The organism is Metamycoplasma orale ATCC 23714, assembly GCF_000420105.1.
Classification (GTDB): Bacteria; Bacillota_I; Bacilli_A; order Mycoplasmatales; family Metamycoplasmataceae; genus Metamycoplasma; species Metamycoplasma orale.
The window spans coordinates 1-40,883 of sequence record NZ_ATUH01000009.1; the positions used below are offsets into that span (position 1 = coordinate 1).

The 40,883-nt window shown below is 25.5% G+C and carries 40 protein-coding genes and 1 pseudogene; 11 read left to right on the forward strand and 30 right to left on the reverse strand.

The window, feature by feature from the left end; all coding sequences use genetic code 4:
• The 6 genes from F795_RS03820 to rsmG form a co-directional block, all read left to right on the forward strand.
• Window positions 1-315 (forward strand): IS3 family transposase (locus tag F795_RS03820; RefSeq protein WP_022936098.1); only part of this gene is annotated, 315 nt, incomplete at its 5' end.
• A 158-nt stretch (window positions 316-473) separates the two neighbouring features.
• A complete protein-coding gene (locus F795_RS03670; RefSeq protein ID WP_027120276.1) occupies window positions 474-1,172 on the forward strand; it encodes a DUF262 domain-containing protein in 699 nt (232 codons plus the stop codon).
• Window positions 1,156-1,689, forward strand: coding sequence for a hypothetical protein (locus tag F795_RS03675; RefSeq protein WP_027120277.1), 534 nt, complete (start codon window positions 1,156-1,158; stop codon window positions 1,687-1,689). The genes F795_RS03670 and F795_RS03675 overlap by 17 nt, the downstream gene beginning before the upstream one ends.
• A gap of 4 nt (window positions 1,690-1,693) precedes the next feature.
• A complete protein-coding gene (locus F795_RS06640) occupies window positions 1,694-2,581 on the forward strand; it encodes an HNH endonuclease family protein (protein WP_027120278.1) in 888 nt (295 codons plus the stop codon).
• A gap of 231 nt (window positions 2,582-2,812) precedes the next feature.
• On the forward strand, window positions 2,813-3,838 hold the full coding sequence (locus tag F795_RS0102215; RefSeq protein ID WP_022936099.1) for a ribose-phosphate pyrophosphokinase: 1,026 nt from the start codon (window positions 2,813-2,815) through the stop codon (window positions 3,836-3,838).
• Window positions 3,810-4,523 carry a 16S rRNA (guanine(527)-N(7))-methyltransferase RsmG gene (gene rsmG / locus F795_RS0102220; RefSeq protein ID WP_022936100.1) on the forward strand — a complete coding sequence of 238 codons (714 nt, stop codon included), beginning with the start codon at window positions 3,810-3,812 and terminating at the stop codon, window positions 4,521-4,523. Before F795_RS0102215 ends, rsmG begins: the two co-directional genes overlap by 29 nt.
• Here the strand turns inward: rsmG and F795_RS0102225 are convergent.
• On the reverse strand, window positions 4,513-4,740 hold the full coding sequence (locus tag F795_RS0102225; RefSeq protein ID WP_022936101.1) for a Smr/MutS family protein: 228 nt from the start codon (window positions 4,738-4,740) through the stop codon (window positions 4,513-4,515). The genes rsmG and F795_RS0102225 overlap by 11 nt on opposite strands.
• The gene (gene mutM / locus F795_RS0102230; protein ID WP_022936102.1) at window positions 4,733-5,566 is read right to left on the reverse strand and encodes a DNA-formamidopyrimidine glycosylase; all 834 of its coding nucleotides are present in this window, start codon (window positions 5,564-5,566) and stop codon (window positions 4,733-4,735) included. Before mutM ends, F795_RS0102225 begins: the two co-directional genes overlap by 8 nt.
• 115 nt (window positions 5,567-5,681) lie before the next feature.
• Here mutM and F795_RS0102235 point away from each other — a divergent pair, with 115 nt between their 5' ends.
• On the forward strand, window positions 5,682-6,152 hold the full coding sequence (locus F795_RS0102235) for a Sua5/YciO/YrdC/YwlC family protein (protein ID WP_022936103.1): 471 nt from the start codon (window positions 5,682-5,684) through the stop codon (window positions 6,150-6,152).
• A gap of 2 nt (window positions 6,153-6,154) precedes the next feature.
• The gene (locus tag F795_RS0102240; RefSeq protein WP_022936104.1) at window positions 6,155-6,613 is read left to right on the forward strand and encodes an RpiB/LacA/LacB family sugar-phosphate isomerase; all 459 of its coding nucleotides are present in this window, start codon (window positions 6,155-6,157) and stop codon (window positions 6,611-6,613) included.
• Window positions 6,614-6,806: 193 nt separating this feature from the next.
• Here the strand turns inward: F795_RS0102240 and F795_RS0102245 are convergent, their stop codons facing one another.
• From F795_RS0102245 to F795_RS0102380, 27 genes and pseudogenes are all read right to left on the reverse strand, one after another.
• Entirely contained in the window at window positions 6,807-7,934 is a 1,128-nt protein-coding gene (locus F795_RS0102245; RefSeq protein ID WP_022936105.1) for a YitT family protein, read from the reverse strand.
• A gap of 136 nt (window positions 7,935-8,070) precedes the next feature.
• The gene (locus F795_RS0102250) at window positions 8,071-9,318 is read right to left on the reverse strand and encodes a YitT family protein (protein ID WP_022936106.1); all 1,248 of its coding nucleotides are present in this window, start codon (window positions 9,316-9,318) and stop codon (window positions 8,071-8,073) included.
• A gap of 156 nt (window positions 9,319-9,474) precedes the next feature.
• Window positions 9,475-10,728, reverse strand: coding sequence for a YitT family protein (locus F795_RS06645; RefSeq protein WP_022936107.1), 1,254 nt, complete (start codon window positions 10,726-10,728; stop codon window positions 9,475-9,477).
• A gap of 3 nt (window positions 10,729-10,731) precedes the next feature.
• Window positions 10,732-12,201 carry a replicative DNA helicase gene (dnaB, locus tag F795_RS03505; RefSeq protein ID WP_277868643.1) on the reverse strand — a complete coding sequence of 490 codons (1,470 nt, stop codon included), beginning with the start codon at window positions 12,199-12,201 and terminating at the stop codon, window positions 10,732-10,734.
• A 158-nt stretch (window positions 12,202-12,359) separates the two neighbouring features.
• Entirely contained in the window at window positions 12,360-12,797 is a 438-nt protein-coding gene (gene rplI, locus F795_RS0102265; RefSeq protein ID WP_022936109.1) for a 50S ribosomal protein L9, read from the reverse strand.
• The gene (locus F795_RS0102270; RefSeq protein ID WP_022936110.1) at window positions 12,778-14,745 is read right to left on the reverse strand and encodes a GGDEF domain-containing protein; all 1,968 of its coding nucleotides are present in this window, start codon (window positions 14,743-14,745) and stop codon (window positions 12,778-12,780) included. Before F795_RS0102270 ends, rplI begins: the two co-directional genes overlap by 20 nt.
• A 58-nt stretch (window positions 14,746-14,803) precedes the next feature.
• The gene (yihA, locus tag F795_RS0102275) at window positions 14,804-15,358 is read right to left on the reverse strand and encodes a ribosome biogenesis GTP-binding protein YihA/YsxC (RefSeq protein ID WP_022936111.1); all 555 of its coding nucleotides are present in this window, start codon (window positions 15,356-15,358) and stop codon (window positions 14,804-14,806) included.
• A 327-nt stretch (window positions 15,359-15,685) separates the two neighbouring features.
• Window positions 15,686-15,937, reverse strand: a pseudogene (gene rpsR / locus F795_RS05230) (30S ribosomal protein S18); the annotation flags it as partial.
• Window positions 15,938-15,945: 8 nt separating this feature from the next.
• Entirely contained in the window at window positions 15,946-16,404 is a 459-nt protein-coding gene (locus tag F795_RS0102285; protein WP_022936113.1) for a single-stranded DNA-binding protein, read from the reverse strand.
• Between the two features lie 34 nt (window positions 16,405-16,438).
• The gene (gene rpsF, locus F795_RS0102290; protein ID WP_022936114.1) at window positions 16,439-16,957 is read right to left on the reverse strand and encodes a 30S ribosomal protein S6; all 519 of its coding nucleotides are present in this window, start codon (window positions 16,955-16,957) and stop codon (window positions 16,439-16,441) included.
• A gap of 224 nt (window positions 16,958-17,181) precedes the next feature.
• Window positions 17,182-19,407, reverse strand: a complete 2,226-nt coding sequence (locus F795_RS06650; protein ID WP_022936116.1) for a PhnE/PtxC family ABC transporter permease — start codon at window positions 19,405-19,407, stop codon at window positions 17,182-17,184.
• Window positions 19,407-20,315 (reverse strand): phosphonate ABC transporter ATP-binding protein, encoded by a 909-nt coding sequence (gene phnC / locus F795_RS03520; RefSeq protein WP_022936117.1) that lies wholly within the window; start codon window positions 20,313-20,315, stop codon window positions 19,407-19,409. Before phnC ends, F795_RS06650 begins: the two co-directional genes overlap by 1 nt.
• A 20-nt stretch (window positions 20,316-20,335) precedes the next feature.
• The gene (locus F795_RS06655) at window positions 20,336-21,604 is read right to left on the reverse strand and encodes a type 2 periplasmic-binding domain-containing protein (protein ID WP_022936118.1); all 1,269 of its coding nucleotides are present in this window, start codon (window positions 21,602-21,604) and stop codon (window positions 20,336-20,338) included.
• A 165-nt stretch (window positions 21,605-21,769) separates the two neighbouring features.
• On the reverse strand, window positions 21,770-22,735 hold the full coding sequence (locus F795_RS03525; RefSeq protein ID WP_022936119.1) for an endonuclease: 966 nt from the start codon (window positions 22,733-22,735) through the stop codon (window positions 21,770-21,772).
• 138 nt (window positions 22,736-22,873) lie between these two features.
• Window positions 22,874-25,615, reverse strand: coding sequence for a cation-translocating P-type ATPase (locus F795_RS06660; RefSeq protein ID WP_022936120.1), 2,742 nt, complete (start codon window positions 25,613-25,615; stop codon window positions 22,874-22,876).
• A gap of 88 nt (window positions 25,616-25,703) precedes the next feature.
• Window positions 25,704-26,084 carry a hypothetical protein gene (locus F795_RS0102325; protein ID WP_022936121.1) on the reverse strand — a complete coding sequence of 127 codons (381 nt, stop codon included), beginning with the start codon at window positions 26,082-26,084 and terminating at the stop codon, window positions 25,704-25,706.
• A 171-nt stretch (window positions 26,085-26,255) separates the two neighbouring features.
• On the reverse strand, window positions 26,256-26,486 hold the full coding sequence (locus tag F795_RS0102330; RefSeq protein ID WP_022936122.1) for a hypothetical protein: 231 nt from the start codon (window positions 26,484-26,486) through the stop codon (window positions 26,256-26,258).
• 179 nt (window positions 26,487-26,665) lie between these two features.
• Window positions 26,666-27,088 (reverse strand): hypothetical protein, encoded by a 423-nt coding sequence (locus F795_RS0102335; protein ID WP_022936123.1) that lies wholly within the window; start codon window positions 27,086-27,088, stop codon window positions 26,666-26,668.
• Between the two features lie 75 nt (window positions 27,089-27,163).
• Window positions 27,164-27,634 (reverse strand): hypothetical protein, encoded by a 471-nt coding sequence (locus tag F795_RS0102340; RefSeq protein WP_022936124.1) that lies wholly within the window; start codon window positions 27,632-27,634, stop codon window positions 27,164-27,166.
• A 155-nt stretch (window positions 27,635-27,789) separates the two neighbouring features.
• Window positions 27,790-28,158 (reverse strand): hypothetical protein, encoded by a 369-nt coding sequence (locus tag F795_RS06665; protein WP_022936125.1) that lies wholly within the window; start codon window positions 28,156-28,158, stop codon window positions 27,790-27,792.
• Window positions 28,159-28,215: 57 nt separating this feature from the next.
• Entirely contained in the window at window positions 28,216-32,031 is a 3,816-nt protein-coding gene (locus F795_RS0102350; RefSeq protein ID WP_022936126.1) for a discoidin domain-containing protein, read from the reverse strand.
• 71 nt (window positions 32,032-32,102) lie between these two features.
• The gene (locus F795_RS06670) at window positions 32,103-32,558 is read right to left on the reverse strand and encodes a hypothetical protein (RefSeq protein ID WP_022936127.1); all 456 of its coding nucleotides are present in this window, start codon (window positions 32,556-32,558) and stop codon (window positions 32,103-32,105) included.
• Between the two features lie 165 nt (window positions 32,559-32,723).
• The gene (locus F795_RS0102360; protein ID WP_022936128.1) at window positions 32,724-34,889 is read right to left on the reverse strand and encodes an MnuA family membrane nuclease; all 2,166 of its coding nucleotides are present in this window, start codon (window positions 34,887-34,889) and stop codon (window positions 32,724-32,726) included.
• Between the two features lie 148 nt (window positions 34,890-35,037).
• Window positions 35,038-35,214, reverse strand: coding sequence for a hypothetical protein (locus F795_RS0102365; RefSeq protein ID WP_156830732.1), 177 nt, complete (start codon window positions 35,212-35,214; stop codon window positions 35,038-35,040).
• A gap of 101 nt (window positions 35,215-35,315) precedes the next feature.
• Window positions 35,316-35,954, reverse strand: coding sequence for a hypothetical protein (locus tag F795_RS0102370; protein WP_022936130.1), 639 nt, complete (start codon window positions 35,952-35,954; stop codon window positions 35,316-35,318).
• Between the two features lie 22 nt (window positions 35,955-35,976).
• The gene (locus F795_RS06675) at window positions 35,977-38,034 is read right to left on the reverse strand and encodes a hypothetical protein (RefSeq protein ID WP_022936131.1); all 2,058 of its coding nucleotides are present in this window, start codon (window positions 38,032-38,034) and stop codon (window positions 35,977-35,979) included.
• 2 nt (window positions 38,035-38,036) lie between these two features.
• A complete protein-coding gene (locus F795_RS0102380) occupies window positions 38,037-39,035 on the reverse strand; it encodes a nicotinate phosphoribosyltransferase (RefSeq protein WP_022936132.1) in 999 nt (332 codons plus the stop codon).
• A 227-nt stretch (window positions 39,036-39,262) separates the two neighbouring features.
• On the opposite strand from F795_RS0102380, the gene F795_RS0102385 reads away from it, so the two are divergent.
• The 3 genes from F795_RS0102385 to F795_RS0102395 all read left to right on the forward strand — a co-directional run bounded on the left by F795_RS0102385 (window position 39,263) and on the right by F795_RS0102395 (window position 40,188).
• Window positions 39,263-39,463, forward strand: coding sequence for a hypothetical protein (locus tag F795_RS0102385; protein WP_022936133.1), 201 nt, complete (start codon window positions 39,263-39,265; stop codon window positions 39,461-39,463).
• Window positions 39,464-39,470: 7 nt separating this feature from the next.
• Window positions 39,471-39,743, forward strand: a complete 273-nt coding sequence (locus tag F795_RS0102390; protein ID WP_022936134.1) for a hypothetical protein — start codon at window positions 39,471-39,473, stop codon at window positions 39,741-39,743.
• Between the two features lie 160 nt (window positions 39,744-39,903).
• On the forward strand, window positions 39,904-40,188 hold the full coding sequence (locus F795_RS0102395; RefSeq protein ID WP_156830733.1) for a hypothetical protein: 285 nt from the start codon (window positions 39,904-39,906) through the stop codon (window positions 40,186-40,188).
• Between the two features lie 390 nt (window positions 40,189-40,578).
• Here the strand turns inward: F795_RS0102395 and F795_RS06680 are convergent.
• Window positions 40,579-40,883, reverse strand: a 305-nt coding sequence (locus F795_RS06680; RefSeq protein WP_040538429.1) for an IS3 family transposase, incomplete at its 5' end; no start/stop codon positions are given.

The window sequence follows — 40,883 nt, forward strand, 5'->3', positions numbered from 1 at the left end:
CATTCAGATCACGGCATTCAATATTCTTCTCAAGAATTTGTAAGTTTTATTAATTCTATTAATGGCGTTATATCAATGTCAAGAATAGGAAACTCACTGGATAATCGAGAAATTGAATATTTCTTTTCTATATTAAAAACTGAAATTTTTCCGAACTTCTATCAAACCGTTAAAACACTTACTTTTATTGAATTGAAAAATAAAATAAAAGAATTTATAGATTGGTATAATAATGAGAGATTTTTAAAAAAATTTAATTTAAAAACGCCCCAAGAATTATGGGATGTTTACAACAACAAAAATTTTACAATTTAGTCCAAAATTTTTGTCCTAGTTTATTTTCTCTTGCTTTTTAATTTAAAATTTTTTGTTTTTTGACTAATTTAACAGACAAATTTATAAGTTATTATCAAGCTATAAGAAAAGTGATTTAAAAAATGTATTATAATATTTACTATTATAAAGAAGACTAAATGAAAGCAAACGATGAAAATATGTTAGATTATATGTTTATGAATCGTAGACAATATCACATACCTGTTTATCAAAGAAATTATGACTGAAAAAAAGAAAATTGTATACTACTTTATAATGACATCATTCAAGCAGCTAAAAATGATAAAAAACATTTCTTTGGTTCTATAGTTCAAGTCAATTTGAAAGAAGAAAATGGCGTTAACAATTATTTAATAATTGATGGCCAACAAAGAATGACATCAGTTTATCTTTTATTAAAAGCATTATATGATTTAGAAACTCATCCATATAATAAAGAAGATTTAGAAAGATTATTATTTAATTTTAGAGATTCAAAAAAATATTCAAATAATTTAATAGGAAAATTAAAATTAAAACCAATAAAAACAGATAACAAGCAATTTGAATATTTAATGTCTGATAATGTTGAAAAAATGGATGATACTTCAAACATTAAAATTAATTATGAATTGTTTAAATCGCTAATAAAAGATTCAATTAAAAGCAAAATAGAAACTTCTCAAATTTTAAGAGGAATTAAAAATTTAGAAGTTGTTATGATTACTTTGCAAGAAGAAAAAAATGGATTAGGTGACAATCCACAAGAAGTGTTTGAAAGAATTAATTCAACTGGAGAAGATTTAACTTTATCTGATTTAATTAGAAACTTTTGCATTAATGACTGATTTAGATAGAGAACAACTTTTCGAAAATTATTGATTGCCTGTAGAAAATACTATTGCAAAAGATAAACTTAATGATTTTGTTTTAGTATATTTACTTTTTAAAATGCCAGACTCAGCAGCTGAAAAAAATGCATATCAAACTTTTAAAAAATTTGTTGAAAAAAATCAAATTAGCAACAAAGAAATATTAGAAAACTTGAAAAAATATTCTAAATATTACAATGTTTTTATTAATGATGACGATAAAAATTATTCTAAAAAAACAAATAATTTATTAAGTGTCTTCAGAATATTAAAACAAACAACAATTTACCCATTTTTATTTAGTGTTTTTGAAGATTATGAAAATTCAATAATAGATGAAAATGTTTTAAACAGTGTTCTACAATTTTTTGTCACATACATTATTAGAAGATCAATATGTTCTGTTTCAACTAATTCCCTAAGAGGGTTGTTCAAAACACTTTACAAAAAGAATTTTTCAAAATGAAAAAAACAAAGAAGCATATTTAAAAAATTTATATAGTTTTATGGCTTCATTAGCAAATACTAAAGATGGTGTTCCATCTAATAAAGATTTTGAAGATTCATTGAAAAAATTTGAATTATACAAAAATTCAAAATTATGTAAATACTTACTTTCGACAATAGAAAATGGAAATTTGAATTTCAAAGAAAGAATTGAAATTGATGAAAACATTACTATTGAACACATTATGCCTCGTAACAAGACCTCTTATTGAAGAAATGAGGTTGGTACAAATTATGATGAGGTTTACGATAAATATTTAAACACACTTGGAAATTTAACTTTAACAGGATACAATTCAGAATTGTCTGATAAACCTTTTAAAAACAAGAAAATTTCAATTGAAGAATTTGGTAAATTTAATACATTGAACAAAGATATTAAAAATTGCGCAATATGAAATGAAGACTCAATTGTAAAAAGAGCTGATAGATTAGCTAATATTGTTTGCGAAATATTTTCTTTACCTCAAGAAGTATTTGACTATAAAATAGTGGAAGATGAAATAAAACAAATTAATATTGATGACAAAATTGATTTAACTTTTACAAAGCCTGTTTATTTCAACTTATTAGGTGAAATGGTTGATTTAACTTCTTATGGTGATTTAATAAAAAAAGTATCAAATATTTTATATTATCAAGATTCAACAACAATGAAAAAGTTGGCTCAAAATAACTGAAAACTTCCTAATGGAACAAGCGTGCAAATAACAAATGATCCTAAAAAATTGAACAAAGCTATAGAAATCGATGAAAATAGTGGAATTTACATCGAAGGCACAAAAAATGCAAATGCTGTTATAACATTTATTAAAGCAATTTTATCAGAATTTGATATTGCACATGATGACTTCACTGTGTTTACAAAAAAAGTTAAAAATAAATAAAAAAAATAATTTAAAAAATTAAATTCTAAAGAAACATCACGCTCACTATTTGGAATATCGCAAGCCGATATTCCTTTTAATTTATTAATTTTATTAATATTGTTTTTGTTTTTTATGACAAATAAAAAAGTACAAGCTTTAAAGTTAACCCCAAATTTTGGACTTTTTGGAAAGGGTTCACTCTAAATTAAGATTATTAAAAAACATTATTTTTTAAATAAAGTAAAATATATGAATATATTAATTCAAGATTTTTTTAAAGAGGTAAAAATGTCAACTAATTTAACAAATGACGTTGTAATATTTGGTTTAGACAATTCAAAGGAATTATCTGAACAAATTGGGAAAGTTTTAAAACGTGAAATTGTGCCAGCAAATAAAATTGTTTTTGCTGACGGCGAAAGAATTTTAAGTTCTTCAATAACTGTAAGAAATAAAAATGTATTTATAATTTGTAATACATCAAAGCCAGTTAATGATAATTTAATGGATTTACTTATTTTTGTAGACTCGCTTAAAAGAGCTAGTGCTAAATATATTAATGTAGTTATTACATATTATGGTTATGCTCGCCAAGATAGAAAAGTTAATGGGCGTGAACCTATATCATCTAAATTAATTGCTGATTTGCTAACTATAGCAGGTGTAACTAAAATAATTGCAATTGATTTACATAATCCTTCTATCCAAGGTTTCTTTAATATTCCTGTTGATGATCTTCGTGGACAATTTATATTTTCGCAAGAATTAAAATCAAGAAAAGAAAAATTTGTAATAGTTTCTCCTGATCATGGTGGAGCAGTTAGAGCTAGACAATTAGCAGAACTTCTTCAAAATGAAGAAGAAATAGCAATTATTGATAAAAGAAGAACAGGTCCTAATAAATGCGAAATTATGGGTGTACTAGGAGAAGTAGAAAATAAAAATGTTGTTATTTTTGATGACATTATTGATACTGGTGGAACAATTATTAATGCAGTAAAAGCATTAAAAGAAAAAGGCGCTAAAAAAGTTATTGTTGCTGCAACACATGGCTTATTTTCAAGAGGATTTGACATGTTCGAAAATAATGATTTAGTTGATGAAGTTATAGTTTCAAATTCAACAAGTCAAAGCCAAAGCTTAATTGGTTCAAATTATAAAAAATTAAAAGTTTTATCATTAGCTAAATTCTTAGCCTTAGTAATAGAAGCTAATATTAACAAAACATCAATAACTGAAGTTTATAATGCTTACTCAAAAAGAAATATTAAATAATTTAAATAAACATTTTCCTAATATTGACAAAGCAATTTTAGAAAAGCTTTCACAATATTATTTTTTAATAGAAGAAAAAAATCAAGTGCTTAACTTGACTGCTTTTAATGACCTTAAATTAGTCGAAGAAGGACTAATTGAATCTATTCTTTTACTTTCTGAAATAGATAAATCTATTTACAACATTAAAAATAAAAAGATACTAGATATAGGCGCTGGAGCAGGTTTTCCATCTTTACCTTATTTAATTTTTACTAATGAAGATTTTGAATTAACAATTTATGAACCTATGTTAAAAAGATATAACTTTTTAGTAGAAGTTAAAGAAAAATTAAACCTTAAAAAATTAAGAATACTAAGATATAGAGCTGAAGATTCTAAAGAATTTAATTATTATAATTTAATAACTGCTAGGGCTGTTGCTAAGCTTAGAATATTAATAGAATTTAGTCATAAATTAGGTAAAACAAATGATTGCATGTTCTGCTTCTTAAAATCGCAAAACTATGAAGAAGAAATGGAAGAATCAAGATCAATTATTAAATATCTTAATTTAAAAATTAATATTAAAGAACTTGAACCGTTTTTTAGAATTAAAAATGTTTTAGTTTATTATAAAAAAGATCTTGAAACACCAAACGATATTCCAAGACCTTGAAAAAAAATATTAGAAACTATTTACTAATTACAAAACCTGAAAGTTTATCATCATAATAATATTTATAATTACTTTCTTCTAATAACTCCTCTACATGTAAAAGTAAAGTGCCCGTCCCTTTGCCGCATATGATGTAGAGGATGTTTTCATATTCATCATTTTCAAATTCAAATAATTTATTTAAAACGGCAGCTGTTGCTTTGTTTAAATCTTTACCATGCAAATCTAATCTATTGTTAAACATTTTTCTCCTTTTGACAATTAGGACAGAAATAAGTTCCTCTGCCATTAATTTTTATTTTTTTAATTTCATTATTACAAATTTTACATTTTTTTAAATTTGGATTATGAATCATTAAATAATTTTGATAGTTACCTTTTTTATGGTTAAAACTTTCAAAACTAAAAATAGTAGTTCCTCCTGCATTAAATGAATCGTCTAAAATTTTATTAGCTACTTTTAATAATTCAGATGTTTGTTCTAGAGAAATTTTATTTGAAGGCATCAATGGATAAATTTTTAAAGCAAAAAGAATTTCATCAGCATAAATATTACCTATACCTGCTATGCAGGTTTGATCTAATAATTTGGTTTTTATGGCAACATTAGAGTTTTTAAAACTTTCATATAATTCCTTGGGAGTTATATCTTTGGGTTCTTTTCCTAAAGTTCTATAAGGTTTTAAATTTTTATCCATGTTACTATTTCATAAATGAAAAGTACCAAACATTCTAGAATCATAATAATTTAATTCACTATTATCACTAAAAATAAATTTAACAATTAAATGTTTTGAATTGTTTTGTGAAACAAAATTATTAAAATGGTATTTTCCTTCCATTCTTAAATGAGAATATAAATAATAGTTTTCACTTAATGTAAAAGTAATTAATTTACCATAATTCGATACATCTAAAATTACTTTATTCTTTAAAATATTTATATACTCATTAGCACTAAAATTATGAAAAAGTTTTTCTTTATATATAACTACATCGCTTATTTTCTTATTTAAAACGTTTTCCTTTAAATGTTTTACAACAACCCTTACTTCTGGTAATTCTGGCATAACTCGTTTTTTCCTTATTTTTAAACTAAAAAAATGTTTTAGTTTTTATTTAATTTTATAATTTATTATATATTAAAATTAGTGTATTAAATAATAATGAATGAAAGGTTTGCATATGAAAAATAATAAATATAGTAACTTAATTATTACAACAACTGACACCGTTTTAGGCTTAGGCGGAAAAATAAACGAGGAAGTAAAAAATAATATATACGAACTAAAGGGAAGAGATAGAGCTAAGAAATTAATCATTTTAGTAGCTTCTTTAAAACAAGCAAGAAAATTTAAAGAATGAAATCAACAAGCTGAAGAACTGGCTAAAGAATATTGACCAGGCAATGTAACAATAGTTGTTAACGATCAAGGTTTTAGAATGCCAAATCAAAAATTGCTTTTAGATTTTTTAGAAAAAAATGGACCTATGTATATGACTAGCTGCAATATTTCAAATGCTCCAGTTTGCAAAACAATTGAAGAAGCTAAAGAAATTTTTCCTGAAATTACTAATATTTATAATTTCGGTAATATGAGCCAAAAACCAAGCATGATTATTAGAGCAGAAGATAAAAAAATATTAAGGAGTTAATAATGAATAATAAAACAGTATATATAACAAGTGACCACGCTGGTTATGATAGAAAAATTGAAATAGCTAAAGAATTAGAAAAAGAAGGCTACAAAGTTATTTTAGAAGGTGCTAAAAATGGAACTGATTCCGTTTCTTATTCTGAAATAGGAATTGATTTTGCAAAGAAATTTTTAAAAGATAAAAATGAAAACAATTTATATGTTGCGCTTTGTGGATCAGGCATAGGTATTAGTATTGCCTTAAATAGATTTAAGAAAATAAGATGCGCTAGAGTAACAAGTGAAGAGGAAGCTAGATTAGCAAAATTGCATAATAATGCTAATATTCTTTGTTTTGGTGGAAGACTAGTAACTACAGAAGATGCTCTTAAAATGTTTCACATTTGAGAAAATACTACTTTCGAAGGTGGGCGTCACATTAAAAGAATTGAAACGCTCGAAACCGTTGGAGAAAAATAGTAAATCTAAAGCAACTAAACTAAGGTAAAAAATTTATAGATTGGTATAATAAAAAAAATCTTCGAAAAAATTTTATTTAGAAGCACCCCAAGAATTATGAATTTTTATAAGAATAAATGTTTTATAATTTAGTTCAAAATTTTTGTTTCAGTTTGTTGAATTAAAAAATTGCTAATTTAGCTTAGCAATTTTTTTAATCTACTTTATAGGTATTAAAAGAACCTATTATTTTATTTATGATGGTTATTGAAATAAATGCATTTGGATCTATTTTAAGAATTTCATTCTTAATCAAGTTTTGTTCAAGATACAGAGCATTTGTTTCTATTTTAAACACTTCTTGATGACTATAACCGCTTGTTACAGAAGAGTAATTATATCCATGTCAATAATTAATTGATTGTAAATGTGCAATAATTTCAGCGCCTTTATATGTGTAAATTTCAATTTTAATTTTCTTGTATTTAGGATATATTAATTCAATTAAACCATTAAAAATAAATATATAAAGAATAGTACAAATAACACGAAGTAAAAAAGCTCCAGGATTTCAAGTTTTTTTAGGATTAACACGCAGTCCTTCAACTAAACCAATTACAAAAATTGAAACAGCAGCAAATATAAGGGCAACTACAGTTGAAACTTTACCAATGCTTTTCTTTTTCATGCGAGAAACATAATAAATAATTATGTCGCTTCCACCAGTAGAACCTGAATTTTTTCAAGCAATACCGGCAGCTGTACCAGCACAAGCACCACCAATTAATGTATAAACCAAAATTGGTCAAGTGGTACTATCATGATAAACTCTTCAAGGTTGAAGGTTATTTCATGATGTTCCGGGACTAGTTCAATTAGTATAAAAAATAGAAATTTTATCTAAGAAATTACCAACTGGTTTAATTAAAAATATACTTTGAATTATTACTTGGAACAATAATCAATACATAGTTAGTAGCATAAACATCTTTTGATTTTTATTTCAAAAAGCAAGCACAAGAGGTATATTTAATCCTAAATAAATAAATGCAAAGTATTTACTTGTAACTTCAATAGTATAAGTAAGTCCTTGCACTATTGCTGACACTCCTGAAGCAACTGTTGCTGCTTTAGAAAGAAATATTGCAACCCCTAAGTTATAAAGCAAAGCAGAAAGAAATGCAAATAATAATTTTTTAGGTGCTTTTACTCATATATTAAAAAAATTAACCTTATATGGATTTAAATCTACTTTCTTTTCACTAACTTTGTAAGAAACTTTTATTAAAGAAGTTTTATCTTTTTTCTTATTGAATTTTTCTTCTGGCTTATTTTCGTTCATGATATATCCTTGTTAAATAAAATATTATCATAAATAAAAAATTTATTTATCTATTATGATCAAAAATCATAAGAAATGCTGTTTAGTCTTAAAAAAAATAAAAAATTGCAATTTTTGGTTTTACAATTTTTTATTGTTAATCTATATAAGAAGTATCAAAATCTCCTTTTAAATCATGAATATTAGAGGTACAAATCCATGCGGACTTATCTACTTTCTTTGAAGCATCAAAGATAAAATCTTTTTCTAAATATAAAGCTATAGTTTCGATCTTGCCAAATTGTTTATGTGTATATCCACTAACTCCATAGAATATATTATATGAGTGTACATAACCATTTAATTTAAGGTGTTCACAAATTTCTTCAATCTTGTTTGAATATATTTCAATTCTAACTTTCTTATATTTAGGATAATACTTATTAAGAATAAATGAATATACTGTTAAATACATAAATGTGGAAATAAATCTAACTAAAAATTGTTCTTCTCTTCAAGGTCTATATGTAGTAATAGTCATTTTAATATTATTGGTTGATTCTAGTCCACCTATAACTGCAGTAGAAAAAGCTATAAAACAAAGTGAAACATAAAAGAATGTTGAACCAACTGGTTTTTTCTTTTTATATGCAATGTAGTTTGCAATAATACTGCTTCCACCAATCGAACCACGTTGCTTATAAGCAATAGTTGAAGCTACTCCTTCAAATATACCACCAATAGTCGCATAAACCAATGAAGGTCAAGTATTACCATCTCATACAGCACCAGTAATTCCTACTCCTTTATATAATCTTGTATATAAGGTTAAGTTTTTACCTACCTCATCAATGTTTGCAGAAAAGCTAGCATCTTTAGCTTGTCAATATTTTAATACATCGCTTGGATCAGTTATATTAGTTCCAAAAGGAGTTCAATAACTATTTTTTCCGTTTGGCTTATAAATAGTTATATGTTCAGTAATGAAATTATAAATTGGGTTTTTGCCACTATAATCTAAAAATACTAATTGAACTGCTAATTGAAATATCATTCAATAAAATGTTAAGACTGAAAAAAGTCTAGGATTCTTATTCCAAAAGCCAAAGACTATTGGAATGCTAATTGATACATATAGCAAACCAAAAAAGCTATTAGCTTGAGGAACTAAAAATGTAACAATTTGTGCAATTGTTGAAGTTCCACTTGCAACACTAGAAGCTTTTTTAAGAAAGGTTGCTATAGCAATGTTATATAAGAAAGCACTAATAAACATTCACAAAATTTTCTTTGGGTCTTTTTTCCAAATATTTAATAAATTAATATTGTGTGGGTTTATTTTCTTATTTAACTCATTTTTTCTCTGAAGTTTCTCTTCAGCTGACAGCTTAGTTTTATTTGTCATTAAATTGTTTCCTTTTTTTAAATATGAATTATTATGAATAAAATATTATTTTTTATTTATATCTATATTTATACATTGTACTAAAAAAATCATTAAAAAATTAAAGATACCTTAACATAAAAAAATAAGAAACTTTTGATTCCTTATTTTTTTATGTTAATCAATATATGAAGTATCGAAATGACCATTTAGATCATGAATATTTGAAGTACAAATTCATGCATCTTTATCAACTTTTTTAAGTTCTTCGAAGATTAAATCTTTTTCAAGATATAAGGCAATAGTTTCAATCTTTCCAAATTGTCTATGATTGTATCCACTAATACCATAAAACACATTATATGAATGAATATATCCGGTAAGTTTTAAATGTTCAAAAATTTCTTCAATCTTGTTTGAATATATTTCAATTCTAACTTTCTTATATTTAGGATAATACTTATTAAGAATAAATGTATAAACAATCAAATAAACAAATGTAGCAACTAAACGAACAATAAATTGTTCTTCTCTTCAAGGTCTATAAGTATCAACAGTCATTTTAATGTTATTAGTTGATTCTAATGAACCAATAATTATTACTGAGAATGCAATAAAACAAAGTGAAACATAAAATGTTGTTGAACCAACTGGTTTTTTCTTTTTAAATGCTATATAGTTAGAAATAATATTACTTCCACCAATTGATCCACGTTGTTTATAAGCAATAACTGCAGCTACTCCTTCGAGTAACCCTCCTATTGCACCATAAACTAATGAAGGTCAAGTATTGCCATCTCACACTGCACCTTGAATTCCTGTTCCATTATATAATCTTGTATATAAAGTCAAGTTTTTACCTACCTCATCAATGTTTGCAGAAAAGCTAGCATCTTTAACTTGTCAATATTTTAATACATCGCTTGGATCAGTTATATTAGTTCCAAAAGGAGTTCAATAACTATGTTTGCCATTAGGTTTATAAATAGTTATATGTTCATTAATAAATTTAAGGATAGGATTTTTGCCACCATAATCTGAAAAAAGTAATTGTACTAAAAGTTGAAAAGCCATTCAATAAAAGGTTAATACCATAAACAACTTTGGATTCTTCTTTCAAAAAGCAAACATAAGTGGAATAGTAATTAAAACATATAGCAAACCAAAAAAGCTATTAGCTTGAGGAACTAAAAATGTAATTATTTGTGCTAATGCAGTAGTTCCACTTGCAACACTAGATGCTTTGCTTAAAAAAGTTGCTATAGCAATGTTATATAAGAAAGCACTAATAAACATTCACAAAATTTTCTTTGGTTCTTTTTTTCAAACATTTAATAAATTAATATTATTAGGATTCAAAATTTTTTCTAATTCTTTTTGTTTTTTAATTTTTTCTTCTTTCGACAATTTTACTTTAGTTTTTTTATCCATTTATTATTCCCCTCCTTTTTTCTTATGCAATATGGGTGCCGCTTCTTCAAAACTATTAAATGTACTAATAAAGTTAAAAGGGACTACACCAGTTGCACCTTGTCTATTTTTTGCAACAATCAAAGTTGTTTTAGATGCAGAAATATCATTAAGTGATTCACTAAATGTGTCTTCTGATTTTTCTTCTAAGCTTGTGCTACTTGTTTTTTCGAATTTTGAAGAATCATAATAATCTTTTCTATGTAAGAACATAACAACGTCAGCATCTTGTTCAATATTTCCTGATTCACGTAAATCTGATAAAACAGGTAATTTTCCTTCTCTTTTTTCAACATTTCTGTTTAATTGGCTTAATACTAATATTGGACATTCCAATTCCCTAGCTAGTTGTTTTAAAGATCTTGAAATCTTTCCAACTTCTAGTTGACGGTTTTCAGTTTTTGATTTATTACTATCATTAATTAATTGCAAATAATCAATAATAACTAAATCAATATGTTTGGCACTATTAAAACGTTTACATAATGTCATAATATCTGAAATTGATAATGAAGCTTTATCGTTAAAATATAATTCTCAATTATTCATAATGTTTAAGCCATGTCTAATATATTGTCAATCAGCAGCTTCTAAATCACCTGTCTTGAATTTAGATGCAGGAATTTTCGTTTGCATAGATAAAATTCTTTGAGTTAATTGAGAAGCAGACATTTCAAGAGAGAAAAATAAAACTGTCTTGCCTGAAATAGATTTATTGTCTTTAGAACTAAAACTTTTTTGTACAACATTTTTTGCAATATTTAAAGCAAAAGCAGTTTTACCAACAGAAGGACGTGCTGCTAAAATAAGCATATCACCAGGGTTTGCACCTAAAATAAGTTTATCTAGTTCTGGATAGCCAAATTTTAGTGAGTTGTTTTCAACATTACGATTTTTAATTTTATTCATATATTCTTCAATTTGATTTTTAACTTTTACATATCCTGAATTAACATCAGAAACGTTAATATTAATTAAATCTAGTTGCATTGAAGAAAGTAGTTCACTAATATCAAATGGTTCATTTTTGATTGTTTCACGATACTTTTTCATTAAATTTAAAAACGTTGAAGTTTTATATTGATCTAAAATTTTTTTATTATATGTTTCAATTTCACTAACATACCCAGCAGAAGTAATTAAAGTGTTGATATATTCAGGTAAATCATCAGTCGGTGAAAATTTAACGCTATCTTCTAGTTTATTTTCAAATAGATAACTTAAAAGTAAAGATGGGTCTAATTTTTTAGAACCGTAATTAACATCAGCAATAGCCTTAAATAAAATTTGATTTTGCTTAAAGTAAAACATTTCGGGTTTTAAAACATCCCCGACTTTTGTAAAAGTTTCAGGATTACGAATTAGTAAACCTAAAAGACTACATTCATTATTTTTTATCGATTTTTCAAATTCTTCAATATTTGTTGCCATCATGCTCCAATTTAACACAATAAACATAATAAATAGCACTAACTATTTATTATGTATGGGTATCACTTAATTTATACTTATTTTATTATATATTATTTTTAATGAAATATATCGACATTAAAAAACCTGCCACGATATTGGCAGATTAATTTTTTCAATAACTATTTTTCTTCGATAATTTCAACTTTTATTTTTGCAATTACTTCTGGCAATAATTTAACTTCAACATAATGAAGTCCAAAAGTATTCAAATTAATTTTTTCTAATGAATTTTTAGGAACTTTTAAATTTAATTTTTGTAATTCTTTTTCGATTGCAGTTGGAGTAATATTACCATGTACAATGTTTCCATTAGATTTAAGTGAAAACTTTAAAATTAATTTTTCAAGTTCTTTTTTAAAAACTTGTGCTTTTTCAATTTCATGTTGTTTATTAATTTGGATGTGCTCAATAACCCTGTCTAAGTTTGCTATAGTTTGTTTATTTACAGGTTGAGCATATCCTTGTTTAATTAAAAAGTTTTTTCCATATCCATCTGATACTTCAACAATTTGATTAACTTTATAATTTTGAAATGGTTTAATTATTATTACTTTCATTTTTTACACTCACTATTGCTTGTTTAATATTATCAACAAATACTGCTAAAGGTTCAGTACTTTCAGCAGCGGCAGATCCAAAGTGTCCACCGCCATTAACCGCTTCAGCAATTATTTGCACATTAGTATTAATACCACGAGCAGATAATTTATATCTATTTGTTCCTTGTAGTTTAGCAACAACAAAAGCTGCTTTTCTACCTTCAACCCTTAATATTTCATCAGCTGCAATGGCAATAATATCATTCGAAACTTCAATGTCTCTATAAGCCAAGAAATATCCTGGTTTTATTTCATAAATATTTGAATTTAATAATTTGACTTTATTATAAATGTCTTCAGACATTTTTAAACTTACTATAGATTTTTCAGCGCTTGCGCCTCATTCTTCTAATAATGAACATGCATAAAATGTTTTAGAAGAGGTGTGTTTTTGAAATATGCTTGTATCTAAATAAATACCGTCTAATAAAAGTTGAGCCACTAAAGGTGTTATCTTTGATTTTAAGTTTGATAAAGCTATTATCTCAGTAATTATTTCAGACGCTGAAGAAGCTTGTGAATCTATATAAGTATAATGTTGTAATGCAAATTGCGGTTGTTTAGCAACTCTATGGTGATCTATTACAATAACATTATTTTTATTGATATCTTTAAATGCTTGTTTATTTTCAATTCTGTTCTCATCTGCAATATCAACTAAAACTACTAATGTTTCTAGCCCATTAAACGATGTTGCAACACGAGGATTTATAAATATTAAATTCTTTTGCATACCAAAAACTTTTTCAACTTGTCTAAGTCCTGTATCATCAAAATTAATATTTTGAATATAAGCTTCTTTATTAAATATTTTAGCTAATGTATAAATTGCGTATGCTGAACCAATAGCATCAAGGTCAGCATTTTGGTGACCATATACAATAACCTTACTAATTTCTTTTGAACTTAACTTATTAATTAAGTTTTGCGCTATTAAATTAACGGATGTTCTAGAAATATTAACTTTTATTTCTGAAACAGAACCATAGTGTCTTGATGCTTGCTCTTTGGTTATAACGGTTGTTTGATTACCACCACGTGTTTGAGATTGCAATAAGGCTTCTTTTGCTAATAATGATAGATCATCATATTTAAGAATACCATAAGCAAAACCTGTTGATAAAGTAAGAACATTGTCTGGAATAGTTTTTTTAGGATCTAAGTTTTCAAAAAACTTAAATTGAAGTTTTTCGAAAAGATCTAATGTTTCTTGTGTAGTTAATAAGAAATATTTTCCATTTTCATATTGACGATAAATTAAATCGTATTTTTTAGCTAAATTTTCTAAAACTCCAAGAACCAAAGAATATACTTTAAATAGTTCGTCTTCAGTCATTGTAGATTGAAGTAAATTAATATTATCAATATTAAGTTCACCAAAAACAATTCTTTGATTTTTGTAATCTTTCATTAGTCTATTACTGATAGTAGCATCTTTCATAACTACTAAATTTCTTTCTAATGAAATATGAACTTCATAGTTTAAATTATTTTTTTCAAAATCAAAATCTAAGTTTTCACCAGTTCAATTAGTAATGTTGAAAAAAGTTTTAATATTTTTGCCAATAATTGAACGTGAAAATCTATTTTCAATAAAATTAGAAATTCAAATTATAGTACCATCATCTAAAAATGCAATGGCTCCCATACCATATTTACTTACTTCTCTTTCAATATAATAATTAACAGTTTCATTAGCAATTAAATTGTATTTAATATAACGTTTAATTGATAAAATACAAATTGTAGATAAAATGATAAGTCATAAGACATATATAATTGAAAGAATTAAAGGAAAGTTAGGTTGTTTAATTTTTATTAATAAAATAACAAAAATTATTGTCGGTATTAAAAATAGGGCAATAAGTTGTGAAATTACTATAGCTAATTGTTTGTTCTTTTTCATATTAATAATTATATTAAAAAATACATTTTAATTTTAAAGCAATTAAATTTACATTTAATTACAAAATATCAAATGCTTCTTTAAATTCTTTACCACCTTTATTTTTAGTTGAAGAAATAAAAAAATATTTAGCATTAGGTCATAACTCTTTAACTTGTTTTTCAATATTATATTTTTGTGATTGATTGGCTTTATCATATTTAGTAAATACATAATTTACTTCGTATCCCATTTCGATTAAATATTGAATCATTTCCAAATCAATTGCACTAAATCCAACTTTACAATCAATTAAAAGAAAAATATTTTTTTGATTTGGGTTTTGTCTAAAATAAACATCAATAATACCGTTAATTTTATCTTGATCTTTTTTTGACATATTTGCAAAACCATACCCGGGTAAATCCACAATAACTTTTTCATTGTTTGTTAAAAAGTAGTTAATTACTTTTGTTCTTCCAGGCGTTGAAGAAGTATTTGCAACTTTCGAAGAAGCTAAATAATTAATGAATGAAGATTTACCTACATTAGATCTTCCCCAAAATACATATTCTTCTTTATCGTGATTAAGTCAACTATCTTGGCTAGTTGCTCCTTTAATAAATTTTCACATTTTAATTTATTCCTTTATTTATATATGTAATAAAAAAGATATTACATAATAGTAATATCTTTATATTATAAATTATTTTTCTTTTGTAGAAGAAGCTTTTTTAGTTTCTTTAACTTCTTTAGTAGCAGTAGTTTTTTTAGTTGATGGTTTAGTAGCTACTTTTTTAGCTTCAACTTTTTCTTCTGCAACTTTTTCTTCTTTTACTTCTTTGTTAGATTCGAAAGATTTATTTTCTTCTCTATCTTTATTGAAGTTTTTATATCCTTCTCTTTTTTCGTCTTTATTATAAACTTTTTTAAATTTTTCAATAATTGAAGCAGGAATTGGTCCAGAGAAAGGAATAATTCCTACATATCTTGCTCTTTTGATTGCTAATGAAACTGCTCTTTGGTGTTTAGCACAAGTACCTGTAATTCTTGAAGACATAATTTTGCCTTGCATATTAATTAAACGAATATATTGAGATTCGTCTTTATAATCAATATAATTTGTAGGAGCTTTGCTTAAACAAAATGTACATGGACGTTTACGTTGAAATAGTTTTTTAGTTGAACCTGAAAATTGTTTTTGTTGAACCATAATTTTTCCTATTCTTCTCATTCTAAATCATTAAATGAATTATTAGTTTCATCATTATTAGAATTAGATTTTTTTGAATTATTAGTTTTAATTTCGCCAGTGTTAGGAATATTAAATTCTTGTGAATTTGAATTTCTTCTTAATTGAGCTGCTGCTTTAGATTCAAGTGGAGAAGTTCTATCAACTATAACTGAATAAGTTGTAATAGCTTCGCCATCTTTATTAGTCATTCTACTTGATTGCAATGAACCTTCAACAGAAACCAATAAACCTTTTTCATAATATTTAGAAATATAATCTGCGCTACCTCTAAATGCTACACAAGGAATAAAATCTGTTATTCTTTGATTGTTTGCATCAGTATATGGTCTATCAATAGCAAGTGTAAATCTTGCATATGAACCATTTCCTGCACCCCCTATTGTTGGAGCAGAAGTTAAACGACCTATTAATAATACTTTATTCATATTTTTCCTTTCACTAGTTTATTAAATTAATAAACTATTTATCTTTTTTAACTGTTATTTTTTTAGTTTCAACTTTTTCTTCTTTTTTAACTACTCTTTTAACGATTTTCTTTTCGCCAGCTTCTACATTTGTTTTTGCTTCACCATTTTCTTTTTTAACAAATGGTTTTTTAACACCATCATTTGTAGCGTGTTCTTTATTATCAAAATGAGCTCTGTTTGAATTTTGATTTCTATTATTAAACTTATGAAACTTTTGGAATTTCTTAGGTTTCATATTTTTTTCAGTGTCTAAGTTAATAATTAAATATCTTAAAACACTTTTATTGATGTTTAATTTTCTAACAAGTTCAGCAATTAATGAATTGTCAGCTTTAACATTAAGTAAATAATAATTTACACGAGTTTGTTTTTTGATAGGATATGCTAATTCGTTTCTTTCTAATTTAACTAATTTAGCATCTTTTAATTTTAAAGAAGTTAAGATAATTTCTTTAAGCTTGTCTTCTGAAGATTCTAATTTTGTTAGAATCATAATTTCGTAATTTGACATTTATCTCCTTTTGGACATTTGAGCCTTATAGGCTAAGGAGTCTTTTCCTTGTTAAAACATTTTTTAACATTTATTATTTTACATTATTTTGATTTAATTTTAAAAATTAAAAAAAATAAGGTTTTTTTATATTCTTATGTTTAATCTCTTTTATCTAATAATAAAGTTTTTTTATATCTAATTATCAAATATTAAAAACCTCACATCATATGTGAGGTCATTAATTAAGAAACAAAAGAAAATTGTTTATTTGCATTACTATTAAAATATTCTTCGTATTTTTCTTCAATGCACTTATGAATAAATTTTGTTTTTGCTATAAATTGATATGGTTTAAATGATTTATTTATTGAATCTTTAATTTCAGTTAAAACTTCTTGTTTAAGTTTTTTTCAATTTATTTCATTTTTTATATTTTTGATTTCAAATTTTAAGGTTTTTAAATATAGTTCCTTATTTACATAAAGTTGATTATATTCTTCAAAATTGGGAAGCAATTTGTTATTTGATAAATAATAATTTAATAAAGCTAGTTTTTCGTATTTGTGTTTTGCTAATATATATTTTGCAAACTTAAAATCATAATTAAACTTTTCATTGTTTGTTTTACAAATAGCTAAAGTTTTAATAAACAATTTACGCTTAGCTATTTTCTTAAATCAAACATCTTCTTTAAAAAAGTATCCCGTCATTAGTTTTGAACGTATTAAGTTTGAAATTTGTTCTAATATTAAAAGGATAACAATTGTAAATAATAAATATGAAGCTAACTTATCTCAGTTATTTGGATCAGTTGAATAAATTTGAATTTGAAATCCAAATGAACTTGCTCCAACAAACCCTAAGACAACGGTACTTTTGAAATTAATTTCTATTCTATATAAGAAGTTTGAAACAACTTGAGGAAATATACTTCTAATAACTCCATATCTAATTTTTTGGAATCATGAAGCTCCTAAAGCATCAAGTGATTCAAATACTTTTCTTGGTATTTTTTCAACTGATTCCATAATTAGTTTTCCCAACATTCCTATGGAATGTATACCAAGTGCTAAAACTGAAGCAAAAATAATTGAGTCTTTTTGCATTAATAAAAATAAAGCCACAAATGTAAATGGAGGAATTGCTCTTAAGATTATAATTAACATTTTAAAAGGATAGCAAGCATATTTATTAACATTTCTAGCAGCCATAATACCAATTATTAAAGCAAATACTATTCCAACTACTGAAGAAGCTAGAGCAACAAAAAATGCTTGAAAACCAGTAGTTATTGGGTTTGTTTTAGAATTCTTTAATGGCATTAAAAATAAATTCCAATCAGGGCTAAATAATTTTTTCATACCATTTTTGAAAAAATTTAATTTAACTTTATTAGCAATTTTCCATTCTATTTGAGTTGCTATGGTGACTATTACCAGCGCAATCAATGCTATTCAAAATACAATTTTTCAAATATAAATTTTTGGCCTTTGTTTTTTAAGACTTTCAATTTGTTTATTCAATGGAAGTTTTTCATCTATTGTTGGATGCTTTGGCGTGTATTCCAAAAAATATTTTTTAATTACAAAATTAAATACTTCTAATAAAGTCATAAAGGCTATTAAAGTTCAAAGTGCTATTGACAAATGAGAAAAGTTATTAGTTGTAGCATATTGATCTGTTAAAAGAGTACCAATAGTTTCAATGCCGACAACTGAAAGAATAGCTGCAAATCTTACAACCATTTCAAATGAATATAATCCATATGAAACTATTCTTTTAATTAAATATGGCAAGATAGAATTATTAAATGCAATGATTTTATTATTGCCAAATGCTTGAATAGCATTATAGGTACTAAAATCATATGTATCTAAATCCTCATATAATCATTTAGTCATAAGAGAAGCAATAAAGAATGCAATAGTAATTGTTGCAGCTAAACTTTTTGACAAAACAAAGTAAAACATAAAAGCAAATACTATAGGAGGAACTGATCTAAAAATAGACATTATTATTCTAAAGGGCATATAAATAAATTTGTTTTTAATAAAGTTTTTAGAGGACAATAATGCCAAAGGAACTGAAATTAAAATACCTAGTAAAGTTCCTAAGATAGAATATGAAATTGTAGTTCATAAATACTTTAAACTTCTTTGAAAAGTTTCAGCAGGGCTAAAAGTAGCACCCCCTATTTGAATTGTCTTATATTCAAAAAAGTGTTTTAAACTATTTTGAAAATGCTTAAAGTTTTGAAAGTCTGGTTTAATTAAAACAAATATTAAAACTACAATAATTGAAAATAAAAGTCAACCGAATATTTTTAATCAAGGGAATTTTTTAACAACTTTTTGGTTATTTATATCAATAAATTTGGGATTAAAATAATTAACTAATTTATCAAAAAATAAATTTTGTTTAATGGCTAACTTTTTGACTTTGTCATTAATATTAGAAGTATCTAACATTATTTATCCACAACTTTCAAAATGCCTTGTTTATTCATAATTTCATCTTGAATTATTTTTCTTTTACGTTTGTTTTCTTTAAATTGTTGTTCATCAAATTGTTCTAACTTTTCGCCATATATTTCTTTTAGCTTTTCAAGATTTATTTTATCTCATGTATCATCAAATATAACTTGTCCTTTTTTAATACCAATAATTCTATCGGCATATTGAAGGGCTAAATCAACATGGTGTAAATTAGCTAAAATCGTTATATTGTCAAATTTGTTAGCCGCTAAAAATCCATCCATGACAGTTTTAGCCATAATAGGGTCAAGCGCTCCAACAGGTTCGTCAGCCAAAATTATTTTTGGTTGTTGTGCTAAAGTACGTGCTAAAGCAACACGTTGCATTTGTCCACCACTTAAATCTTTAGCTAAATCATAAGCATTTTCTAAAATATTAACCATAGCTAAAGATCTATAAGCTATATCAATATCTTCTTTTTTGTATAAATGAAAGAATGCTCTAAATTTATTCATTTGTGCTAATCTAGCAGCTAAAACATTTTGCATAACTGGTAAGTTTTCGATAAGATTGTAGTTTTGAAAAACGATACCAATTTTAGTTCTGAACTTTCTTAACTTTTTACCTTTTAAATTATTTACTAAATAAGGTCCAACAGTTAAATTACCAGAACTAATAGTATTTATTTTATTGACAGTTTTCAATAATGTAGTTTTACCAGCACCAGATAAACCAATTATTGCAACAAACTCTCCCTGTTTAATAGAAAGACTTACGTTAGTAAGTCCTCTAGTACCATTAGGATAAGTTTTTGATACTTTATCTCAAGTAATATTTCAATTAGAATTATCAATATTACTATCTAAAGTTTTGTTTTCTTTTTCTAATGTTTCTGTTTTCATTGTTATTCTATATTAATTTTTTATTTTAAAAATGATTCAAAACCTTTAAAGTGTTTTTTAAATCAAGCTTCTGGATATTGGAATGAAGATGCTGAAGTTGTTGATGTATAAACATATTTAACGTGTTTTTTAACATCTTTTCATTCAAGCACTCAATTGCTTCCTTGTGCTTTTAATGCATCGTTTACAATTTTGTAAAGTTCTGAATCTTTTCTTGCAAAAATATAAGCACGATAATATCCAACTTTTGGTAATTCAGTATTGTCTTTAGCAATTTTATCAATTGCTGCTTTTAATTCTGCTGAATATCCTTCAACTACTGCATTAGGGTTTTTTGTAGGGTCACTATTAATATATAATGATGAATTATTAAATTCTTTATAGTGGTTTGCAGCTTCAATTAAAAGTTTTTCATCATTAAACTTAGGCGCATAACTTTTTTCTTTGCTTTCATATGGGTCAACAATTTGAACATCTCTGCCGGCTTGTAAGATAAAGCTTGAACCATCTGTATATTCTTGTCAAGTTTTAACTGGGAAAAATCCTAGTTGATAAGCATTTGAAGCTAAGCTTTGTGCAGCGGTGTTGTAATCTGTACCAACTGAAACTTCAATATTAGTTAATCCTTGTTCATGGAAATACTTTTGCAATTTTTCAGCAGCTTCAGCTATTAATTTAGGATCTGATGAAGGGATAACAATTATTCTAAATGGTTTAGCTCCTGCTTTCATAACTACTTTATTTTCTGAAGTAATATCAAAGTAATCACTTCCATCAACTAATTTATTAGAATATGCTTTTTGTTTTGAACCATTAATGTCATAAACTATTTCAGCATCTTCTGCTACTTTTGAATAACCATCATGGTTATATATAGCAAATATATCTTTGATCTTGTCTTTTGCTTTGTAAGTCAAGTTACTTTCTTTTTTAGCCTTAGCATCATCTTTAGCTTGTTTTATAGTATCTATAAAAAGTTTTTGAATTGCAGTAACATCGCCTTTTTTGATATTCTTATTTGCTTGAATACCGTCATTTGAAATTGAATTTGAAACTCCAATAACAGCAATATTTTCTGCTTCTTTTCCTGCATAGAATCTAGAGTCAAATCAACCCCCAGCAACGGTAGCATCACCAGTAGCTACTTTTCCTAATGCATCTGCATAAGAAGCAGCTTTAATTCCAACTGGGTCTTCATGAGTACAACTTATTAAAGTTGCTCCGAATGTAGCTGATAAAGATACAGCTAAAAATGTAGGTCATATAAACTTACTTTTGTTTGATTTCATTTTTCTTCCTTATTTTATTTTTTTTATATATGCTTAAAAAAGTCATATATGCATAATTTTAGATAAAAATTTTTTAATATTTCAAAAAAACTTGTTTTATTTAAAATTAAAAACAACAAAATATAAAATTTGAAATTTTGTTGTTTAAAAAATTAGAATTTAGTATTATTTTGAATATTCTAAAACACCTAAATTATGGAATGTTTCAGTATTTTCTGTATCAAAAATTAATTTAGTAAGATTTGGATAATCAATAAAAGGATTTCTTAATCCTTGGCATTGTTTTGCTATTTCATTATTTCTATCTACTTCAATAATATCAACCGGATCTTTAGTTGATCATTCTAAATAACAATCTAGAAATTCTTTGTTAAAATAAGGGAAAATCCCTTTATTTCCAAAAACTTTTTTTGCATTGTCTGTTTCATAACCATTTCTATGAGTTCCTTGGAAATAAAAATATGCTCTAGCAAAATCACCTTTGAAATAATCAATTGGTTCACAATATGAACTATTTATTTTAGTTCCGTTTTTCGAAGTTTTAGAAGCATTTAAAACTTTAAAGTGAGGTAAATTACCACGTCATTCATTCACCTTTTTATCTGTAGGCCAAATAAAATGTGGATCATGTCTAGTCGGTGTTATTTTGTTAAATCAAGATTGAGGAATAACATGTTCTCTATTATACATATATCCTTCTGCATTTTTATTAGCACCTAATCTTGGTTTTCCGCCTTGACCATCATATTCATCATCTTTAAATTCATAAGGGTCTTTACCATCAGGATTTTCAGAATAAACATCAAGTATAGTTTCATCTTTTTCAAAATATTTATCAATAAAAGCGGTCTTATATATTTTATATAAGTCGCTATAACTGCCTATTCCTTTTTTATATTTTGATTGCAAATCCAAAATTGCATCATATAATTCTTTGCCTTTTTTTCCTTCTAAAGAAGCATAATAATTAATAGAATTATTATATTTAATTTTCTTTTTTATTTCAGGTTTGGTATTGTCATGTACACTAGGCACTTTTTCATTTTTGCACTTTGCTGAAATAGCCATTAAACTAATGGGCATTAAAAAAGCAAATAAGTTAAAAGCATAATTTATTTTTTTATGTCTCATATTATCTTTTCTTTCTTAAATATTTATCTACAAAATATAATTTTTGTGCATATAAATTATACCATATACAGCACTTAAAAATAATTCTTACAATAAGCTTAAACAAAAAATCAAGTGCTTTTAGACTTGATTTTTTACTTATTTTTGTGCTCTTTTTTCTTTAATTAAGTTAATTATTTTTTGTGTTGCATAAATTGGAATTACTATTAAAGGCAAGCAAAGTGAATAAATTAGAAGTTCTTTTGTACTTGTTAAATCTTGTGTAACTTTAAATGCTGGAGCTATATTTTTAATAAATGAAACAATAAATAAGCATCCTAAAGAGAATAAAACTGAGACATAAACCTTTCAATAAAAGATAGGATTACATAAAATAAATAATTTTTTATCCATTAAATTAATTGCATTAAAAGTTGCTAAAATGCCTAGAACTAAAAAGGCTATAGTTGATCCATATTCTACAAAATGTTCGCTCTTAGCATGGTTTAAGGCATAAATAGCACCTAAGTAATAACCGACCATTGAAATTAAACCTACTAGAATACCTTTTCAAAGTGCATTTATTCCCATACCTTTTGCAAAGATAGATTCATTTTTTGGAGTTGGTTTTTGATTCATGAAATTTTCTCGAGGTTCTTGCAAGCCTAATGCAATTGCAGGAAAACCATGTGTGAATAAATTGATTCAAAGTAGCTGAGTTGCCCCTAAAATATGAAAACTAAAATTAGGATTTTTTGCAATTTCTGCATCAATTTGATTTTTAAAAATAAATTTGAAAATAAACATTCCTAAGAAAATTAAAACAATTTCTGCAACCGAAGTAATTAATAAATTTAAAATAACTGTTTTAATTTTTGCATAAATTGAACGTCCATTATTAACAGCTTTTACTATTGTAGAAAAGTTATCGTCAGCTAAAATCATGTCCGCCGCTTCTTTAGAAGCTTCAGTTCCAACAACCCCCATCGCACACCCTATGTCTGCGGTTTTTAAAGCTGGGGAATCATTAACGCCATCGCCAGTCATTGCTACAACATGATTCTTTGCTTGTCAAGCATTAACAATTCTTAACTTGTCTTCAGGTTTAACTCTTGCATAAACAGAATATTTTTCAATATTGTTAATTAATTCTTCATCGCTTAACTTGTCTAAGTCTTCACCTCTTAAAGCAATATCTCCATCATTAAAAATTCCTAAGTCTTTTGCTATTGCCTTAGCTGTAACTAAATTATCTCCTGTAATCATAATGGTTTTAATGTGCGCATGTTTACATTCTAAAATAGCTTGTCTAGAATTTTCACGTGGCGGATCTATTAAAGCAATTAAACCAACAAAGTTTAAATTGTTTTCTACATCTTTGACTTTTAATTTTGTGTGATCTTTTTCAATATTTTCTTTTGAAGCAATTGCAATAACACGATATGCTTTTTCTGAAAACTCATTATTTTTTAAAGTAATTAGTTCTTTTTCTTTTTTAGTTAAATTACTACATTTTGTTAATAAAATATCAGGAGCTCCTTTTACAATAATAATTTCTTTATTATTAATTTTATTAATAGAAGTCATTAACTTTCTATCACTATCAAAAGGAAATTCAATAATTCTTGGATACTTTGCATCTAGTTCTTTTTTAGTTTTAAATTCAGATAGTTCTTCTAAGGCATAAAGAAATGCAAGTTCAGTAGGGTCTCCTGTTTCTTTTTTAATTCCATTTTCATAAAATAAATTAGCATCTGAACATAAAGTTGCATACTCTATTAATTTTGCTTTAGTATCACTTTTATTAAATGAATAAGAGTCAACAACTGTCATTTTATTTTGGGTTAAAGTTCCAGTTTTATCAGAACAAATAATTGAACAAGAACCAAGAGTTTCAATGGTCATTAAATCTTTAACGATAGCTTTTTGCTTTACCATTCTTTGAATACCAATTGCAAGAATAATAGAAGTAAAAGCAATTAAACCTTCAGGAATAGCAGCAACCGCTAAAGATATACCATTAATAATAACTGTTGACCAAAATGCAGTGTTAGCAAAACTAGCTTTGGAAATAGCATGGAAAATTATTTGCATTAATGCACTTATTACAAATAAACCAATACCAATAAAACCAAAGATCTTACCTAACTTGGTAATTTTTATTTGCAATGGAGTAAGTTTTTCTTTTGTCTCATTGACTAAATTAACTATTTTTCCAAGTTCTGTATCTTTAGCAATTTTAGTTACAATCATTGTAGCATTTCCGCTTGCTACAATAGTTGAGGAAAATAATTCATTTTTTCTTTCGGCTAAAGATAAATCTTTATTAGCCTTAAATTTAAAATCTTTTTCAACGGGTAGACTTTCGCCAGTTAAAGAACTTTCAATAACAAATAAGTTAGTTGAAGAAATTAAAGTTCCATCTGCCGGAACAATATCGCCAGCTTCTAAAAATACAATATCGCCAATAGTAAGCTCTTCTGAATTTATAGTAACTAAATTACCATTTCTAATAACTTTAGCATTTAATGGATTAAGCTTTTTTAAACTATCAGTGGCTTTTTCACTTTTAATTTCTTGAATAGCACCTATTAAGGAGTTTGTCAAAAGAACAAACAAAATAATGGCAGGCTCAACAAATGAAACAATTAACTCAGTACTTCAATTTCATTTAGAATGCACTCCTTGTACAATAGCCATTGCAAAAGAAAAAAATGTTGCACATAATAAAATAATTACAAGCACATCTTTAAATTGAGATAAATATACTAAAAATGGGTTTTTCTTCTTTTTATCTTCAAATTTATTTTTACCAAATTGTTTTTGTCTTAAACTAACTTCCTCATCATTAAGCCCGGAAGTTGTATTTGTATTTAATAAATTATTATTTAATGTGTCCATTTTATTCTCCTTAATAAATTAATATAATTATAAATTAATAAATTTATAATTTACTTAAAATAAAAAAGCCGTTTGGCTTTCCTATTTTCTAATATTGTGGCATAGTAGGAGTATTTGTTGTGTTGTTTGAATTATTAGGGCTTTGTGGATTTTCTTGATTTGAAGAAACGTTAGATTTTCTACTTATTCTTAATTCAAGAATGAATCCTATAAAAGCACATAGCCCAATAAATATCCCTATAATAAATAATATTCTATTTGTGGTGCTAGTTGTTTTAACTGCAAGAATAATTAAAATTATAAATTCACCAATACCCATACCAATAATTATTGGCATAGAATATAACATACTGTTATAACCTGTTAAAATAAATATGCATAAATAAATTACACTTGCAATAAAAGTTAAAACATGAAGAATTAAACCTTCTGTCGATAATTTTTTTGTTAATTTTCTTTGATTGTCCATATTTTCCTTTTCTTATCAAGTAAATAAATTATACAATAAATATATAGAAGAAATAAAAAGTGTCAAAACACTTTAATTATTTGTAATCATGAGGGTTTTGTGGATTAGAATCATTTGAACTTGAAATAGTTGGATAATTGTTTGGCATTTGTTGATTGCTTGAACTTTGATTTATATTTTTTTATTAATATTAACTAATTCTAAAATACATGCAATAAAAGCACATAGATTCACAAAAATTCCCACAATGTATAATATTTTATTAGTTGAATTTGTTGTTTTAACTGCTAATAAAATAATAATTACAAAACTAGCAATAGCTACAAGGCTAAGAATTGTTAGACGAAATGCATTTTGACTAATTAATTTTAAAATTTCCGTGATAAATTCATCGTCAGTCAATCCACCACTATTTTTAACTTCGACTAAAGCTCAAACCGAATTAATTAGTATAAAGAACAGTAAGTATCGCTAATCCTTTTATTTGCTTCTTTTGTTTGTCCATATTATCTCTTTAATAAATTAATAAATTTATAATTTACTTAAAATAAAAAAGCCGCTTGGCTTTCTTAAATATATTACTAATATGTAGGCATATTAGTTGTGTTGTTTGAATTATTAGGGCTTTGTGGATTTCCTTGATTTGAAGAAACATTAGATTTTCTACTTAATTCAAGAATGTATCCTATAAAAGCACATAGCCCAATAAATATCCCTATAATAAATAATATTCTATTTACGATGCTAGTTGTTTTAACTGCAAGAATAATTAAAATTACAAAACTAGCAATACCCATAGCGCCAATTATTAGCACAAAAAATAAATATCTTGAAAAAAATTCAATAAGTTTATCATATGCTTCTTCAGAGGTCATACTGTTAGAACTGGCTAAAATTTGTCTAATAAATATTCATAAAACCATTATGCCTGCAAAAAAACTTAAAACTTGAAGAATTAAACCTACTATCGATAAATTTTTCGTTAATTTCCTTTGATTGTCCATGTTTTCCTTTCCTTATTAAGTAAATAAATTATACGATAAATATATAAAAGAAATAAAAAAGTGTCAACACTTTAATTATTTGTAATCATGAGGGTTTTGTGGATTAGAATCATTTGAACTTGAATTAGTTGGATAATTGTTTGGTATTTGTTGACTGTTTGGGCTTTGATTTATATTTTTTTTATTAAGATTAACTAATTCTAAAATACATGCAATAAAAGCACATAGATTCACAAAAATTCCCACAATGTATAATATTTTATTAGTTGAATTTGTTGTTTTAACTGCTAATAAAATAATAATTACAAAACTAGCAATAGCTACAAGGCTAAGAATTGTTAGACGAAATGCATTTTGACTAATTAATTTTAAAATTTCCGTGATAAATTCATCGTCAGTCAATCCACCACTATTTTTAACTTCAACTAAAGATCAAACCGAATTAATTAGTATAAATAGTAAACGTATTGAAAAATACATAGAAATAGCAGTAAGTACTATTCCAGTTGTTGCTAATCCTTTTATTTGTTTCTTTTGTGTGTCCATATTATCTCCTTTGATTTGATACTAATATAATTATAAATTAATAAATATGTAATGTTTAAAATAAAAATAATGCGATGCTTTTTAATATGCTATTAATATCTAATTTTTAGTAGTAGGTCTCTTTGCTTTTAAATTTTGATAGTTCTTTTTTAATATTAATTGTTTAAAGGCAAATCCTTTTTAGCAGTGTTATATACTAACGCAAAACCAATTAAACCCAAAATAAAAATAAATATTCCAAGTATCAATAATATTCTATGACTTGTTGTAGTTACTTTGATGGCCGCTATAATAAGAAGTACAAATTGTGCAAACGACAAAATAATTAAAAATACAAGACTAAAATAAAAAGGAATTATTGCAAATATTAGTTCAAGAGAAGGGTCAAATATATTTGAAGTATATCAAGCAAAGCACATACAATAGACATACCCAAATACAACAAAAAATAATAAAAGCAATATGCTAATCGAAAGACCGGCTACAGATATTTTTTTAATTGAATTATTTTTATTGTTATTCATTTTTTTCTCCTTATATAATAAATTATATATTATTAATTTAAAAAAATAAGCCGAGGCTTATTTCTTAGCTTTTAATGCTTTTTTCTTGTTTGCAAAAACAACTCATAAAGCAATAACTAATGTAAATACTACTAAAGCAATTACTCCGCCAATTGTAAGCATAATTAACTTTTTATTATCTTGAGCATTTAAATTTGATGAATTAGGTGTTTCTAATTTTTCAAATATTTCAAATTTCTTTGCAGCAGCATGTCCGTCATTAGTTTCTAGATTAGCTAATTTAATGAACTTAGCTTCAATTGGTGTATCAAATACAATTTCTTTAGCACTTTTATTATTTTCTCAAGTAATTTCCTTTTCAATTTCTTTAAAATTAATTCCATCATTTGAAACAAAAACTTTAACTTTAGTAATATATCCTGAAGTTACATCTTGACGTGGTATATATTTAATTTTTGTTATCTTTTTAATTGAATCTAATTCAAATAAAACATAAGGATCAGTAATTGACTTATCTCATTTTGTATGTCAAATAGTATTTAAATCATTTAAAGCATTATTAATTGAATTATTTTCTTTTACAATTTCTTCTGAATTAGTAGAGATTTTAATTTTTTCGCTAAGTACTCTATTGTTATTAAGATTTCTAGTTCAAATGTTAAATCCTCTAGCAGAAGCATGACGACTATTTCCATTTGAAGTTCTAGTTATTGTTAATTTTAAATGTCTTGTTTCATTTTTATCAAAATAAAAATATTTAAAACCTAAATTATTATCTCAATTAAATGAACCAACTTCTTTTCATTCAGTTGCTTCTTCTGTTTCTTCATTACTTGCATAAATTTTTCCTTCTAAAATAATGTGTTCTATTTTATAAGGAATATATTCAAGTTTACTAATATCAATTGGTTTTTTAAAGTTTCAAATAATATATTTGTCATTATTAGCATCATTATAATTTGTATGTCATGGAGTTGTATAATCGCCATCAAATAAATGTTTCATACTTAAATTTTTAGCTTTAGTTTCATCGTTTGAAGCTTTACCTGTGTAATTATCTGAAGTTAAATAAATATCTTCTGGGTAATTAGCATCAGCAATTTTATTTAATGTATATTCTAAAATATCAGATTCAGCATTGTTGTCATAAGATTCTTTTTTAATAAAAATGTTTGTTTCTTTAGTAACTCTTAAATCATCATCACTAAATCTAGTTCAATTTTTTTTATCATATGATCAAACTAAGTGTTCTTTGTTGCCTGAAAGCTTTCCTTCATCATTGTTTGCAAAATAATCATCTTGTGATAGTATTTGCTTATTAATAACAACCTTAAAGTTTTGACTACTTCCCATTATCCCAACAATAATTCCACAAACAGTACATACTTTTTGGATTTCTTTTTCGTTAAGCAAAATTTCACTGTCTTGAGTTTGTGTAAAACTATTCCCACCATCTAGACTATATCTATAGGTATTGCTACTATTCTTATACATTTCATTAATCATAATTTTATTAGCATTAGGTCCACTGAATGAGAATGCTGCTAGCTGAGATCTATCTTCATTTAAAAGTCCGCTTGCTTGTTCTCTAGTTATGTGCGCATGATAAAATGTATCATGATTTTGTGCTGAACGATCAAGTTCCAATGTTTTCTTTAATTCAACATTTACATCAAATTTTAATGATGAGTCAGTTTCGCCATTTAATAATTTTTTAATTAAATCATTATAAACAAATGGGAAATTTCTTAAATCTTCTAAAATGCGTTTAGCTAATTGTTTTTTATTTTCAACACTTTTAGTAGTTGAAGCTTTATAAACATCAACTAATTTAGTTCAGGCATTGTAATTATATTTATTAAGTTGCAAGGCATTTTCTAGAACTATTTCTTTTTTATTAAGATTTGAATCTTCAACAATTCCTCTATTAATTAATTCAACTCAAAATTGTGATTTTATATATGAGTCGATATTTTCAGTAGCTCTAGCAGATAAGGTTACATAGTTAACATTATTCCCGTTTATATTTTTTCTAACTCAATTTAGTGGCATTCTTTCACCTTTTTCAGCTACCATTCAGCCGCCAACATTGTTGTCAATTCTTCAAATTGCTTTTTTACCATTTGTATCATTATTTCAATTATTAAATGAATAGTTTAAATAAGCACCATGTCCAGGTTGCCCAATAACAGTTGCAGGATGTCCAGTGCTTGCTAACATACTTACACCATGCTTAGAAATTCCACCACAAACTTGACCAACTTCAACAGCTGCTCAAAATCTATACTTTCCATCATTAGGTATACCAAATTTTGTTAATTTATATTTAGCATCCATTTCGGCAAATTTAGCAATAGCCTTTGGATCTGTTGGTGTAAATAAATTAAACTCTTTGTAAAACTTTGTGTGTGCATCAGCTTGAGTATAAGGCATAAAATCATAGCCACCAATTGAAATTTGTCCATTAAAACCATGTTTTCTTCTAGCAAAATAGTTAAATCATTTTATTTCACTATCGGAATAAAATCCGTTAAATACTCATCTCATATATTCAACTGGAAGATTATCAAAAACCGCTTTATTTATTTTTCAATGTCAAGCATTAGCAGCAATTTGCTCTTCAAGTCTTCTTATATGCGCTTTTTGTCAATCTTTTCTTTGAGCTTCAGGAATAGCTTTCAATTCTGCTAAATATTCTTTTTGGTCTTGTTCATCGTTTTCTAATCTTAATGTTTTAAAAGTTTCATAACGATAATATTTATCAGAAAATGAATTAGGTGAACCTCAAAAATCTCTAAAACCATAATTTGGTGTGTCATTGATATGAGTAAGAGCTAAAGAAATTAGCATTTTTTTGTATATAAGCCCTAAACGTACATTTGTATCTGGATCAAGTGTATTATTACTTAAGTCTGTTTTATAATGGAAAAATAAGTTAGCTAAGTTTTCAAAAACTCTCATTCAGCCAATGTTATTATCATTATTGTCTAGATTTCCTCCGGTCATTAACAATTCCATTGCTTCATTATCATTAAATAATCATTGGGCAGCTTCTAAATAAGCACTATTAGAATCAATTAAATCTAACAAATTCTTTAGCCCAATATTTTCAATAAACATTTTCTTGTATAAATTATTTGCGTGTATTGCTGAATAATCTACAGCATTTTGAACATTAATTAATGAAGTAGCATAAAAATTAGCATCTTTTATAAAAGAATATTTAGTTTTTAATTCATCAAGCGAAGAAAAACTAACTGAATTTTTATGAAACATTGCCTGAGCAAAGTTTATATGGTTATAAGAGTTAGATTTTCCTGGTAAAGAATTAATAGTAATTCTTAAAAATTTTTTGTTTTGAACATTTAGACTAACTTTTCTTGCATTAGTTGTATAAAAATATTCTTGTGGATCTTCTTCAAGTACATCTCAAGTTGCATGATTAACATCATCTGAGTTAGATGTATAAAAAGAAATTTTTGCTCCTGTTGAACCATTTTGACTTGGGTCCATACCATAATATGTTGAAAATTTATCATAGCTATGTTTTCTTAAATCAAAAGTTATAGTACATCCTGCATGTACCCCAATACCTTTACTAAAAGTTTCGGTTTTATTATCAATTTTTAAAGATAGAATTCCACCCCTATATTGTTTATCTCTAAAATATGCTCCATTATGGCTTGCTTGATAAATAATTTCATTTTCAGGAAAGTTTGAAGCATAATTCTTCTCTTCAGTATTTTTATTTTTAGTTACATCTTCAAAAATGTCTCTTTGTATAAGCTTGTCATTAATTTTAGTTGACATTACAATCGTTGCAGGAAAAGCTGTAAGACCTAAAATTAAAAAGTTTTTAATTAGTTTTTTCATTGCCGCAATATTATAACAAAAAATGCCTAATTTTTCATTATAAATTAGGCATTGATATTTCTAAATTTAAATTAATATTGAGGTGGAAGAGTTGGAGTATTTTCTGGCTTGTTATTTGTACTATCATTATTAGCGCCCGCTGATTCTCAAACTCTAAGATCTTGCTGTGCAACTTTTACTAGACAATAAATAATTCCTATAATTGCAATTAATGGTACAAGTAAACCAAATATAAATCACATCTTATCTACACCTTCTGCTTCAATTGCAATTTTAATATAAAAACCTAACTGTACAATAACTAATATAATAGCAAATATAGCTAAACCCATATTTTTTAACATATAACCGCTATTGCGAGCAAAATGTTCAAAACCATTTAAATTTGTTGAATTTGTTGATGAATAGTCATTAGCTACCTTTTTAAACAAAAGAATTGCTATAATGAAAAATATATTACAAAGTATGCCAATAACTAATCCGGCTATTAAAATTCCTTTACTAGGATATTCTTTATTTTTTTGCATTATTTATTTTTCTCCTTTTTATAAAAAAATAAATCATTTAGTTTTTAATTAATATTCCTTATCAATATAAATTATATATATATATATATATATGACAAAAAAGTTAAAAAATGTAAATAGCAATTAAACAAATTAAAAAAGCAAGCTTTTGCTTGCCAAATTTTGCTAATTTCCAAAATGTAAATCAAAGAAAATAGGACAGTGATCGGAAATATAACCATATACTGCTCCATTGCTTGCAGGCACATCGCCATAATTTGAACAGTAATTAAATCAATCATTATAGTTATTGATTTTTTCTCAATAATATGTATTATCTTTGACAAAGTCTCAAAGTTTATATATTCCTGCATTTGAATAATGAAGCGAAGATTTTAAAACTATTTTGTCATATGGTTGTGCATATTCAAATTGAGTTTTTTTCAATGAACTTGCATTTTCATCATTATCAGCTAAAAGTGATTGTTCTCCATTTTTTGGACTAAACACGCTTGATCATTTTCCATTAGGAATATTAGTGTCTCCTTGAAAAACAAAGTCATTATCATTAAATGTTTTTTCCATTCATTTAAAAACATTAGGTATATTATAAGCTTCGTTTGCTTCAAAGCTTCCTACGCCACCACCAACTTTAGCACTAACTTCTCCACTTTTAACACCTGGTCCATCAAAGTGTGATATACCAAATACAAAATCTTTATTGCTAATTACATTATTTAATAATTCAAATTTAACACAAAATGGAGTTCTAGTATATTCATTTCTATTTCCACCAAATTTATTTTCAAAGTTTGTACTATCATAAAATAAACCTTCTTTGCCTTTAGTAACTACAGGTCTAACTAAATTTGATTTATATAAATAATCGGCATTAGAATCACCGTGCGCTGCTTGGCTAATAGACATTCCCATAGATCTTGAATAATCTCCAGTAACATAATTTCAAACATTACCGGTTTTTTCTTTAGTTTCAATTTCATTAAGCATTTTAACTAAAGCAGGAGCCACATCAGAAGAATCTAATTCTGTCAAACCACAAATATCAATACCTTGCTTATAAATAACTGAAGCAATAGCTTCACCTTTTTTCTTGCGATTTGAACCATTAGGTAAAGCTGCTGCACCAAAATTGCATACATTTCAATGTGCTAACTTTAATCTAACTTTAGAACTTACACTAGGATTAGAACTATTTTTACTTTTAAAACCAGAAATAGTATATGTACTTTCCATAGATTCATTAGTTCTAGCATGAGTTAATTTAAAATCAATTTTTAATATTCCAGTATTATTGTCTGCTACTAAATTAATGATTTTGTAATCGTAATCAATGTAATTATAGTTATCTGCTTTTAAATCTTCAGCTGTAACACTTGAAGCAAAAATAGTTTTAGCTACTTTGTTTTTTAATTTAAATTGAATCAACTTAAGAATTTCAGCTAATTCACTTAATTTACTTCCTTGCGAGGTTTTAAGGTGCTTAATTTGTCCTGTGAATTCATTTGATTTAATTAATGAATTATTTTTATTAGTAAGAACATAATTAAAAGTTAAAGTTCCACTATTATCATCGGGAACTAAATTGTAAATGTCAATATCATATACTTCTTTATCAAAATCAAAAGGGACTATATAATCTTTTTGAATTTCACTTGGTTTAGTGTCTATTTTAGATATATTACTTTTTAAAGTAAATTTAACACGCTTAGCTAATTTATCAATATTAACTTTAAAATTACTAAATTCTTTTAAGTAAGATGAAGAAATACGATTTGTGGTTTTGTCAATAATATGATAAATAATTTTTAAAGTACCATTAGTATCATCTGCTTCTATTTCTTCAATTTCAAGAGCATAATTATTATCTAAATTTAAAGAAAGAATATCTGATTTTTCGATATTAGAAGCATATAAGTTTGTAAACTTAGATTCGTCAATTTTAAGTTCACATTCTTTAGCAACTTTATTGATTCTTCCATAAGGAAAAGATTTTTGAAAAGTTTTGGATACCTGCCCTGTTTTTTTATCTTTTAGTCTTCAACTTAAAACCATAGAATAATTATCAAAATCTTTGCTAACTATTTTTTGCATTATTATTTCATATTTAAATTTGTTAATTAAATCAAGAAAAATAAATTTACAATCTTCATTTTGTATATCTTCAATATTAATATTTTCATCATTAAAAGTAACTGATACATTACTTTCATTAGGAAAATTTACTGGTTCTTCAGTACTTGAATTTTCAAAACAAGATGAACTAAAAAGAGCAGTTCCAAATAATACAGGTACTAGTCCTAGCAAGTACGATTTTTTAAATTTACTTTTCATATTTCTCACTTTTACTTATTTTTTTAACTAAAAATTTTATGAATTAATTATAACAAGATATTTTTTGCTTTTTTGTTTTTGAGTAAATAAAAAAATGCTAATCTCTAAATAAGAAATTAGCATTTAGAAAAATTAATAAGTAAGCTTTCTATTTTTGTCTGTTTTCTTCTAAGTCAGAAGGTTTCATAAGTAACATTAATATACCTGCAATCAAACTACTAAAAATTAAAACCAATACACCTATAACTACTAAGTTTTTTGGGTTGGTTTCTTTTTCCAATTTTCTCAATGCAATGATATCAATTATCAATGGTACAATAAACATAAATCTCATGATAAGTGAGATAATCAAAAAAACTTTAGTTGCTGTTTTCATATTTTTTAAATACTCCGTTTCTATTTTTTTATTTTTTAATTTATTAATAATTAGCTAGAAAATTCTAGCTCTTTTTTAACGAAGTCATTTGTGTATACAAGAAGTTTTTTAATGGTGTCAAAGTAAATTTTGTAGTGTTTATATTCACCACGTAAAATAAACTTTTTAAGTAATGATTTTGTAAAATCAATTGCAAGGTAAACATCAAAGAGGCCGTATGATTGCTTTATTTCAATTATAAAGGCTTCAATTTGATGTTTTAGGTTTATATCCACTAAATTAAAAGTAGGTCTTCTATATGTTTTTCTAACATAGATTTGTAAATAAGAATAATAGATATTTCTTGACTCTTTATCTTCTTTAGGGGCATTTAAAAATTGATCTTCAAGTATTTTTTGTTCTTTAGTTAGCTTAGTTTCTGCAAATAATTTATCTAAATCAATAGCATTTTTCTTGTAATTATTTTCTGATTTTAGAATAGTAATAATCTTTGTAATTATTAAAATAAATAGAATTTCAAAGATTGAACCAAATACATAAGCTGTAATAATTCCACCTTTTTTGTTGTTGTTTGGAATTACATTTGCTGCATATAAATATAAAACAAGCCCAATTGCAAAAAATGAAAACACTACTAAAATGCTTATAATATTTTGTATGATTGCTTTAAATTTTGAATGTTTGCTCATAATTTATTTCTTTACTTGCTACTTAAAATGTAGGTTCAAATCCATCGTTAGAATTGCTTCCACCATAAAACTTATTACTATAAAGTGGATTAAAATTTATGTTTGAGTTAGTATTTGTATTCAATATTTGGTTTGATGAATTCAATTGTTGAGTTTGAGTTTGCATATTAACTAACAAATTATCCATAAGATCACACAATGCTTTCATTTCTTCTTTTTTGTTTTGACTAATAGCATTTCTAGCTTGATTAATTAAATTTCTTACATCATAAGTAAATTGAGATTCTTGATATAAAGGTAAATATGAATTAATTTCTATAATATTTTTGCTAATTTTATTAATTAAATATGTTGCTAACGCATCATTTATTTCATATAAAACATTTTGATAATTTACTAGATAAATAAATTGACTAAACTTATTTGATACATAATTAATTAAATTTTCTCCATATTGTTTATAACTTAAATTATTCACAATACTTAAACCATAAAACTTCATGTCAAATAAAATTGCTAATAATCTAGCACGTTTAAGATTTAAAGTTAGTGAATTAATTTTAAATACTAATAACTCTTCGGTTAAGTTTTCATTTGGTTTAGGATAAAAATAATTAATTGATTGATTTAAGTATTCAACAACATTTCTAAATTTTTCATCAGATAATTTAGATTTATACTCAATTATATCTCTATATAATACATTAAATTTATTTAATGTATCTTGAGAAGCAATTTGAGGGTTACCAAATCTTTTTGAATTAGCATCTTCTACTATATTAATTATTGGATCAGGAATATTATATTTAGGTTGCATAATAACACTAGTGCTATTTTGTCCATAAATAGTATATGATGGTTGAGGATAAATATTATTTTGTGGAGCAATAAATGAAGGAGATACAAAATTCTTAGGCTGTACTTGAGAAATTTGTAAATTTGAATTAGTTTGAGAATATAAAGGTTGGTATAAAGTTTGTTCTAAAGGTTTAGGATTAGGATAGATTAAAATTTGATTTTCTTGTTTTTGTGGTGTTGGAAAATCAATGGTTTGTTGCATATTTGGATTTCTCAATACAAATGATTCTGTATTTTCAAGCGGAACTTGTACTTGTGTTGTTGTTGTTTTATTTTCAACAGGTTTTACTTCATTAACGCAAGTTACTGTGTTTTTTGTCTCTTCTTCTTGATTTGAAATTTTTTTTTCTGAGTTTTCAGGTTCTTTTTCTTTAACTTCTTCTTTTACTTCAGTTTTAGTTTCTTCTTTATAAATACTTGAAGTAGGTTCAACATTAAATTGACTTGCATTTTCCTTGGTATAAGGTGTTCAAACTAATTTAATACCTTCTTCTTTAGTTGTAGCATTTTCTTCTTTATTTTCAGAATTTGGCAAAGAAGGTTTTTCTTCTTTAGTTTCTGATGTAGTTACTACTTGGTTTGAAGTATTAGTAGTTGTTGTAGCTGAACTATCAAATATAGTTTTTGTTTTTACTACTTCTAATTTTTTAGGACTTAACTTTCTTAATAAAGATGCTAATGTAATTATTATTAATAATGCTAATGAACCTAAAGCAATACCCATTGCAATGTAGTATCATTTTTCATTCATAGCATTAAATCATGCTAAATCATATTTAGTTTTTGATAATGGCGTTAAAAGTTTGTTAATTAAATCTGCTTTTTTCATTTTATATATTACATATAAGAAAACGTAAAATGCTGATAGTAAAATTGAAATTAGTGAAAAGAACACTAATGAAGCTGTAATTAATTTTTTAGCTTTTTTAACTGCTTCTGCTGATTTGTCTTTTGCTTTGTAATATTTATCAATATTTGATGTTGCAATAAGACTGTAAAGTAAAAATGCTGATGAAGCTATTGCTGCTAACAAAAAGTATTTTTTGTTAGCTACAAATCAAGCTGCATTTTGTTTAAATATTTTTGTTACTAGCTTAGATGTGAATTTATCATACATTTGATCAAGCATTGTAAGCACTAAAACTGCACTTAATGCTGCAAATAAAATAATAAATAAAATTCCAAATGCTAATGAAACCTTTCTTTTAGTCTGTGTATTCATTTTTATTCTCCTTTATATTCTAATAAATCTGGACTATTTAAATAATGTCTTCCGGCTTTAGCAATTAGTTTTCCATTTAATTTTGTAGCATCAGCACTAAAATGAATTCTAATTCTTAATAAAGCGGCTCCTACCCCATAAGTATCTACAGGCGCTTTTTCATCTTCAAATTGTTTAATTTTAACTTCATCAAAACCTGAAGAAACTACAATCTTAACATGCTTACCACCATTTTTGTCGAGGGCTTCACGTAAGTTTTTAACTTGTAAAGGTGTAACTCCAAATTCAGCTTCGCCTTCTTTAAACATTTTGTCAATCATTGATTTAGAAGTATCAATCCTTACGCCTTGTAAGGTCTTGCCAAATTCTTTCAAACACAATAATGAATCAGCAATAACATCATTATGAAAATCAACTACTGCATATAACTTATCATTTGGAAAAGTCTTGTGATATGCTTTACAAGCTTTAACAATATCTCCATCAAACATTTGAATTAAAGCATGCGGCATTGAACCATATGTTCTACTTAAATCATAATTAGAAGCAAATAAAGTTGAGTGATTTTTAATTCCACCAACTTCTAATGCATAAGCATCAGAATGTTGATTTTGGTAATGATCAGCTCTATCTGCCATACTTACAATGTTTTTGCCATTAGCAACTTGAACTATACGATATGCATTAGTTGCTATTGAAGTTTGACGTGCTAAAATACCATCAATAATTCCTTCTCAAATCCCAAATTCATAATAAGGCCCTACTAATTCTAAAACAACATCACGATTGTTTATAATTGAACCTTCAGGTAAGTATCTAATAGTATATTTTGATATATCTGTATTATCTTTCAATAATTGCAAAACTTCATTAATACCACATAGTTTTACATTATTATGTCTTTGGAAGAATTGTAAAGTTACTATATCTTTGGTTTTATATATCTCAGCAATTTTGGCAGTTTTATGAAAATAGATTGATGTTTTATCTTTTAAATCCATACTGTTCCTTTTTTAAATAATTTGCATATAATATTTTACTCTAAAAATAATATTATTAATAATATTGTAATTTATAGCAATTTAATACAACTATAAAATAGTTTACAAAATATTGAGACTTTTATTTTTTTCTTCTTATATATTTATATATAAGAAGGCAATTTTAAAAGTCTCAAAGTTAAAATATTTTTCCTAATTAGTATCAAAATTATTTGCAGGAGAGAAAAATGAATTCAGAAGAAAATAAAAATCACAAAAAGAAACCAAACAAAAATCTCGGTGATATAATAAAAGAAAGAAAGCTCACCAAAAAAGAATTTCTTTTAGTTATTTCACAATTTAAAGACATTGAATACAAAGAATTAGTATTTGAAAAAGATAAAGAAAACTTTTTACATGTGTGCTTTATGCAATGAAAGGAATTTTAAAGAAGATATGTCAACAAAGAAACCTTTTGATGAAGAAAAATTTACTATTAAAATTCTTTCAAGTTTTAAAACTTTGCTAGTTGAAGATATATTGCCAGAATTTGGTAAAAAATTAAAAGAAGAAATAATGAGTGAAATTAATCCGAGATTCGAAAGAATAGAAAAAGATATAGCTGAAATTAAAAAAGACATTATTGAATTAAAAAGTGATGTTGCAATGCTTAAATCGTTTCACATTAAGGATATTGAAAAATATAAAGCACAAAATAAAATTAATTAATTTGTTAATTATAAATTTGCAAACATTAATAGTTTTACACTTTTAGTATTTTTTGACAAAAAACGCTTATTCTAATTAAAAAAATGATAAAAAATATGTGCGTTTAAAGAAAACTTTTTACATGTGTGCTTTATGCAATGAAAGGAATTTTAAAGAAGATATGTCAACAAAGAAACCTTTTGATGAAGAAAAATTTAGTATTAAAATTCTTTCAAGTTTTAAGTACATAATGGAAAATGATATACTTCCAACTTTTGCAGATAAATTTGGCAAAAAATTAAAAGAAGAAATAATGAGTGAAATTAATCCGAGATTTGAAAAAATAGAAAAAGATATAGCTGAAATTAAAAAAGACATTATTGAATTAAAAAGTGATGTTGCAATGCTTAAATCGTTTCACACTAAGGATATTAAAAAATATAAAGCCCAAAATAAAATTAATTAATTTGTTAGTTATAAATTTGCAAACATTAATAGTTTTGCATTTTTAGTAATTTTGGTATTTTTTGACAAAAAACACTTATTCTAATTAATAGAATAATAAACAAATATGTACGTTTTAAGAAGGCAAGAATCAAATATATTAATTGGTTTGTTTGTAATGACTGTTATTTAATATCCTCTTTTTATTATTTTTGTTGATAATAAAAATGGGTTTAAAATTAAAATATTATGTTCAATTTACATATTGATATCAGAAAATAATAGTATTAATTTTTAAATATTTGGACGATGATAATTAATAAAGATATGACATTATTAATACACTAGTTAATCTAGCTTTTTAATTTTTTAAAAAGTTCAAAACTGGTATGAACCCCAAATATTGGACTTTTTAATTGTGTTTGGACTTATTCCTGTATTGAACAGGACTAAGCCCTTTTAATTTATTAACAATTCTGTCATTATTATAATATGAAATATATTTTTCTAAAGCAGTTTTAAATTCTTTAAAACTTTTAAATCTATTTTCTTCTTCAAATCAAAATTCTCTTTTTATAACACTAAATAAACATTCAGTGGGACTATTGTCTAAACAATTTCCTTTTCTTGACATGCTTTGAATTGTTTGTTTCTCCTTCAAATAATTTATATACTCTTCATGAGTATATTGTCATCCTTGATCAGAATGCAACAATA